General features: G+C 70.6%; 49 protein-coding genes and 1 pseudogene (2 of these 50 only partly in view). 25 read left to right on the plus strand and 25 right to left on the minus strand.

The window, feature by feature from the left end; translation table 11 throughout:
• Positions 1 to 661, plus strand: partial view of a hypothetical protein gene (locus AW274_RS02885; RefSeq protein ID WP_062429043.1) — the final stretch only. Its footprint begins 1019 nt before the window's first position; only the last 661 of its 1680 coding nucleotides appear in the window; its start codon lies off the left edge, out of view; it ends in the stop codon at positions 659 to 661.
• Here the strand turns inward: AW274_RS02885 and AW274_RS02890 are convergent, their stop codons facing one another.
• Complete coding sequence (locus tag AW274_RS02890) at positions 662 to 1027, minus strand: hypothetical protein (protein ID WP_062429053.1); 366 nt, start codon at positions 1025 to 1027, stop codon at positions 662 to 664.
• A 190-nt stretch (positions 1028 to 1217) separates the two neighbouring features.
• Between AW274_RS02890 and AW274_RS02895 the strand changes: the two genes are divergently transcribed.
• The 5 genes from AW274_RS02895 (at position 1218) to AW274_RS02915 (ending at position 8662) form a co-directional block, all read left to right on the plus strand.
• Entirely contained in the window at positions 1218 to 3992 is a 2775-nt protein-coding gene (locus AW274_RS02895; RefSeq protein ID WP_083973792.1) for a glycoside hydrolase family 48 protein, read from the plus strand.
• A gap of 111 nt (positions 3993 to 4103) precedes the next feature.
• A complete protein-coding gene (locus AW274_RS02900) occupies positions 4104 to 4595 on the plus strand; it encodes a DUF3995 domain-containing protein (RefSeq protein ID WP_232319951.1) in 492 nt (163 codons plus the stop codon).
• Between the two features lie 229 nt (positions 4596 to 4824).
• On the plus strand, positions 4825 to 7185 hold the full coding sequence (locus AW274_RS02905; RefSeq protein ID WP_062429059.1) for a glycoside hydrolase family 9 protein: 2361 nt from the start codon (positions 4825 to 4827) through the stop codon (positions 7183 to 7185).
• Between the two features lie 126 nt (positions 7186 to 7311).
• Complete coding sequence (locus AW274_RS02910) at positions 7312 to 7914, plus strand: hypothetical protein (protein WP_157519736.1); 603 nt, start codon at positions 7312 to 7314, stop codon at positions 7912 to 7914.
• Positions 7915 to 8008: 94 nt separating this feature from the next.
• Positions 8009 to 8662, plus strand: coding sequence for a hypothetical protein (locus AW274_RS02915; protein WP_062429063.1), 654 nt, complete (start codon positions 8009 to 8011; stop codon positions 8660 to 8662).
• A 155-nt stretch (positions 8663 to 8817) separates the two neighbouring features.
• On the opposite strand, the gene AW274_RS02920 is transcribed toward AW274_RS02915, so the two are convergent.
• Together AW274_RS02920 and AW274_RS02925 are read right to left on the minus strand one after the other, a co-directional pair.
• Complete coding sequence (locus AW274_RS02920) at positions 8818 to 10821, minus strand: DUF4132 domain-containing protein (RefSeq protein WP_157519737.1); 2004 nt, start codon at positions 10819 to 10821, stop codon at positions 8818 to 8820.
• Positions 10822 to 10852: 31 nt separating this feature from the next.
• Positions 10853 to 11245, minus strand: a complete 393-nt coding sequence (locus tag AW274_RS02925; protein WP_062429067.1) for a hypothetical protein — start codon at positions 11243 to 11245, stop codon at positions 10853 to 10855.
• A gap of 87 nt (positions 11246 to 11332) precedes the next feature.
• Here AW274_RS02925 and AW274_RS02930 point away from each other — a divergent pair, with 87 nt between their 5' ends.
• Positions 11333 to 14152: a DEAD/DEAH box helicase gene (locus tag AW274_RS02930; RefSeq protein WP_062429069.1), complete on the plus strand. Its 2820-nt coding sequence runs from the start codon at positions 11333 to 11335 to the stop codon at positions 14150 to 14152.
• A complete protein-coding gene (locus AW274_RS02935) occupies positions 14149 to 14955 on the plus strand; it encodes an SWIM zinc finger family protein (protein WP_062429071.1) in 807 nt (268 codons plus the stop codon). Before AW274_RS02930 ends, AW274_RS02935 begins: the two co-directional genes overlap by 4 nt.
• On the opposite strand, the gene AW274_RS02940 is transcribed toward AW274_RS02935, so the two are convergent.
• Positions 14924 to 15862, minus strand: coding sequence for a diacylglycerol/lipid kinase family protein (locus tag AW274_RS02940; protein WP_062429073.1), 939 nt, complete (start codon positions 15860 to 15862; stop codon positions 14924 to 14926). The two genes, AW274_RS02935 and AW274_RS02940, sit on opposite strands and share 32 nt — an antisense overlap.
• A 56-nt stretch (positions 15863 to 15918) precedes the next feature.
• Positions 15919 to 18678 carry an immune inhibitor A domain-containing protein gene (locus AW274_RS02945; protein ID WP_232319952.1) on the minus strand — a complete coding sequence of 920 codons (2760 nt, stop codon included), beginning with the start codon at positions 18676 to 18678 and terminating at the stop codon, positions 15919 to 15921.
• A 255-nt stretch (positions 18679 to 18933) separates the two neighbouring features.
• On the opposite strand from AW274_RS02945, the gene AW274_RS02950 reads away from it, so the two are divergent.
• Positions 18934 to 20286 carry an FAD-binding oxidoreductase gene (locus tag AW274_RS02950; RefSeq protein ID WP_062429076.1) on the plus strand — a complete coding sequence of 451 codons (1353 nt, stop codon included), beginning with the start codon at positions 18934 to 18936 and terminating at the stop codon, positions 20284 to 20286.
• Between the two features lie 21 nt (positions 20287 to 20307).
• Positions 20308 to 21798 (plus strand): serine/threonine-protein kinase, encoded by a 1491-nt coding sequence (locus tag AW274_RS41020; RefSeq protein WP_062429078.1) that lies wholly within the window; start codon positions 20308 to 20310, stop codon positions 21796 to 21798.
• Here the strand turns inward: AW274_RS41020 and AW274_RS02960 are convergent.
• Complete coding sequence (locus tag AW274_RS02960; RefSeq protein WP_062429080.1) at positions 21795 to 22205, minus strand: hypothetical protein; 411 nt, start codon at positions 22203 to 22205, stop codon at positions 21795 to 21797. The two genes, AW274_RS41020 and AW274_RS02960, sit on opposite strands and share 4 nt — an antisense overlap.
• Before the next feature lie 239 nt (positions 22206 to 22444).
• Here AW274_RS02960 and AW274_RS02965 point away from each other — a divergent pair, with 239 nt between their 5' ends.
• The 8 genes and pseudogenes from AW274_RS02965 to AW274_RS02995 all read left to right on the plus strand — a co-directional run bounded on the left by AW274_RS02965 (position 22445) and on the right by AW274_RS02995 (position 29885).
• The gene (locus AW274_RS02965; RefSeq protein WP_232320005.1) at positions 22445 to 23977 is read left to right on the plus strand and encodes an acyl-CoA carboxylase subunit beta; all 1533 of its coding nucleotides are present in this window, start codon (positions 22445 to 22447) and stop codon (positions 23975 to 23977) included.
• Between the two features lie 5 nt (positions 23978 to 23982).
• Entirely contained in the window at positions 23983 to 25902 is a 1920-nt protein-coding gene (locus AW274_RS02970) for an ATP-binding protein (protein ID WP_062429084.1), read from the plus strand.
• On the plus strand, positions 25899 to 26660 hold the full coding sequence (locus tag AW274_RS02975; RefSeq protein WP_062429086.1) for an enoyl-CoA hydratase family protein: 762 nt from the start codon (positions 25899 to 25901) through the stop codon (positions 26658 to 26660). The genes AW274_RS02970 and AW274_RS02975 overlap by 4 nt, the downstream gene beginning before the upstream one ends.
• Positions 26660 to 27824, plus strand: a pseudogene (locus tag AW274_RS43110) (acyclic terpene utilization AtuA family protein); the annotation flags it as partial. The gene AW274_RS02975 and the pseudogene AW274_RS43110, both read left to right, overlap by 1 nt.
• Positions 27825 to 27998: 174 nt before the next feature.
• Entirely contained in the window at positions 27999 to 28340 is a 342-nt protein-coding gene (locus AW274_RS43115) for an AtuA-related protein (protein ID WP_439648748.1), read from the plus strand.
• A gap of 79 nt (positions 28341 to 28419) precedes the next feature.
• Positions 28420 to 28626, plus strand: a complete 207-nt coding sequence (locus AW274_RS02985; RefSeq protein ID WP_030454164.1) for a hypothetical protein — start codon at positions 28420 to 28422, stop codon at positions 28624 to 28626.
• A 78-nt stretch (positions 28627 to 28704) separates the two neighbouring features.
• Positions 28705 to 29559, plus strand: coding sequence for a helix-turn-helix domain-containing protein (locus AW274_RS02990; protein WP_062429087.1), 855 nt, complete (start codon positions 28705 to 28707; stop codon positions 29557 to 29559).
• A 68-nt stretch (positions 29560 to 29627) separates the two neighbouring features.
• On the plus strand, positions 29628 to 29885 hold the full coding sequence (locus AW274_RS02995) for a hypothetical protein (protein WP_062429089.1): 258 nt from the start codon (positions 29628 to 29630) through the stop codon (positions 29883 to 29885).
• Here AW274_RS02995 and AW274_RS03000 read toward each other — a convergent pair.
• From AW274_RS03000 to AW274_RS03010, 4 genes are all read right to left on the minus strand, one after another.
• Positions 29858 to 31144, minus strand: a complete 1287-nt coding sequence (locus tag AW274_RS03000) for an aspartate aminotransferase family protein (RefSeq protein WP_439648749.1) — start codon at positions 31142 to 31144, stop codon at positions 29858 to 29860. The genes AW274_RS02995 and AW274_RS03000 overlap by 28 nt on opposite strands.
• 101 nt (positions 31145 to 31245) lie before the next feature.
• On the minus strand, positions 31246 to 32382 hold the full coding sequence (locus AW274_RS03005; protein WP_063813057.1) for an aromatic ring-hydroxylating oxygenase subunit alpha: 1137 nt from the start codon (positions 32380 to 32382) through the stop codon (positions 31246 to 31248).
• Positions 32367 to 32519 carry a hypothetical protein gene (locus tag AW274_RS40000; RefSeq protein ID WP_157519738.1) on the minus strand — a complete coding sequence of 51 codons (153 nt, stop codon included), beginning with the start codon at positions 32517 to 32519 and terminating at the stop codon, positions 32367 to 32369. Before AW274_RS40000 ends, AW274_RS03005 begins: the two co-directional genes overlap by 16 nt.
• Positions 32520 to 32781: 262 nt before the next feature.
• Positions 32782 to 34380 carry a phytoene desaturase family protein gene (locus AW274_RS03010; RefSeq protein ID WP_062429095.1) on the minus strand — a complete coding sequence of 533 codons (1599 nt, stop codon included), beginning with the start codon at positions 34378 to 34380 and terminating at the stop codon, positions 32782 to 32784.
• A gap of 329 nt (positions 34381 to 34709) precedes the next feature.
• Between AW274_RS03010 and AW274_RS03015 the strand changes: the two genes are divergently transcribed.
• Both AW274_RS03015 and AW274_RS41025 read left to right on the plus strand, forming a co-directional pair.
• Positions 34710 to 35705 (plus strand): polyamine ABC transporter substrate-binding protein, encoded by a 996-nt coding sequence (locus AW274_RS03015; protein ID WP_198168992.1) that lies wholly within the window; start codon positions 34710 to 34712, stop codon positions 35703 to 35705.
• Between the two features lie 746 nt (positions 35706 to 36451).
• Complete coding sequence (locus AW274_RS41025) at positions 36452 to 37267, plus strand: ABC transporter permease (protein WP_062429100.1); 816 nt, start codon at positions 36452 to 36454, stop codon at positions 37265 to 37267.
• On the opposite strand, the gene AW274_RS03025 is transcribed toward AW274_RS41025, so the two are convergent.
• The gene (locus AW274_RS03025) at positions 37262 to 37729 is read right to left on the minus strand and encodes a hypothetical protein (protein WP_062429102.1); all 468 of its coding nucleotides are present in this window, start codon (positions 37727 to 37729) and stop codon (positions 37262 to 37264) included. The genes AW274_RS41025 and AW274_RS03025 overlap by 6 nt on opposite strands.
• Before the next feature lie 116 nt (positions 37730 to 37845).
• Here AW274_RS03025 and AW274_RS03030 point away from each other — a divergent pair, with 116 nt between their 5' ends.
• Positions 37846 to 38676: an ABC transporter permease gene (locus AW274_RS03030; protein ID WP_062429104.1), complete on the plus strand. Its 831-nt coding sequence runs from the start codon at positions 37846 to 37848 to the stop codon at positions 38674 to 38676.
• Here AW274_RS03030 and AW274_RS03035 read toward each other — a convergent pair.
• From AW274_RS03035 to AW274_RS03050, 4 genes are all read right to left on the minus strand, one after another.
• Complete coding sequence (locus tag AW274_RS03035; protein ID WP_157519741.1) at positions 38590 to 39354, minus strand: tetratricopeptide repeat protein; 765 nt, start codon at positions 39352 to 39354, stop codon at positions 38590 to 38592. The genes AW274_RS03030 and AW274_RS03035 overlap by 87 nt on opposite strands.
• Positions 39338 to 40198 (minus strand): NAD(P)-dependent oxidoreductase, encoded by an 861-nt coding sequence (locus tag AW274_RS03040; protein ID WP_062429107.1) that lies wholly within the window; start codon positions 40196 to 40198, stop codon positions 39338 to 39340. The genes AW274_RS03035 and AW274_RS03040 overlap by 17 nt, the downstream gene beginning before the upstream one ends.
• A gap of 700 nt (positions 40199 to 40898) precedes the next feature.
• Complete coding sequence (locus tag AW274_RS03045; RefSeq protein ID WP_062429109.1) at positions 40899 to 42062, minus strand: acyl-CoA dehydrogenase family protein; 1164 nt, start codon at positions 42060 to 42062, stop codon at positions 40899 to 40901.
• A 59-nt stretch (positions 42063 to 42121) separates the two neighbouring features.
• Entirely contained in the window at positions 42122 to 42757 is a 636-nt protein-coding gene (locus AW274_RS03050; RefSeq protein ID WP_062429112.1) for a TetR/AcrR family transcriptional regulator, read from the minus strand.
• A gap of 80 nt (positions 42758 to 42837) precedes the next feature.
• On the opposite strand from AW274_RS03050, the gene AW274_RS03055 reads away from it, so the two are divergent.
• Positions 42838 to 44844, plus strand: a complete 2007-nt coding sequence (locus tag AW274_RS03055) for an acetate--CoA ligase family protein (protein ID WP_062429114.1) — start codon at positions 42838 to 42840, stop codon at positions 44842 to 44844.
• Here the strand turns inward: AW274_RS03055 and AW274_RS03060 are convergent.
• From AW274_RS03060 to AW274_RS03080, 5 genes are read right to left on the minus strand one after another with little or no spacing between them, the layout of a single operon-like run.
• On the minus strand, positions 44813 to 45229 hold the full coding sequence (locus AW274_RS03060) for a ferritin-like domain-containing protein (protein WP_062333619.1): 417 nt from the start codon (positions 45227 to 45229) through the stop codon (positions 44813 to 44815). The genes AW274_RS03055 and AW274_RS03060 overlap by 32 nt on opposite strands.
• Positions 45199 to 45930 (minus strand): dolichyl-phosphate beta-glucosyltransferase, encoded by a 732-nt coding sequence (locus tag AW274_RS03065; protein WP_062429116.1) that lies wholly within the window; start codon positions 45928 to 45930, stop codon positions 45199 to 45201. The genes AW274_RS03060 and AW274_RS03065 overlap by 31 nt, the downstream gene beginning before the upstream one ends.
• Positions 45927 to 47273 carry a sensor histidine kinase gene (locus tag AW274_RS03070; protein ID WP_062429118.1) on the minus strand — a complete coding sequence of 449 codons (1347 nt, stop codon included), beginning with the start codon at positions 47271 to 47273 and terminating at the stop codon, positions 45927 to 45929. Before AW274_RS03070 ends, AW274_RS03065 begins: the two co-directional genes overlap by 4 nt.
• Entirely contained in the window at positions 47270 to 47965 is a 696-nt protein-coding gene (locus AW274_RS03075) for a response regulator transcription factor (protein ID WP_198168993.1), read from the minus strand. The genes AW274_RS03070 and AW274_RS03075 overlap by 4 nt, the downstream gene beginning before the upstream one ends.
• Before the next feature lie 34 nt (positions 47966 to 47999).
• On the minus strand, positions 48000 to 49487 hold the full coding sequence (locus AW274_RS03080) for a phytoene desaturase family protein (RefSeq protein WP_062429122.1): 1488 nt from the start codon (positions 49485 to 49487) through the stop codon (positions 48000 to 48002).
• Between the two features lie 147 nt (positions 49488 to 49634).
• Between AW274_RS03080 and AW274_RS03085 the strand changes: the two genes are divergently transcribed.
• From AW274_RS03085 to AW274_RS03095, 3 genes are all read left to right on the plus strand, one after another.
• Complete coding sequence (locus tag AW274_RS03085) at positions 49635 to 50543, plus strand: pseudouridine-5'-phosphate glycosidase (protein ID WP_157519742.1); 909 nt, start codon at positions 49635 to 49637, stop codon at positions 50541 to 50543.
• A gap of 5 nt (positions 50544 to 50548) precedes the next feature.
• Positions 50549 to 51484, plus strand: coding sequence for a carbohydrate kinase family protein (locus AW274_RS03090; protein ID WP_062429126.1), 936 nt, complete (start codon positions 50549 to 50551; stop codon positions 51482 to 51484).
• Positions 51485 to 51549: 65 nt separating this feature from the next.
• On the plus strand, positions 51550 to 53289 hold the full coding sequence (locus AW274_RS03095) for a hypothetical protein (RefSeq protein ID WP_157519743.1): 1740 nt from the start codon (positions 51550 to 51552) through the stop codon (positions 53287 to 53289).
• Positions 53290 to 53300: 11 nt separating this feature from the next.
• Here AW274_RS03095 and AW274_RS03100 read toward each other — a convergent pair whose 3' ends face one another.
• From AW274_RS03100 to AW274_RS03120, 5 genes are all read right to left on the minus strand, one after another.
• Positions 53301 to 53747 carry a GNAT family N-acetyltransferase gene (locus AW274_RS03100; protein ID WP_062333678.1) on the minus strand — a complete coding sequence of 149 codons (447 nt, stop codon included), beginning with the start codon at positions 53745 to 53747 and terminating at the stop codon, positions 53301 to 53303.
• Between the two features lie 163 nt (positions 53748 to 53910).
• Positions 53911 to 54369, minus strand: a complete 459-nt coding sequence (locus AW274_RS03105; RefSeq protein WP_062429131.1) for a Rieske (2Fe-2S) protein — start codon at positions 54367 to 54369, stop codon at positions 53911 to 53913.
• Positions 54370 to 54462: 93 nt separating this feature from the next.
• Complete coding sequence (locus AW274_RS03110) at positions 54463 to 55614, minus strand: acyl-CoA dehydrogenase family protein (protein ID WP_062429133.1); 1152 nt, start codon at positions 55612 to 55614, stop codon at positions 54463 to 54465.
• A gap of 2 nt (positions 55615 to 55616) precedes the next feature.
• Complete coding sequence (locus tag AW274_RS03115) at positions 55617 to 56522, minus strand: hydroxymethylglutaryl-CoA lyase (RefSeq protein ID WP_062429135.1); 906 nt, start codon at positions 56520 to 56522, stop codon at positions 55617 to 55619.
• Positions 56519 to 57671: the 3' portion of an acetyl/propionyl/methylcrotonyl-CoA carboxylase subunit alpha gene (locus AW274_RS03120; protein ID WP_062429137.1), read on the minus strand. Its footprint extends 650 nt past the window's final position; 1153 of the gene's 1803 nt are visible here — the last part of the coding sequence; its start codon lies beyond the right edge, outside the window; its stop codon occupies positions 56519 to 56521. The genes AW274_RS03115 and AW274_RS03120 overlap by 4 nt, the downstream gene beginning before the upstream one ends.

A 57671-nucleotide genomic window follows, 5' to 3' on the forward strand; every position in this document is an offset into this window, starting at 1 on the left:
CGTCGGCGAGTTCCTGCTCACCCCCGCGTCGATCGAGGGCGGGGTCGACCTGGGTTACACCCGCGTCGGGTTGCTCGCCGACCGCCCGGAGAGCTATCCGGGCCTGGTCAGGCTCAACGGGCTCGTGTACGAATCCCTGCGCAGCCCCGCGACGCTGCGCGACCGCCTGTCGTGGCTGACCAGGCACCCCGACGGCTACCGCCCGCAGCCCTACGAGCAGCTGGCCGCCTACTACCGCCGGATCGGGCACGAACACGACTCACGGCGGGTCCTGCTGGCCAAACAGCGGGCGCGCCGGCGCACGCTGACCCCGGCCGGACGGGCCTGGGGCGTGCTGCTCGACGCGGTCGTCGGCTACGGCTTCCGCCCCTGGCTGGCCGGGGCGTGGTTGTCGGCCCTGCTCACGGCGGGGACGGTCGTGTTCTCCCTGGTCCCCCCGGTCCAGATCGGACTGGACGAACGTCCCCGCCACTTCAACCCCTTCGTCTACACCCTCGACCATCTGGTGCCGGTCAGCCTGTTCGAGCAGCGGGCCGCCTGGGAGCCCTCCGGCTGGACGATCTGGGTGGCCAACGCGCTCATCGCAGCGGGCTGGATCCTGGCCACCGCGCTCATCGCGGGCGGCACGCGGGTGCTGCGCCCGGCGAACACGGGACCCTGATCAGCGCTTGCGGCGCAGGAGGCGGCGGAACACCAGCAGCGCGGCGACCCCGGCCGCGACGGCCATCATGGGGCGCTTCTTCGCCTCGGCGGTCAGCCGGTCGGTGGCGTCCCTGACCTGGACCGGCGTCACCTCGGCCGCCTTGGCCGACACGGTCCCGGTGGCGTCGCGGACCTTGTCCTTCACGGTGTCGGGGATGCGCCCCTCGACACTGGCCACCGCTTTCTGGGCGGCGTCGCGGACCTCGGGCATCTTCTCCTCCACGGTCGCGGCGACCTTGGCGGCGGTCTCGTGGAACGCCCCCTCGATCTTGGCGGCGGCCGTCTTCGCGGCGTCGGTCATCTCGTTCACTCTGTCGTTGGCCATGCGCGCGCGACTACCCGCAGGTGACGGCCTCACACGTGGCGGCGGAAGAGGTGAAAGTTTCACCTGCGGGCAGGCCAAAGGGCGGCGAATCCGGACGTCGATTGACAGGGATTCGGGCGATCCGGGCATGCTCCCGGTGGGAGCGCTCCCATCCCCCCTGTGTCCCTGAGAGCTTGGAGACCCCCCGACAATGGCGATACGTGCTTATCGCAAACGCGCGCTGTGGGCGGCCATGCTGGCCGTCTGCACGGCCGCTGTGACCTTGGTCGCGCAACCCGCGTCCGCCGCCGTGACCTGCGACGTGACGTACACGACCAACGACTGGACGACCAGTCCCGGCACCGGCGGCTTCACCGCGAACATCACGGTGCGGAACACCGGCGACGCCCTGAGCAGCTGGAACTTCGGTTTCACCTTCCCCAACTCCGGCCAGCGCGTCTCGCAGGGCTGGTCGGCGAACTGGACCCAGTCGGGCGCCAACGTCACCGCCACCAACATGCCGTGGAACGGCTCGCTGCCGAGCGGCCAGAGCCTCTCGCTGGGCTTCAACGGGACCTGGAGTGGAAGCAACCCCAAGCCGACGAGCTTCCGGGTGAACAACGTGGTCTGCGGCGGCACCGTCTCGCCGTCGCCGTCGCCCTCGCCCTCTCCGTCGCCCTCCCCCTCGCCCAGCCCCTCGCCCTCTCCCTCCCCCAGCCCCTCGCCGTCGCCTTCCCCGTCGCCGAGCCCGCAGCCTGACGGCTACATCGCCGTCTCGCCGACGTCGGTGCTGGTCTCCGAGGGCGGCACGGCCACGTCCGGCATCTCGTTGTCGTACCGGCCGAACTCGAACGTGACGGTCACCGTGTCGAAGGCGACCGGCGGTGACGCCGACCTGACCGCGGCGCCCACGTCGCTCACCTTCACGCCGAGCAACTGGAACGTCCCGCAGACCGTCACGGTCAGCGCGGCGCAGGACTCGGACTCGACCGGCGGCACCGCCCGGTTCAACTTCTCGGCGAACGGGGGCGGGATCTTCTACTTCTCCTCGATCCTGGACGCCACCGAGGCCGACGACGACGGCACCACGCCGGGCAACGAGTACATCCAGCGCTTCACCACGCTGTACAACAAGATCCACGACCCGGCGAACGGCTACTTCTCGCCCGAGGGAGTGCCCTACCACTCGGTCGAGACCTTCCTCGTCGAGGCGCCCGACCACGGTCACGAGACCACGTCGGAGGCCTACAGCTACTACCTGTGGCTGGAAGCGGTCTACGGCCAGGTCACCGGCGACTGGAGCAAGTTCAACACCGCGTGGGCCTCGATGGAGAGGTACATCATCCCCTCCTCGCAGGACCAGCCGACGAACTCGTTCTACAACGCCAGCTCCCCGGCCACCTACGCCGGTGAGTTCGACGACATCAGCTCCTACCCGTCGCAGATCAACAGCGGCGTCTCGGTCGGCGTCGACCCGATCGCGGCCGAACTGCGCAGCGCGTACGGCACCAGCGACATCTACGGCATGCACTGGCTGCTGGACGTCGACAACACCTACGGCTTCGGCCGCTGCGGCGACGGCACGACCAAGCCGGCGTACATCAACACCTACCAGCGCGGCCCCGAGGAGTCGGTCTTCGAGACCATCCCGCAGCCGTCGTGCGACACCTTCGCGCACGGTGGCCGCAACGGCTTCCTCGACCTGTTCATCAAGGACAGCAACTACGCCCGCCAGTGGAAGTACACCAACGCCCCCGACGCCGACGCGCGCGCCGTGCAGGTGGCCTACTACGCCAACGAGTGGGCCAAGGCCCAGGGCAAGCAGTCGCAGATCGCCTCGACCGTGGCCAAGGCCGCGAAGATGGGCGACTACCTGCGCTACGGCATGTACGACAAGTACTTCAAGCAGCCCGGCTGCACCAGCACCTCGTGCCCGGCCGGCACCGGCAAGAACTCCTCGAACTACCTGCTGAGCTGGTACTACGCGTGGGGCGGCGCGACCGACTCGTCGGCCGGCTGGGCCTGGCGCATCGGCTCGTCCCACAACCACGGCGGCTACCAGAACCCGCTCGCGGCCTGGGCCCTGTCGACCCAGTCGGACCTGCGTCCGCGCAGCTCCACCGGCGCCTCCGACTGGGCGACCTCGCTCACCCGCCAGCTCCAGTTCTACAAGTGGCTGCAGTCGGACGAGGGCGCCATCGCCGGCGGCGCGACCAACTCGTGGCAGGGCCACTACGCCACCCCGCCGTCGAACCTGCCCAAGTTCCACGGCATGACCTACGACTGGCAGCCGGTCTACCACGACCCGCCGTCGAACCAGTGGTTCGGCTTCCAGGCCTGGTCGATGGAGCGCGTCGCCTCGCTCTACTACGCGAGCGGCAACTCCGACGCCAAGACGATCCTCGACAAGTGGGTCACCTGGGCGATGGCGAACACCACCATCAACGCCAACGGGACCTACCAGATCCCGTCGACGCTGCGCTGGTCGGGCGCCCCGGCCGGGAACTGGAGCTCGACCACCGGCATGCCCCCGGCCAACCCGGGCCTGCACGTGACCGTGGCCGACCACACCACCGACGTCGGCGTCGCCGGCTCGTACGCGAAGGTCCTCATGTACTACGCCGCCCGCGCGAACCACACGGGCGCGAAGAACATGGCCAAGGCGCTGCTGGACGGCGTCTGGCTCAACCAGGACAGCAAGGGCGTGTCGGTGCCGGAGACCAAGGCCGACTACAACCGTCTCGACGACGCGGTCTACGTGCCGTCGGGCTGGACCGGCACCATGCCGAACGGCGACCCGATCAACTCCAGCTCGACCTTCCTGTCGATCCGCTCGTTCTACAAGAACGACCCTGACTACCCCGAGGTCAAGGCCTACCTGGACGGGACCGGCCCGGCCCCGACCTTCAACTACCACCGTTTCTGGGCCCAGGTCGACGTCGCCGTCGCACTGGGTGAATACGGCCGTCTCTTCCCGAACGGCTGATCCCTGAACGGGGGCGTGGCGGTGCCGGACCCGCCGTCACGCCCCTATTGAACGACCATGAGGAGCCCTCTTCGGGGGGCTCCTTTCCCGTCTCCGGCCCGTTGATCCTTCGTGACTTCGAATCGTGCGGCGTACGCCGCGGCTCTGTGCACTGCGGCGTACGGGCTGATGAAGCTCGCGCAGGCGCTGGGGGCCAACGCGCTGGCCGACAAGGATCCGCTCCCGCCCGACCTGCGGGAACGGCTGCTGGCGCGCGATCCGCTGTTCGTGGCGAGTCACTGGGTGCTGTTCGCCGTCGCCGTCGGCGGGGTCGTCGTCGCGCTCGCGACCGTGCGGCCGTGGGGGCGGCGCCTTCCCCGGCGGGCGCTGCTCGTCGCCGCGTGGACGGCGGGCGTCCTGATGATCGTGCGGGCGTTCGGGCCGGTGGGCTACGGGTTCGTCGGCGACACGCTGGTGCTCACCGGCGTGTCGGCGCCGCCTCCCGGGCATGCCGAGGTGGCACGTGAGCTGGCCCGATGGGACCTCCTGCTCTGGTCGCCGTTCTTCCTGCTGTGGGGTCTGTCGTGGACGGCCGCGGCCCGGCGCTTCGGCCGTCGTACCTGAAAGTTTCAGCACGCAAAGACGCTGGTCACACATGGTGACCGGCAAAAGTGCAGCCCGGAGCGCAGACGGCGGCCGAAGGGCCGCCGAACCGTCCGGCGTTTGATTGACATCGCCTTCCCCGTCCGGGAAATTCACCTTGGGAGCGCTCCCACGCCCCAGATGGCGAGGGGCGCGACAGCGCCTGACCCGTTGCCGCGCCCCCGACACCCCCCTTCGTAAGGACGCTCCTATGCGCCGTACGCTCCGCATCGCGGCCGTGGCACTGGTCGCCGCCGTCACCCTGCAACCGCAGCAGGCCTCCGCAGCCGTGTTCAACTACGGCGAGGCGCTGCAGAAGTCGATCCTGTTCTACGAGGCCCAGCAGGCGGGCCCGCTGCCCTCCTGGAACCGGGTCTCGTGGCGTGGCCCGTCAGGGCTGACCGACGGCGCCGACGTCGGGCTCGACCTGACCGGCGGCTGGTACGACGCCGGCGACCACGTCAAGTTCGGCCTGCCGATGGCGGCGGCCACCACGATGCTGGCCTGGGGGGCGGTCGAGTACCGGTCGTCGTACGGCAGCCAGCTCACGCACCTGATGAACAACCTGCGGTTCGTCAACGACTACTTCATCAAGGCCCACCCGTCGGCCAACACCCTCTACGGGCAGGTCGGCAACGGCGGGCTCGACCACGCGTGGTGGGGGCCGGCCGAGGCGATGCAGATGAACCGGCCGTCGTACAAGATCGACGCGAGCTGCGGCGGCGCCGACCTGGCCGGTGAGACGGCGGCGGCGATGGCGGCCTCCTCGATCGTGTTCCGGCCGACCGACGCGACGTACGCCAACACCCTGGTGACCCACGCGCGGCAGCTCTACTCCTTCGCCGAGAACGTGCGCCGCGCCTACAGCGACTGCATCACCGACGCGGCGGGCTACTACCGCTCGTGGAGCGGCTTCAACGACGAGCTCGTGTGGGGCGCCATCTGGCTGCACCGGGCCACCGGGGAGTCGTCCTACCTGGCGAAGGCCGAGGCCGCGTACGCGAACCTGGGCACCGAGCCGCAGTCGACGACCAAGTCCTACAAGTGGACGATCGCCTGGGACGACAAGTCCTACGGCGCCTACGTGCTGCTGGCGAAGCTGACCGGCAAGCAGCAGTACCTCGACGACGCCAACCGGTGGCTCGACTACTGGACCGTCGGGGTCAACGGGCAGCGGGTGGCCTACTCGCCGGGAGGCCAGGCCGTCCTCGATCGCTGGGGTTCTCTCCGGTACGCCGCCAACACCTCCTTCGCGGCGCTCGTGCACAGCGACTCGATCACCGACACGACGCGCAAGGCGCGCTACCACGACTTCGCGAAGCGCCAGATCGACTACGCGCTCGGCGACAACCCGCGCAACTCCTCGTACATGATCGGTTTCGGCGCGAACCCCCCGAAGAATCCGCACCACCGCACGGCGCACGGCTCGTGGACCGACCAGATGACCAACCCGACCGAGACCCGCCACGTCCTGTACGGCGCCCTGGTCGGCGGCCCGCCCGACCCTAACGACGCCTACACCGACAAGCGCGACGACTACGTGATGAACGAGGTCGCGACCGACTACAACGCCGGCTTCACCAGCGCCCTGGCCCGCCTCTACGGCGAGTACGGCGGCACCCCGCTCTCCAACTTCCCGCAGCCGGAGACGGCCCCCGAGCCGGAGATCTTCACCGAGGCGTCGGTGAACGCGACCGGGTCGAACTTCACCGAGGTCAAGGTCATGGTCCGCAACCAGTCGGGCTGGCCGGCCAGGAACCTGACCAACGGCGCGTTCCGCTACTACTTCACCCTCGACGGCGACACCACCCCGGCCGACATCACCATCACGGCCAACTACAACCAGTGCAGCGCGCCGACCGGCCCCACCCAGCACTCCGGGTCGACCTACTACGTGACGATCAACTGCAGCGGCCAGAACATCGCCCCGGCGGGACAGTCGCAGCACCGCCGCGAGGTCCAGTTCCGGGTGGCCAGCTCGAAGCAGTGGAGCGCGGCCAACGACTGGTCCTACGTGGGCGTCTCGACGACGCCGGGCTCGACGCCGGTGCGGGTCACCAACATCCCGCTGTACGCGGGGACGACCAAGATCTGGGGCAACACCCCCGGCAACGACCCGTCGCCCTCCCCCAGCCCGTCACCGTCCCCGTCCCCGTCGCCTTCGCCCTCCCCCAGCCCTTCCCCGTCGCCCAGCCCGTCACCTTCCCCCTCGCCTTCACCGAGCCCCAGCCCCAGTCCGTCTCCCTCGCCTTCGCCTTCCCCGACCGGTAAGGCCTGTGCGGCGACGTACAAGATCTCCAGCCAGTGGGGCGACGCGTTCGGCGGCGAGGTGTCGGTGCGCAACTCCGGGAGCGTCGGCATCACCGGGTGGACCGTGAACTGGACCTGGCCCAACGGGCAGAGCATCCAGCAGCTCTGGAACGGCCAGCACACCCAGTCGGGCTCGGCCGTGACGGTCCGGAACATGAACTACAACGGCAACCTGTCCCCCAACGCCTCGACCGGCTTCGGCTTCAACGCCAGCTGGAGCGGCACCAACGGAGTGCCGACGCTGACCTGCACCCCGGCCTGACCCCAAGCTGCCCGCCTTCCCCAGACGGACCCCTCTGGGGGAGGCGGGCCCCCAAACGGCCCCGCCCCTCATTCCGCAGGGGGGCGGGGCTTTCCAATGTCCTTTTCGGTGCGTCATTCTGCTCGCGTGACCGATCTGGACGACCAAACGATTCCGGCCGCGAAATGGCGAACGGGTGAGCCGCCCGGGAAGATGTTTCTTTTCAGCACGATCCTGGTGACGCTGATGGCCTTCTATCTGAGCTCCGTTCCCGACCCCTATACGGAGGCGGGGATCTTCGGCTTTCTGGCCTGGTGCGTGATTCTGCCGACGTTCGTCGTCAAGCTCGTGCTGGCCAAGCCGGGTGGCGGATCCTCGGCGGTCCCGTCGCTGCTGGTGCTGGTGGTCTTCGCGGTCTGCCTGCTGGGAATGGCGTCCGACCTTCCCTACAAGGCGCGTTTCGCGTTGTCGGAGAGCAGCCTGGAGGCGTATGCGCGCGACATCGCCGCCAACGGCGCGAAACACGACTGCGAAATGGTCGGCCTCTATTACGTCTGCGGCATTCACGTCGGCGGCTCGGAGCCGATCACCGGCGGCGCCCAGATCATTGTCACCGATCCGCCGATCCAGCAGTCGAGGGGTTTTCTGTGGCTTCCGGGCGGAGCGCGACCTCCCGACGACAGCGGGTGCGAGACGTTCCGGCATCTGTCCGGTCCGTGGTGGTCGTGCAAGGCCTGGGACGGCTGGTGACACGCATGGCGCGATGAGGACATCCGCGCCGGAGAGAACGCGGTAGAACCGAAGAGTGGAATCCCGTCGGGTACTGCACTGGTTCCATTTCGCGGTGCGCATCGTGCTGCTGCTCGTTCTCCTGGCCGGGGCCGTGCTCGTGAGCGCCACCTTCCGGCCGTCGGCCCGCACGCTCGACCAGTTCCGGTTCGCCCTTTCGTCCGGTGAGGTCGACCGGGTGACCTGGCGCGGCGACGGAAAGTCGATGTGGCTGCTGACGTGGTCGGAGTCGCCGCTGGTCTGGCACGAGGTGCAGAGCCACGGGCTGCGGGACGCCAAGGGGCCGTACACGATCAAGCGGCTCAACGCCGACGCCGCGCGCAACCTGGTCGTGCCCTCGATCGTGCAGCTCGACGACCGCAGGGGCGGCAGCCCGTTCGCGCCCGATTGGGTGTTCCGGTTCCCCGGCGGCACGAACCTGTGGTGGCTGGCGACCGCCTGGATCGCCGCGTTCCTGCTGATGGTGTATTCGCGGCCGAGGCTGGGCAACCGGTGGGCGTGGTTCTGGTTGTTCACCGTCGGGGAGATCGGCGCGTTGGTGTACCTCGTGCTGGAGCCGAGGGTCCTGTGGCAGGGGCCCGGTGAGGGGCCCGCCCACGCCAGGCGGATGAGCGGCGGCACCGGCTGCCTGGTCTCGATCCTGCTGGCCATCGTCTCCGTGGGGGCCGCCCTGGGGATCGGCGAGCTCGTGCGGATGCTGCTGGACTGATCACGACGGCCGGGCGTGGCGTGATTTGATTTACCGCGCCCCGCCCCCGAGCATGGCCGGGTGAAACCCTGGGTGAAAGTCGTCTGTCTCGTGCTCGTCGTGAGCCTCGCCGGCGCGGCGTTGTTGTCGGCCGTGAACCTGGTCGTGTCGTTCCTCTAGGGCGTCGTGATCTGGCGCGTGATCGTCGGGTCGGTGATGGCGGCGTCGTCGGCCAGCAGGAAGGCCTTGCTGAGGATCAGCGACAGGCGGCCGTCCTCCTCGAACGGGAGGAACAGGCCGGGCGCGGCGGCCTTGGCGACGATGCACAGGTAGGCGTCGTTGGGTTCCATCAGGATGTTCGCCGAGCCCAGGTGGATCTTGTAGGTGCGCAGGTCGCCCCGGACCACCAGGAAACGGCCCGCCAGGGTGCAGCGGTCGGCGACGGCGAGCCGGGGCAGCAGCCGGGCCAGGGCGTCGCGGCGGACCTCGGCCGACGACGACAGTTCGGCGAAGGAGCGCTCGGCCCAGTGGTCGCGCAGCGCGCCCGGCCCCCATTCGGCCCCGTGGGGGTCGGACATGATCGAGGTGACCCCGATGAACAGGTCGGCGTCGCGCATGGCCTCGCTGAAGACCAGCGGCGGCACCTCCGCGAGCGGCGCCTGCCGCCAGGAGGCGCCGGCCTGGCGCTCGAAGTACATGACCGAGGTCTGGGCGAAGCCCTCCTCGTAGAGGTGGTGGCTCAGAGTTACCCGCCACTCCCCGCCGGCCAGCACCCGCCGGGCCGCGCCGTCGTCGTGGCCGCCGTCCCAGAAACCCAGGTAGTTCGAGGCCCAGCCGCGGTCTTTGAACAGCGCGCGCAGCCGCGAGTAGTGCACGATGTGACCCTCGAACCGGCTGGAGTGCGCGCCGGCCGCCTCCTCGGCGGGGGTCAGCAGGTAGACCTCGCGGAACGCCTGCTTGAACGGCTGCCGGATCTCCTTCTCCTGGACGACCTCGCGCCACGCCCGCACCTCGTCGACCGTGGCCCGCGCCGGATGCCACAACCGGACCGGCACGCCGGGCGCCGTCAGCCCGAGCCGGGCCTCCCACACGCCAGGGGCGACCTCGAACTCCCAGATCAGCCGGTCGGCGACCGGGTTGCCCTCAAGCTGGCGGTAGGGCGGCGGCGTCGGGCTCGTGTAGCCGGCCTCCAGCGCCCTGGCCAGCGTGGCCTGCCGCTGGGCGGCCTGCTTCGCCAGGTCTTTGAGGCGTTTCACGGCGTCGGGGTGGTCGCGCCGGACCGCCGCCGGGACCGACTTCAGCTTCCGGTCGCCGTGCCACCACGACAACTCGACGTCGCCGTCGACGGAGATCACGGCGGTGTGCTCGCCGACGGTCTCGCGGTGCCGCCCGTCGGGCATGCGGAACGCGACGTCGAGCCGGTCGGCCAGCGCGGGCTCGATGCGCTTGAACTTCTTCGCCAGCTCCTTGGGCACCCCGGCGTGGCGGGTGATGCGGGCGGCGGTGCGCAGCGCGGAGACCACCTCGGGGGTCGGGTGGTCTTCGGCCGATCGGGCGATCTCGTACAGCAGCGCCTGCGAGGGCAGCGTCTTGGCCGAGGTGGGGGCGACCGCGATGCCGCGGACGACGCGGTCGAGCAGGTCGGGCAGCCAGGTCTCGTCGCGGCGCAGCGCCAGCCGCGCCGCCCGGCCGAGGGCGGCGACCTCGGCGTCGTCGAAGAGCCGGGTCGTGTACGCGATCTCGCCCGCCTGCAGCATCCCGACCCGGGCGTCGGCCGACTCCAGTGCGGTGCGCGCGAAACCGAGGTAACCGGGCTGTTCGGCCAGCCAGTCGAGCAGCTCGCCCGGCACCGGTTCGCGGGGCACCGAGGGCAGGTCGCGCAGCGCCTCGCTGAACCGCGCCCGCTGGGCGACCTCCCAGCCGAAGATCACCGTGTTCTCGGCGACCGCGATGGGGCCCTGCTGCCCGGCGAGATGGGCGGCCAGTTCGGCGTCCATGCCCGCGATGCCCGCCGCGACCGTGGTCTGCATCGTCCACAGGCGCGGATGGCGGTCGTGCAGCGTGTTCTCGACCAGCTCCCGGGCCGCGCCCGCCATCACCCGCAGGTCGGGGATGTTGGCCCCGGCCAGGGTGGCGGTGTCGCGGGCGGTGCCGCCGAGGATGGCATGGAGCCGCGTCACCAGGGCCGAATGGTTGCGGTGGTCGTGCATCTCAGCCCCCGACCAGCGGCACGAGCTTGACGAACGAGACGACCGGGTCGGCCGTCAGGTCGATCTCGACGTCGAGGTCGAGGATCTGGCGGTCGCCGATCAGCAGCAGGAAGCCGTTGCGGAGGAACGCCGCCTCGGCCGCGTCGGCCTGCCGCTCCCAGTCGAGCCGGCGGGCGGTGCGCATGCGGTAGCCGTTGAGGTCGGCCTCGGCGTCGGTCGGCCGCACCAGGCCCCGGTAGTGGTGGGAGGGTGCGGCGTTGTGGCGGGCCACCTCCTCCCGCACCCGCAGCCGGACCAGTTCCCGCGCCGAGATGCGTTCGGGCAGGTCGGGCAGGGAGAACTCGGCCAGCGCGCGGCCGGTCGCGGTCTCGTCGCGGAAGGTCACCAAGGCCATGGGGGGCACCCGTCGTCGTGGGGAAGATCATGTCTGGCCCCCATTCATAGCAACGGCGCCCGACAAAAACGGGGGTAGCTTGTCGGGATGCCAGTGCACGCGGTCTGGGCCGGGGGGCGGGCCGGATTCTGGGCGGAAGGTTCGCCGTGCCCCGCGACGTCGGAACACCATCCCTTCGCCGGGGCGCCCGAGGAGCTCGGCGGCCGGCCCGAGGAGGTCGTGCTGCGGCTGCCGTCCGACGCCGACGGGCCGGTGCACTCGTCGTTCACCACGGCGACCCGGCTGCGCGAGTGGTCGGTGCCCGCGGTCTTCCCGGCCGACCTGCCCGAGCTCGAAGAACCTTCCGGTTCGGTACGTTTCCTCGCGGCCCTCGACGAGTTCGCGCGCGACCTGGTGAGACGAGGCCGGGTGCTGCCCGGCCTGGTGGAGCGCGAGGCCCGCTGGCGGCCGGTGCTGACCGGCCCCGACGCGGGCCGGGCGGCCGAACTGGCCGCCGCGATGCCGCCGGTGTTCCGGTCGGCCGACCCCCGGCCCGCCCGCGAGGTGCTGCACGACGCGCTGACCCGGCTGGCCGACCGGGCCGTGCGCGCCGCCCTCCCCGACCGCATCCTCATGGGCCACCGCCCGGGGAGGCGCAGCCCCGTCGCCGACCAGTGGGCGGTGCGGCTGATCGGCGACGACGTCCACCTCGACGGCGACCTCGGCGAGCTGCGCGCCGAGCTCGACCGCTGGCACGACGCCGCGCACGCCTTCGACGGCCCGGTCCGGGTGTCCTTCCGGCTGGCCGAGACCGGCGACGACGACTGGGAGGTCGGCTTCTCGCTGCAGTCGGCCGACGACCCCAGCCTCGACCTGCCGGCCGCCGAGGTGTGGCGCGGCGCGCGGCTCCCCGGCGTGGTCGCCGAACACGAGCTGCTCGCGGGGCTGGGCCGGGCGGTCCGGCTCTACCCGGAGCTCGACCGGGCGCTGCGCGACCCCCGTCCCGAGGGGCTGCCGCTCGACACCCGGGGCGCGTTCGGCTTCCTCAAGAACGCCGCGCCGCTCCTGAGCGCGGCCGGTTTCGGGGTGCGCCTGCCCGCGTGGGCGGGGAAGACCAAGCTGGGCCTCAAGCTCACCACCCGCACCCGGCAGGGGCCGAAGGCGGTCGGCGGCCAGGGGTTCGGGCTCGACCAGATCGTCGACTTCCGCGTCGACCTGGCCGTCGGCGACCAGGTCGTCTCCGAGGAGGAACTGGCCGAGCTGGCCCGGCTGAAGGTGCCGCTGGTCCGCGTACGCGGCCAGTGGGTCGAGCTCGACGACCGGCAGCTGAAGGCCGCGCTGAAGATCCTGGAGCAGCGCAGAGACGGCTCGCGCACCGCCCGCGAGGTCATCAACGAGGTCGTGCTCGGCGGCGACGACGACCTGCCGATCACCGCCGTCGACGCCGACGGCCTGCTCGGCGACCTGCTGTCGGGCGAGGCCGACCGGCGCCTGGAGCCGGTCCCGGCCCCCAGAGAGCTGACCGCGACGTTGCGGCCCTACCAGGAGCGCGGCCTGGCCTGGCTGAGCTTCCTGTCGGGCCTGGGGCTGGGCGGGGTGCTCGCCGACGACATGGGCCTCGGCAAGACGATCACGACGCTGTCGTTGCTGCTGGCCGAACGCGAGCGCGGCACGCCCGCGCCGACGCTGCTGGTCTGCCCGATGTCGCTGCTCGGCAACTGGCAGAAGGAGGCCGCGCGGTTCGCGCCCGGCCTGCGGGTGCACGTCTACCACGGCTCCGGCCGCGAGCTGGCCGACGCCGACCTCGTGCTCACCACCTACGGCACCGCGCTGCGCGACGTCGGCCACCTGGCGGCGTACGAGTGGGAGCGGGTGGTCTGCGACGAGGCGCAGGCGATCAAGAACAGCGCGGCCCGGCAGGCGCAGGCGGTCAGGTCGATCCCGGCCCGCACCCGGCTGGCCCTCACCGGCACCCCGGTCGAGAACCACCTCGCCGAGCTCTGGTCGATCATGGAGTTCTGCAACCCCGGCCTGCTCGGCTCGGCCCGGGTGTTCCGCGACCGGTTCCAGGAGCCGATCGAGGTCCGCCGCGACGAGAACGCCGTCGCCGCGCTGAAACGCGCGACCGGACCGTTCGTGCTGCGGCGGCTCAAGACCGACCGGACGATCATCTCCGACCTGCCCGAGAAGCTGGAGATGAAGGTGTGGTGCACGCTCACCCCCGAGCAGGCCACCCTCTACCGCGCGGTCGTCGACGACATGATGGGCCGCATCGAGGGCAGCGAGGGCATCGAACGGCGCGGCAACGTGCTGGCCGCGATGACCCGCCTCAAGCAGGTCTGCAACCACCCCGCCCACCTGCTGAAAGACGGCTCCCGGCTGCCCGGCCGGTCGGGCAAGCTGGCCCGCCTGGAGGAACTCTGCGAGGAGATCCTGGCCGAGGGCGAGAAGGCGCTGGTCTTCACCCAGTACGCCGAGTTCGGCTCGCTGATCCTCCCCCATCTGGAGTCGCGGCTCGACCGGCCGGTGTTGTGGCTGCACGGCGGGCTGGCCAAGAAACGGCGCGAGGAACTGGTCGAGCGCTTCCAGACCGACGACGAGCCGATGATCTTCCTGCTGTCGCTCAAGGCGGCCGGCACCGGCCTCAACCTGACGGCGGCCAACCACGTCGTCCACGTCGACCGGTGGTGGAACCCCGCGGTCGAGAACCAGGCGACCGACCGGGCCTTCCGCATCGGCCAGACGAAGAACGTGCAGGTCAGGAAGTTCATCTGCACGGGCACCATCGAGGAGCGCGTCGACGAGATGATCGAACGCAAACAGGCCCTGGCCGAGAAGGTGGTCGGCACGGGCGAAGACTGGCTCACGTCGTTGTCGACCGACCAGCTCAGAGACCTGTTCACGCTGGGCCCGGAGGCGGTGGCATGAGTCCGGTCGGAAAAGACGGCTGGTTCGAGGCCGGCACGCCCATCAAGGTCGAGGGCGGCATCCGGGCGCGCGGGCGGCGCGGCACCATCGGTGAGAAGTGGTGGTCGCGGCGGTTCGTCGACATCCTCGAACGGGTCTGCGACTCCGGGCGGCTCGCGCGGGGCCGCGCCTATGCCCGTCAGGGGCAGGTGGTCTCGATGTCGGTGCGGGCCGGGACCGTCGAAGGCGTGGTCCAGGGGTCGCGCCCAGAGCCGTACCGAGTCGAGATCGAGATCGAAGCCTACGGCCAGGAGGAGTGGGCGGAGCTCGAACGGGTCATCGCGGGGCAGGCCGGGCACCGGGCCCGGCTGCTGGCGGGTGAGATGCCGAAGGAGCTCGACGCGCTCTTCTCCGACGCGGGCTATCCGATCTTCCCCGAGCAGGGCGAGCTGGAGATGTCGTGCGGCTGCCCCGACTGGGGCAATCCGTGCAAGCACGTCTCGGCGGTGCTCTACCTGCTGGCCGAGGCGTTCGACGACGACCCGTTCCTGGTGCTGGCCTGGCGCGGCAAACCCCGGGAGCAGCTCTTGGACGACCTCCGCACCCCCGCCGACGAACCGCTGGAAGACCGGCTGGCCGACTTCTACGCCCTGAACGTGTCGGCGGCCCGTCTGAAAGGCCCCCGCACCCCCGACACCCCGCCCGACCTGCTGCTCAGGGCGCTCGAACCGCCGAAGGTGAAGGTCAGGCACATCCCGCTGCTCGACCTGCTGCGCCCGGCCTACCGCAGCTTTACGTATCCACGAACCCCTGAGGAACCATGACGCGCACCCCGTTGGGGACGGTCTTGATCACCAGCGGGGTCATCAGGCGGACCTCGCCGTCGATGTCGGCGGCCATCGGGGGGTCGGTTTCGAGGAGCATCTCCTTGCCGACCACGAACGGGCCGCCCGCGAGGCTGCGCCACTTGCCGGTGGTGGCGCGCAGGAACGTCTCGCCCAGCAGGCGCAGCCGCTTGCCGGAGCCGAGCTGGTAGGCGACCAGGTTGCGGTTGTCGATGGAGATGTCGCTGGCGATCTGCCAGCCGCCGTGGAACCGCCCGTTGGCGATGTTGAGCTGGTGGGTGAGCAGCTCGTGGCGGCGGCCCTCGACGGTGATGAAGGCCCGGAACGGCGTGTGGCCGGGCAGGATCGTCAGCGCGGTGAGGGGGTAGGCGGCCCGGCCGGCCATGCGCTTCAGCCACGGCTTGACGGTGCCGGCCACCTCGACCGACACCCCGAAGCTGGCCAGGTTGGCGAACGGCCGGTCGCCGCACAGGCCGAGGTCGATGTCGGCGACCTTGCCCTCGGTGAAGACGCGCACCGCGCCCTGGCGGGTCAGCGGCAGGCCCAGGCTGCGGGCGAAGTTGTTGGTGGTGCCCAGCGGCAGCACACCGAGCGCGACGTCGCGGTGGGCGATGTGCTTGATCGAGCTCGACAGGGTGCCGTCGCCGCCGCCCACGATGAGCAGGTCGGGACCGAGGCCGAGCGCTTCGTCGAGCCGGTCGCGCAGCCGCCGGGGGTCGTCGACGGGGAACACGCCGAGCGGCGAGAAGCCGGCTTCGCGGATGAGCCGCACGACTTCGGCGAAGTGTTTGCGGCCCCGGCGCGATTTGGTGTTCACGACGACGGCGGCCCGGCGATTCTCCCGGATGGCCGCCGTATGGTCGAGCTTGCTCCGCACCCTGCACATGGTAGTGCCCGGCGGTCTCCCGCCGGGCACCCATCAGCCGAACGTGATCTTAACGACTATTTCTTCGACGGGGTCACCTGGACGATGACGCCGAGGTTGAGCGGCAGCGGGCTGACGAGCTTCAGCTTGACGCCGAGCTGCTTGCCCTCGTCACCGGGGTTGCCGGTGCCGAGCACGAACCCGTTGACGTTCTCGCCGTACAGGTCGGTGGCGGGGCTGCCGTCGGGGTTGACGATCCGGGCGGTGTACGCCTGGTTGTCCTTCGACGGCACGACCGCCGAGGCGTCGCGCAGGCGGAAGTAGAGGCCGTCGGGACGGTTCTCCAGGCCCGGGTACCAGGTCTTGGCGTCGGTGAACTCCTTGACCGGGTTCTGCGCGGGGAAGCTGGTGCAGTACTCGACGAACGGCTCCGCCGCCGGCTCCAGGCACTCCTTGAACGGATACGTCTTGCCGAAGCCGAAGGCGGCGTTGGCGGCCTGCGGACGCATCGGGATGTTCTTCAGTGCGCTGGGGTCCTTCGTCGCGGCGACGCCGGAGCGGCGCAGCGGCTCGAAGTGCGAGTCGACCAGCAGGAGCTGGCCCTTCGACCCGACCGACGGCAGGTTGAACTGGTTGGCCGCCGGGTTGTTCATGCCGTACGAGGCGTCGCGCAGCCACACGAGGAGGCCGGGGGCGTTGTAGGCGACCTTCTCGACCTTCCAGGCGCCGTCGCGCTGCCAGGTGGTGTCGTAGGTGTACTTGAGGCCCTGGTCGAAGCCGTCGTAGTTGCGCCACTCGGCCAGGTAGTACTGCTCGGAGTTGATCGAGCCGCCGTGGATGTTCCAGCCCGCGCCGGTCGTGTCGGTGAACGTGCCGGTGCTGGCGGTCCAGCCGTTGGCGCCGCCCTCGACGTCGTCGCTCCAGACGGTCGCGCCACCGGCGGTGACGGCGAAGTCGTCGGAGAACCAGCCGCGCTCGATGGCGGCCTCGTCGGTGTTGTACGTCAGCCGGATCTGGACGGTGGCGCCCGCGAACGGCGTCAGGTCGACGTAGTCGTGCCGCCAGCCGTGGGTGTCGCCGGTCAGGCCGTACTTCTTGTTGCCGAAGTCGTGCATGCGGCCGTTCGGGTCGGCGTAGCCGTCGTCGGTGGTGACGAGGGTGCCGTCCTCGGAGTAGACCTTCTGCTGCGACCAGGTGGCGCCGCCGTCGGTCGAGACCTCGACGAAGCCGAAGTCCCACTCCTCCTCGATGGTGTAATCGTTCCACATCCAGAAGCGGGGGCTGCCGGCGGCCGGGACCTGGACGGTCCGGGTCAGCTTGCTGTCGGCCCACATCTGGTCGTTGTTCGACCACCACATGTTCGCGCCGGAGTGGGGCGTGGCCATGACGACGTGCTTCGACGGCAGGTTGATGCGCAGGCCGTCCTCGGTCAGCTTGGGCGTGCGCGAGGTCTGGCCGATGGTGACGAGCTTGGCCTTGTCACCGGGGTTGACGACCTTCGGGTTGGCCCAGCCGAGCACCCACTTGTCCCAGAGGCCCATGTGGGTCGGCATCGACTGGAAGATCGGGCCCGAGTGGGAGCCGGTCGACATCAGGTCCCAGAACTCCACCGAGCTGTCGCCGGCGCCGGAGGCGTCGTACAGGTCGGGCAGGCCCAGGTCGTGGCCGTACTCGTGGGCGAAGACGCCGACGCCGGAGTCCTCCGGCTGCACGATGTAGTTGGCGATCTTCTTGTTGGTGCCGGGGACGGTGTAGCCGCCGGGGATGGTCGAGGAGTGCGCCCAGATGGCGTACGTGCCCTCTGCGCCGCCGCCGCCCGACTTGTCCTCACCGGCGTGCACGAGCACGAGGTGGTCGATGACGCCGTCGGGCTCCAGGACGTTGCCGTCGCCGTCGGCGTCGGCGGTGTCCTCGATGTCGTAGTCGGCCCACGGGAAGTTCGGCTGCTGCGCGGCCAGGACGTTCACCGCGTCGATGCCGAGCCGGGCCGGGCCCGCCGGGTTGTCGGGGTGGCCGGCCATCTGCTGCGGGTAGGTGCCGCACTGACCGGCGCCGTACCAGGCCTCGGAGTGGGGGACCTTCAGCCAGCCGATCGCCGCGCCCGAGACGGTGTAGGCGCCCTTCGACATCTCCTCGTACATCTTCTTCATGGTGAAGCCGGAGATGTCGATGCCCTTCTTGCCGTCGCGCGGGTCCTTGAGGTCCTTGCGGACCCGCTCGGTGATCCCGGCGTCGGAGTAGAGCATCTTGTTGAAGTGGTCGGTGCTGAAGTTCGGCACCCAGAAGGAGTTGTTGTCCTTCCCGCCGCCCGCGGCCGTGGCCGGGTCGGGGATGTTGTTGTGCAGCGGGCCGTTCATCTTCGTGCCGGCCGGCTCGGTGACGCACGTGTTGATGTCGGCCGTCGAGGCCGGGCGCACGAATCCGGAGAAGTCGTCGTTGGCGTTCTCGTTGAACTCCACGAGAAGCGTCAGCAGCTTGGCCGTACGCTTCGTGCCCGCCTTCTTGTAGATGAACTCGAAGGGGTTCTTCCCGGTCTTGATGGCGCGGCGCTCGTTGTTGGCGAGCCACCGGGCGGCGACGGGGTTGCCGCCGGCGTACTTGTGGTCGATCTCCTCGGCGATGGCCTGCGTGGCCTGCCGGTTGGCCTTCGCCGCTTCGCTCAGCTTCTCGTCCGAGCGGTCGGAGACGTCCGACTGCGCGCGCGGGGGCGTGTAGTTGATGTAGTGGTCGCTGAGCGACGGGGTCCAGCTGGACACCGTGGTGTCCGCCGAAGCCGGGACCGTGGCCGCGGTGAGCCCCGCGGCCAGCAGCCCGAGCGCGGGCACGATGGCGGCCAACCGCCGTGCCTTGCGAGGGGATGCTGCAAAGGCTGACAAGTGATTCCTCCCTCACCCGGTAGTCAGCCGGGCTTGTCGAGGCGCGCGGGGGTGGTGCGCGCCACCGTGCGGTCGTGGCGAAACCGCCACATCCGCCGCAACGGGACGTTAGATCACTCGGTAAAGGAAAAGTAAAGTGAATGGGGGATGTTGCGAAACCGATATCGACTGATCGCCTTACCACCCAGGTGAGGCCGATTGGTACTGTTTCGGGATGTGGACGACCTCATCTCAGCGCTGCCTCCCGGACGGGTGCTGACCGACCCCGACGTGACCGCCTCCTACGCCCGCGACCGCACGTTCCTGCAGGCCGGAGCGGTACGCGCGGTGGTCCTGGCGGAGTCGCGCGACGACGTCGTGACGACGATGAAGTGGGCGACCGCCAACGGGGTCCCGGTGGTGCCGCGCGGGGCGGGCACCGGGCTGGCCGGAGGGGCGGTCGCGGGCGACGGGTCGATCGTCCTGTCGCTGGCCCGCATGACTCGGATTGTCGAACTCTCCCCCGCCGACGAGGTCGCCGTCGTCCAGCCCGGCGTGATCACCGCCGACCTCGACCGCGCCGCCCGCGCCCACGGGCTGATGTACGCCCCCGACCCGTCCTCCTACGAGATCTCCACGATCGGCGGCAACCTGGCGACCAACGCCGGGGGCCTGCGCTGCGTGAAGTACGGCGTCACCCGCGACTCGGCGCTGGGCCTGGAGGTCGTGCTGGCCGACGGCCAGGTGGTCAACACCGGCCGCCGGACCATGAAGGGCGTCACCGGCTACGACCTGACCGGCCTGTTCGTCGGCTCCGAGGGCACCCTGGGGATCATCACCGAGGCCACCGTCCGGCTGCGCCGGGCCCCGGCGAAGCCGCCGATCACGGTGGCCGCCGAGTTCACCTCGCTGCGCGACGCCGCGGCGGCGGTGGCCGCGATCATCGCGGCGGGCTGCCAGCCCTCGATGCTGGAGCTCATCGACCGCAACACCCTGGTCGCGATCGACGACTGGCGCAACATCGGCCTGGAGCCGACGACGCAGGGCATGCTGCTGGCCCAGTCCGACGCCCCCGACGGCGAGGCGGCGGCCGACCGCATGGCGGCCCTGTGCGAGGAGCACGGCGCGACGTTCGCGGCCCGGTCGACCACCCCGGAGGAGGGCGACGAGCTGATCGCGGTCCGGCGGATGGCCTACCAGGCCAAGGAGCGCCTCGGCGAGTGCCTGACCGAGGACGTCTGCGTGCCCCGCTCGAAGCTGCCCGACATGATCGCCGAGATCGAGGCCGTCGGGCGCCGTCACGACGTGCGGATCTGCACGGTCGCGCACGCCGGAGACGGCAACCTGCACCCGGTGTTCATCTTCGAGCGCGGCCTGCCCGAGCCGCCCCCGCACGTGTGGGCGGCGGCCGACGAGATCTTCCGGGCCGCGCTGGCCCTCGGCGGCACCCTCACCGGGGAGCACGGCGTGGGCCTGCTGAAGAAGAGGTGGCTGGAGCTGGAGAGCGGGCCCGTCGTGGCCTCCCTGCAAACCGGGATAAAGCAGGTCTTCGACCCCCACAACATCCTCAACCCGGGCAAGGCCATCTGACCCACTGGTAGCGTGCTCTCCATGGTGGAAGGCGACCCCTCACGGCTGGGGCCGTTCGAGATCGTCGGCCGGCTGGGCGAGGGTGGCCAGGGCGTCGTCTACAGGGGCGTGACCCCCGACGGCGCGACCGTGGCCGTGAAGCTGCTGCACACCCGGCTCAGCACCGATCCGGCGGCCCGCGCCCGCTTCCTGCGCGAGGTCAGCCTCGCCCAGCGCGTGGCGCGGTTCAGCACGGCTCCGGTCCTGTACGCCGACCTCGCCGGAAACCAGCCCTACATCGTCAGCGAGTACGTCCCGGGCCCGTCGCTGAAGGACCTCGTCGAGCGGGAGGGCCCGCGGCGCGGCGCGGCGCTCGAACGGCTGGGCATCGCCACGGCGACCGCCCTGGCCGCCATCCACCAGGCCGGCATCACCCACCGCGACCTGAAGCCCGCCAACGTGCTGATGGGCCCCGAGGGCCCGGTCGTGATCGACTTCGGCGTCGCCAAAGCCCTCGACGCCCCGCAGGCCACGATGAGCGGCACGACCATGGGCACCCCCGCCTACCTGGCCCCCGAGTTACTGAGCGAGGCGACCGCCAGCCCGGCGTCCGACGTGTTCGCGTGGGGCGTCACGATGGTCTTCGCGGCGACCGGCCGCCCGGCGTTCGGCGCCGACTCGATCCCGGTCGTGCTGAACCGCATCCTGCACTCCGAGCCCGACCTCGGCGAGGTCGAGGAGCCGATGCGCACCCTGGTGGCGCGCTGCCTGGCCAAGGACCCGGCCGACCGGCCCACCCCCGACCAGCTGATCGCCTACCTGCGCGGCGACCACGGCGTCATCAAGGCCGCCCCGGTGAAGCGGGGCCGGATGGTGCTGGCCGGCGCCGCTGCCGTGCTCCTCCTCGGCGGCGCCGCCTACGTCCTGACCCAGCCGGCACCGCGGACCGCCGTCGCCGCGCCGACGGCCGCCCCGGTCATCGCGCAGCTCACCCCGACCAAACGCGCCCCGCGCCCGTCGCTCTCCCCGGTCGCCGCCCAGCCCGAAGCGCCCGAGGCGACGCCGGAGGCCCCGGCCGAGCGTCCCGACGTGGTCGACAAGCCGCGCCCGAGCCTGACCCCGACGCCCTCGCCGTCGCCCAGCCCCTCGCCGTCACCGTCGCCCTCCCCCAGCCCGAGCCCGAGCCCGGCAAAGACCAGGGAGCCCAACCCCAACACGCCCGAGGGCCTGTGCGGGGCCGGGTTCGCGGTCGTGAACCAGCACCGCTGGCAGGGCGGCCGGGCCACCACCTATCTCCTGTACGAAGAGGCGACCGGCCTCAACTGCGTGGTCACCCTGTCGAAGAACGTCATCCCGGGCAGCATCAAAATGGGCGCCCTGCTGCGCGTGCAGAAGGGCGCCCACGGCAACGACTGGGGCCGCTACACCGCCTACGCCGGCCCGATCCGCCTCCTCGCGAAGAAGAAGTGCGTCGTCTGGGGCGGCGGATTCGCCAAGGCCACCTGGCAGAGCGGCTGGACCCACTGCGGCTAGAGCAGCTTCTCGTACCAGTCGTAGTAGAGATAGGTGCTGCCGGGGCCGGTCAGGGTGCCGTAGACCTGCCAGAAGCTGTTCGGCGCGAGCGAGTAGCGGAAGACCTTGTCACCGGGCCGGGCGTCCACGAACGTGCTCCAGCTCCCGTTGTTGTAGATGCGCACCTCGATCGTGAACGTCTCGTTGTCGGGGATGTCGAGACAGATCTCGTAGTTGTACGTCATGTTGGCGCCGATGTTGTAGCTGCGCCCGTCGATGGCCCCCCGCTCCCAGTTCGTGGGGATGTAGCTGTTGTAGACCCGCGTGTACCCGCCCGCGGAGCAGTCGACCGCGGACGCGGACGCGGAAGTGATGCCGGTGAGCATGGCGCCGATGACGCCTATGAGTACGAAGATGGTGCGCTTCATGCCTCTCCTCATCCGTGCAGTTAGTTGAAGACTTAACTGAGTCTGATGAGGTCACCACAACCGGACAAGGTCGGGTCGACGGGGCCGCCGTGAGCTGCGCCGATGATTTCCGTCTCTGAAACTAGCCTGAAAGGTGCATGTCAGGGGGTTCGGGGGTCGTCTCCCCGCGTAGAACATTAAACTCACCGAACGTGATCCAACCTCCCGACTCGGCGGAAACGCAGCAGCGACGCGCGGCGATGCTCGGCAGACTCGCCGACCTGGCGGCGGAGCACGCCAAAGCGGTCGAAGGCGGCGGGCAGAAGTACGTCGACCGCCACCACGCCCGGGGCAAGCTCCTGGCCCGTGAGCGCGTGGAACTGCTGCTCGACCCCGGCGCGCCCTTCCTCGAACTGTCCCCGCTGGCCGCCTGGGGGTCCGACTTCCCCGTCGGCGCCAGCGTGGTCACCGGCATCGGCGTGGTCGAGGGCGTCGAGTGCGTGATCGTCGCCAACGACCCGACCGTCCGGGGCGGCGCGTCCAACCCCTGGACGCTGCGCAAGACCCTCCGGGCCACGCAGATCGCCCTGGAGAACCGGCTGCCGCTGGTCAACCTGGTCGAGTCGGGCGGCGCCGACCTGCCGACGCAGAAGGAGATCTTCATCCCGGGCGGGCGGGTGTTCCGCGACCTGACCCGGTTGTCGGCGGCCGGCGTCCCGACGATCGCCCTGGTCTTCGGCAACTCCACGGCCGGAGGCGCCTACGTGCCGGGCCTGTCCGACCATGTCGTCATGGTCCGGGAACGCGCCAAGGTGTTCCTCGGCGGGCCGCCGCTGGTCAAGGTCGCGACCGGTGAGGACGCCGACGACGAGTCGCTCGGCGGCGCCGAGATGCACGCCCGCGACTCGGGCCTGGCCGACTACCTGGCCGAGTCGGAGCACGACGCCCTGCGCATCGGCCGGGCCATCGTCAAGCGGCTGAACTGGCGCAAGCTGGGCCGCGCGCCCAAGCCCTCCCGCCCGCCGCTGCTCGACGAAGAAGGGCTGCTCGACATCGTCCCCGAAGACCTGCGTGTCCCGTTCGACCCGCGCGAGGTGATCGGGCGCATCGTCGACGCGAGTGAGTTCGACGAGTTCAAGCCGCTCTACGGCCCGAGCCTGGTGACCGGCTGGGCCACCGTCCACGGCTACGACGTCGGCGTCCTGGCCAACGCGCGGGGCGTGCTGTTCGGCCAGGAGGCGCAGAAGGCGGCCCAGTTCATCCAGCTCGCCAACCAGTCGCGCACGCCGCTGCTGTTCCTGCAGAACACCACCGGCTACATGGTCGGCAAGGACTATGAGCGGTCGGGCATCATCAAGCACGGCTCGATGATGATCAACGCGGTCGCCAACTCCACCGTCCCCCATCTGACGGTCGTCATGGGGGCCAGCTACGGCGCGGGCAACTACGGCATGTGCGGTCGGGCGTACGATCCCCGGTTCCTGTTCAGCTGGCCGAGCGCGAAGTCGGCGGTGATGGGCCCGGCGCAGCTGGCCGGGGTGCTCTCGATCGTCGGCCGGGCCGCCGCCGAGGCGCGCGGGCAGGCGTTCGACGAGGAGGGCGACGCCGCCATGCGCGCGATGGTCGAGGCGCAGGTCGAGGCCGAGTCACTGCCGTTCTTCCTGTCCGGCCGCCTCTACGACGACGGCGTGATCGACCCGCGCGACACCCGGACCGTCCTTGGATTGTGCCTGTCCGCCATCGGCTCGGCCCCCGAGTCGCCCGCCGCCGGTTTCGGCGTCTTCCGGATGTGAGTCAGATGATCAGTCGGGTTCTGGTGGCCAACCGGGGCGAGATCGCCCGCCGGGTGATCCGCGCGTGCGACGCGCTGGGGATCGAGACGGTCGCGGTGTTCAGCCACGCCGACGCGGGCGCGCGGCACGTCGCCGAGGCCGGGTCGGCGGTCGGGCTGGGGGACGTGAAGGCGTACACCGACGCCGGGAAGCTGGTCGCGGCGGCCAGGGCCGCCGGGGCCGACGCCGTCCACCCGGGCTACGGGTTCCTCTCGGAGGACGCCGCGTTCGCGCGGGCGGTGGCCGAGGCGGGGCTGACCTGGATCGGGCCGACGCCCGAGGCCATCGCGGCGATGGGCGACAAGATCGAGGCCAAGGCGCTGATGGCGGAGGCCGGGGTGCCGCTGCTGCCGACCATCACGCTCTCCGGCGCGGTGGAGGAGCCGCCCGCCGACCTCACCTATCCGCTGCTGCTCAAGGCGTCGGCCGGGGGCGGCGGGCGCGGGATGCGGGTCGTCCGGTCGGCCGAGGAGCTGCCCGAGGCGCTGGAGTCGGCGGGGCGCGAGGCCGCGGCGGCGTTCGGCGACGGGACCGTGTTCGCCGAGCCGCTGCTGGAGCGGGCCCGCCACGTCGAGGTGCAGATCCTCGCCGACACCCACGGCACCGTCTGGGCGCTGGGCGAGCGCGAGTGCTCGATCCAGCGCCGCCATCAGAAGGTGCTCGAAGAGGCGCCCTCCCCCGCCGTCACGCCGGAGCTGCGCCGGTCGCTGGCCGAGGCGGCGGTGAACGCGGCCCGCGCCATCGGCTACGTCGGCGCCGGGACCGTCGAGTTCCTGCTCGCCGACGACCGCTTCCACTTCCTGGAGATGAACACCCGCCTCCAGGTCGAACATCCGGTCACCGAGGCCGTCTACGGCGTCGACCTGGTCCGCCTCCAGATCGAGATCGCCGAGGGCGCCGCCCTGCCCGGCCTGCCGCCGAGCCCCGTGGGCCACGCCATCGAGGTCCGCCTGTACGCCGAGGACCCCGCCGACGGCTGGACCCCGCAGACCGGCCGGATGCACCGCTTCGAGGTGCCCGGCGTGGAGGCCGAGTTCGCCCAGGGCGGCCTGCGGCTCGACGCGGGCGTGGTGTCCGGCGACGAGATCGGCACGTTCTACGACCCGATGCTGGCCAAGGTCGTCGCCTACGCCCCCACCCGCGAGGCGGCGGCCCGGCGGCTGGCCACGGCGCTGGCCGGGGCGAAGCTGCACGGCCCGGCGACCAACCGCGACCTGCTGGTCCGGGTCCTGCGCCACCCCGAGTTCCTCCGGGGCGAGACCGACACCGGCTTCCTGACCCGCCACGACCTGGCCCCCCTGGCGGGCCCGGAGGAGGTGCGGTTCTCCGCGCTGGCGGCCGCCCTCGCCCGATCGGCCCGGCCGAGGGCGACCCTCGGCGACCTGCCGCCGGGCTGGCGCAACGTGGTCTCGCAACCGCAGCGCACCGCCTTCGCCGAGGCCGGCGAGGTCACCCACCTCCTCACCCGCGACGGCCTGCGGTCGTCGCCCGAGGCGATCCTCGTCTCGGCCGCGCCGGAGGAGGTGATCCTGGAGATCGCCGGCGTGCGCCGCGTCTTCGCGGTCGCCTCCTACGACGACGCCGTGTACGTCGACTCCTCGCTCGGCCCCGTCAGGCTGACCCCGCTCCCGAGGTTGCCGGAACCCGTGGTGCAGACTCCTCCCGGGTCGTTGCCCGCCCCGATGCCCGGCACCGTGCTGCGGGTCGAGGTCGGCGTGGGTGACGCGGTGAAACCTGGGCAGACGGTCGTGGTGCTGGAGGCCATGAAGATGGAGCATCGCATCACGGCCCCCGCCGAGGGGGTGGTGGCCGAACTGACCGCCGTCGCCGGGCGGCAGGTCGACGCCGGCACGCCACTGGCCGTGATCAAGGAAGTGACACAGTGACCGAGGTCGTACACCTGACGGTCGAGCGCGGGGTGGCCACGGTCACCCTCGACTCGCCGCGCAACCGCAACGCCCTGTCGCGGCAGCTCGTCGAGGAGCTGTCGGCCCACCTGGAGGCGGCCGGGTCCGACGACGACGTCCGGGCGGTGCTGCTCACCCACACCGGGCCGGTGTTCTGCGCCGGGGCCGACCTGTCGGAGGCGGCGGCCGAGGGCATGGAGGCCGGCACCCGCCGCATGATCGACCTGTTCACGCTGGTGGTCGAGCTGCCCAAGCCGGTGGTCTGCCGGGTCGCGGGCAAGGCGCGGGCGGGCGGGCTCGGCCTGCTCGGCGCGTGCGACGTCGTGGTGGCCGACGACGGCGGCGACTACGCCTTCACCGAGGCCCGGCTGGGGCTCGCGCCCGCGATGATCTCGCTGACCCTGCTGCCGCGCCTCGACGGCCGGGCCGCCGGGCGCTACTTCATCACCGGCGAGACGTTCGGCGCGATGGAGGCCGAGCGCATCGGCCTGCTGACGCGGGCGGTCCCGCTGCCGCAGCTCGACGACGCGGTCGAGGCCGTGCTCGACGGCCTGCGGGCGGCCTCGCCGCAGGGTCTGGCCGAATCCAAGCGCCTGGTCACCGAGCCGGTCAGGCGGCTGCTGGCCGAACGCGGCGACGAGATGGCGACCCTGTCGGCCAAGTTGTTCTCCTCGCCCGAGGCGCGCGAGGGCATGAGCGCGTTCCTGCAGAAGCGCCCGCCCGCCTGGACCGTCTGATGTTGCGCATCGCCAACTGCTCGGGCTTCTACGGCGACCGCCTGTCGGCCGCGCGGGAGCAGGTCGACGGCGGCCCGATCGACGTGCTCACCGGCGACTGGCTGGCCGAGCTGACCATGCTGATCCTGGCCGGGAACCGGGCGAAGGGCCGCCCCCGGCTACGCGACGACGTTCGTGAAGCAGCTCTCCGACGTCCTGGCGACCTGCCTCGACCGCGGCATCAAGATCGTGTCGAACGCGGGCGGGCTCGACCCCGAGGCGTGCGCGCAGGCGATCAGGGACCTCGGCCTGCCGGCCAAGGTCGCGACCGTCACCGGCGACGACCTCATGCCGCGCCTGGCCGAGCTCGGCCCGCTGGTCAACCTCGACACCGGCGAGACCCTCACGGCCGCGCCGATCACCGCCAACGCCTACCTGGGCGGCTTCCCCATCGCCGCCGCGCTCTCGGCCGGCGCCGACGTCGTGGTGACCGGCCGCGTCACCGACGCGGCCCTGGTCACCGGCCCCGGCATCTGGCGGTACGGCTGGGGCCCCGCCGACCTCGACGCGCTCGCCGGTTCGGTCGTCGCCGGGCACGTCATCGAGTGCGGCTGCCAGGCCACCGGCGGCAACTACGCCTTCTTCGGCGAGATCCCCGACCTGGCCCACTGCGGCTTCCCCATCGCCGAACTCCACGACGACGGCTCCTGCGTCATCACCAAACACCCCGGCACCGGCGGCGCGGTCACCGTGGGCACCGTCACCGCCCAGCTCCTGTACGAGATCGCCGGCCCCCGCTATAAGGGCCCCGACGTGACGGCCCGGTTCGACAGCATCCGGCTCATGCAGGAGGGCCCCGACCGGGTGTCGGTGAGCGGCGTGCGCGGCGAGGCGCCCCCGCCGACGCTGAAGGCCGCGGTGAACGTGCTCGGCGGCTACCGCAACACGATGACCCTGGTGCTGACCGGCCTCGACGCCGACCGCAAGGCCGAGGTCGCGGAAGCGGCCGTCTGGGCGCGGGTACCGAGGGAGACCTTCGAGCACACGTACACGGAACGGGTCGGCGACCTGCTCCGGATCACGGTCATGGACCCCGACCAGCGCAAGGCCGGGCGGTTGTTCTCCTCGGCCGTGGTCGAGACGGGCTTGGCGAGTTATCCCGGCTTCTACGGCCTGACCCCGCCCGGCGACGCGTCGCCCTACGGGATCTACTGGCCGGTGGCGGTGCCCCGGATCACCGCCACGGTCGCCGTCGACGGCGCGGAGGTGCCGTTCGAGGACGCCGTGCCGCAGGCGCCCGAGGCGGCCCCGGCCGGCCGCGAGGAGCCGGGGGCGGCCGGGCCGTGGTTCGCCCCGCCGATGCCGATCCCGCTGACCGTCGAAGAAGAGCTCCGACCTTTGGGCCTCATCGCGGGCGCCCGCTCGGGCGACAAGGGCGGCAACGCCAACCTCGGCGTGTGGGTGCGCACCGCCGACCACTACGCGTGGCTGGAGAGTTACCTGACGACCGACCGGCTGGCCGAGTTGCTGCCCGAAGTGACCGGATTGCGCGTCGACCGCCATCTGTTCCCGAACCTGCTCGCGGTCAACTTCGTGGTCCACGGCCTGCTCGGCCGGGGGGTGGCCGCCAGCCCTCTCATGGACGCGCAGGCCAAGGCCCTCGGTGAACGCCTGCGGGCGGTTCCGGTGCCGCTGCCCTGAGTCCATACCGACATCGCGGCGAAACGTGAGTCCTCCTACAATTGCTCGCAATTGCGACTGTACGGAAGGACACCCCCTCATGCGCCTCCGCTTCCTCGGCACCACCTCCGAGGCCACGTCGTGCCCCGCCCTGTACGAGACCGACCGCGGCACCATCGTCGTGCAGGGCACGGAGGTGGTGGATCCGGAGGCCAGAGCCGATCTCCGGCACCTCGCCGACTACGAGACCGCCGTCGAGGTCCCGCGCGAACTCCTGGTCGAGATCGCACGCAAGGTCTTGACCTGATCACGATTAGGGAGCTCCCTATGGCCTGTGCGGCGAACTGAGGTCTACCTTGGTCCGCACCATGGCGGGAGGGATCGAGTGAGCGGTTTCCAGCAGGCGCGAATCGACCTGGGCATCCAGCTCAGGCAGCTCCGGGAGGTCGCTCACCTGTCCGGCAAGGACCTCGCCGAGCGCCTCCACTGGCAACCGTCGAAGGTCTCGCGGATCGAGAACGCCCGCCAGACGCCGACCGAGGACGACGTGGTCGTCTGGGCCCAGGCCGTCGCCGCCGAACCCGGCATGGTCGACAACCTGATCCAGCAGGCGGTCGGCCTGAGCGAGCGCCACGACTCGTGGAAGGCCCGGCACAAGGGCGGGCTGGCGGCGCTCCAGGAGGACGTGCGCGACCTGGAGGCGCGCATCCGCACGCTGCGGATCTTCGAGGCCGGGCTGGTGCCGGGCCTGCTGCAGACCGCGGAGTACTCCCGGCACATCTTCCAGAAGGTGCGCCGGGTCTACGAGGCGGTCGACGACGTCGACGCGGCGATCCGGGTGCGCATGCAGCGGCAGGAGATCCTCTACGACCCCCAGCGCAGGTTCACGTTCGTGGTGCCCGAGGCGGTGCTGCACGTGCGGCTCGCGCCGGTCGACGTGATGCGCGGCCAGATGGACCGGCTGCTGGCCATCACGACGCTGCCCAACGTCGAGTTCGGGGTGATCCCGTTCGAGTCGATGCTGCCGGCCACGCCGCTGCACAGCTTCGCCATCTACAACGAGGCGCTCGTCGGCGTGGCCACGTTCACCAAGGACCTGCTGCTCAGAGACCCCGACGACATCGCCTTCTACGGGCGCGCTCACGACGACTTCGCGGCCGCCGCCGTCTATCGCGAGGACGCCCGCGCGGTGATCGTCCGGGTCATCGACGAATTGGGGAAACAATCCGCTGATTCGTAAGAGCAATTGCTTGCCTCATGTGACGGGAGCGTGCAATCCTTTCCTCTCAGCCGGGAGGTGATTGTGCGATGCTTGACACTTTGTGGTCTCTTGAGCGATTCGCCGATGCGACGCGGGAACACATCGACCTTTCGGTGCGCCTGCTCAGCGCCAATCCGCCGGCGGTGCACGTACGGAACCGTTTCTCCGACACCCTCGCCGAGACGGTGACCTGCACCGACTGCGGCGCCTTCGTGACCTCGTGGGGCTACCGCCTCGGCACGGTCGAGTCGGTCGAAGACGCCGCCGCCCGCCTCGCCTACCTGATGGCGGCGCTTCCGGCGTAGTCACGCCCCATGGTGTCGAGGTTGGTCAGGAATCGCCGCACGTCGTCGTCGCCGTGCTGGACCGACAACGTCCACTGCTCGGTCTTGCCCCACGGCGGCAGGAAGACCCCGCCGTTGTGCTGGTAGAGCCAGTGCGCATGTCCCCATTCGCCGGGATAGTCGAGAAAATCGCGGTAGTCGCGGAGTTTCTCATGAAATATTACTGACCCCTTCGCGCCATATGACTGGATATATCCGGGCATGCCCCATCTGCGGAGAATGGCGGTGGCCTCTTCTGTCATCACCAAGCGCAACCGATCAAAGTGACGATAAGCGTCCGAATTAAGCACGTCCCGGAGCACGACCGCCGCGACCGCCATGGTGAGCGGATTGCCGTTGAACGTGCCCACCTGCTCGTACACGCCCTCGGAGATCAGCCGCATCAGGTCGGGGGTGCCGCCGATCGCCCCGCACGGCAGGCCGCCGCCGAGCGCCTTGGCCAGGCAGATGAGGTCGGGCGTCACGCCGAGTAGTTCGGACGCGCCGCCGGGCGCCACCGACAACCCGGTCTTGACCTCGTCGAAGGCGAGGTAGGCGCCGTGGCGGTGCAGCAGGTCCTTCAGCTGCCCGAGGTAGCCGTCGGGCGGCGGGATGAGCCCGATGTTCATCATGACCGGTTCGAGGATCATCCCGGCGATCTCGCCGGAGTTCTCGATCAGCGCCCGCTCGACGGCCTCCAGGTCGCCGAACGGCACCACGACGGTCAGCCGGGCCAGGTCCGGCGGCACCGAGACGCTGTAGCGCACCGAGCGGGGCCGCAGCGGCGGCCCGGCCTCCTCGATGGACGGATAGACGCTGACCTGCACGGAGTCGTGGTGGCCGTGGTAACTGCCCTCGACCTTGATGATCTTCATGCGGCCGGTGGCGGCCCGCATCAGATGGACGGCGTCCATCGTGGCCTCGGTGCCGGAGTTGCCGAACCGCCACATCGGCAGCCCGAACCGCTCGGCCAGCAGCCGGGCCACGACGACGGCGTCGCGGGTCGGCTGGGCGAAATGGGTGCCCTTCCTGACCCGTTCGTCGATGGTCTCGACGACGGCCGGGTGGGCGTGCCCGACGAGGTTGACCCCGAATCCGCCGTGCAGGTCGACGTACGAGGTGCCGTCGAGGTCGACGACCCGGGACCCCTGGCCGTGCGAGATCCACACGGCGCCGGGAGGGGCGTCCTGCCAGTTGGAGGCCACTCCCCCAGGCAAGACATCGGAGCATTCGGTGCGCACTCGCCGCGATTCGACGGTCCGGGCGAGGAACGCGCCTTCTTGAAGGGCGATCAGGTCGTCCAGTACGCGAGCCGGTGTCCGCTCGCTGACGACGGTCATCGTTAGATCCTTTCGGGCAGGGCCGGCGCGCGGCCCGTGAGATAAGCGGTCGCCACGGTGGCGATCCACTGGAAGGTGACGTCCTCGTCGGCGGAGAACGGGCCCGGCCGGTACCCGCGTGAACTCACGCCCCGCTGCACCCCTTCGCAGGCCTGCCAGTCCTGGCGGTTGGTCAGATCCCAGAAGTCGACGGCGTAGCCGACGTCGGTGGTCCCCTTGGGGAACAGCCACTGGCAGGTGACCTTGGTCCGGGTGGCGGTGAGCGGTTCGAGGACGTGCGTCATCACATAGTCGGGATGGAGACTGAGCAGCAGGTTCGGGAACAGGTGCAGGTACTCGACGATCCGCAGCCGCTCGCCCGTGATGCCGGGAAGGGGCCCGGTCGCCGAGTTGCCGTCCATCGACATGGTCTCGGCGCCGTCGACCAGGTCCATGCGCCCGCCCGCCCACAGCCCCGTCGGGACATAGTTGTCCCCGCTGTCGGGCGGGCTCACGGCGCACAGCTCGGGGTGGATCGCCGGGCAGTGGTAACACTCGTGGTAGTTCTCGACGGCGAGCTTCCAGTTGGCGTCGAGCTCATATTCGTGCGACGCGGCGACGTCGAGCTCACCCATCGTGTACGGGCTGACGATCTCCGCCAGCCCGTCGAGGTAGTCGTGGATGGGCGGCGCCTGCCCGTCGGCGTTGACGAACACGAACCCGTGCCACTCGGTGACCGGAACCTCGACGAGACCCAGCTTGGGCGCCGGCTCGCCGGGGATGCGGTGCAGGTCGCCCCGGAGGTTGTAGACCCAGTTGTGGTACGGACAGGCGATGAACCGTCCGGTCGCACTCGAACCGCACGGGAGCAGTTCGTGGGCGCGGTGACGGCAGACGTTGTAGAACCCGCGCAGCACGGCGTCGTCGTCACGCACCAGCAACACGGAGTCGTCGCCGACGGCGACGGCCTTCCGACCCCGGTTCGGGATGTCCGACGAACGCCCCGCGCAGACCCAGCCACCGGCGAAGACGACCGCCCGCTCCCAGGCGAGCACGTCGTCGGCGGTGTAGGCGGCCTGCGGCAGCATCTGACCCGGGGCCTTGAGACAGGCCCGGACTTCGTCGAGGTCGAGCGGAGCGGAGTTCATCGCTTGCACCATTCGCTCTGGTCCTGGCCGGAACCACACCAGGTCGTCGGCCGGGCGGCCCCGGCCTGGCTGGGCGGCCAGACCACACCGGCTTTCCCGTCGGGCCGGGCCAGGACACTCGACAACACGTCACGGAGAACCCGAATCATCACTTCCACCACCTCGTGTTCAATACGGCCTTCACGTCCTCGATCGCCTTCAGCGGAGCAACACCGTCCGGCACGCGGGTATCGGTGATTCCGTGGCGCGCCCGCGCGCGAACGCAGGTTCGGCGAACACTCTCAGGGATCGGCGACGCACCGTTCGCCGCGCGAGTGCGGACCGATCGCACGCAGGCGTGGGTCGGGTCCGCGCCTCCATGGCATGGCGAAGCACCGTTCAGCGCGCGAGTCCGGCGGACGCTTGGGGTGATCATTTTCTGCCGCCCCTCTTGCGGTCCTTGAGGATGCGGCGGGTGGCCAGGTAGCCGGCGATGCCCGTCACGCCGCCGCCGCCGTGGGTTGCCGAGCTGCACTGGTAGAGGCCCTTCACCGGGGTGGTGAAGTCGGCGTAGCCGGGGGCGGGGCGCAGGTGGAAGAGCTGGTCGGGGGAGAGTTCTCCGTGGAAGATGTTGCCGCCGAGCAGGCCGTATTCGTGTTCCATCTCGTGGGGGCCGATGACCTGGCGGTGGAGGACCGACGCCTTGAAGCCGGGGGCCAGCTGGTCGTAGCCGTCGATGACCCGGTCGGCGTAGGCGTCGAGTTCCTCGGTGTGCGGTTCCTCGTTCCAGGTGTGAGGGACCCACTGGGTGAACATCGACATGATGTGGGTGCCCTCGGGGCAGAGCGTGCGGTCGACCGTCGAGGGGATGACCGAGTCGGAGAACGGCAGGCGCGCGGCGACGCCTGACCTGGCGTCCTGGAACGCCTGCTCGACGTACTCGATGGAGTGGCAGAGCTCGACCGAGCCGGTCAGGTCGGCTTCGGGGTTGGACGGGAAGGTCGGCAGCTCCGAGAGGGCCACGTTGATCTTCACGACGCCCGAGCGGGAGCGCCAGCGTTCGATGTCGCGCACGAAGTCGTCGGGCAGGTGGTCGCGGCCCACGTGCGTCAGGAAGGTGGTCTTGGGGTGGGTGGCGGCGACGACGGTGGAGGCGGTGAACTCGCGGCCGTCTTCGAGGGCGACTCCTACGACCTTGCCCCCCTTTATAAGGATTTTTCGGACCGGGGCTTCGGTCAGGACCGTCGCGCCGAACGCCTCGGCCGAGCTCCGGATCGCCTGGCTGACCGCGCCCATGCCGCCGATCGGGTACCCCCACGACCCCATGCGCCCGTCACCGACGTCGCCGATCGTGTGGTGCATCATCACGTAGGCGGTGCCCGGCTCGGCCGGCCCGGCCCACGTGCCGATGACGCCGTTGATCGACATCACGCCCTTGACCTGGGGCGATTCGAACCACTCGTTCAGCAGGTCCTCGACCGACATGGTGAACAGGCGGACCGCGTCGGCAGTGCCCCGCGTCCGCAGGCCGCGCAGCCCCCAGGCCAGTCTCAACTGGTCGATCAGGTCCTTAGGCCGCATCGAGCCGACGTTGGGCGGGGTGCGCATCAGCAACGGGGACAGGACGTCGCCGATGCCCTGGAGCCAGGCTTCGTAGCGGGGCATCGCGTCGGCGTCCTTCGCGGAGAACGCGGCGATCTGGGCGTGGTCGCGGGCCGGATCGCCCGTCTCGGTCTGCAGGGAACGGCCGTCGGGGAACGGCACGAAACTGGGCCCCATGGGGATCACGTCGTAGCCGTGTTCCTTGAGCCGCAGGTCACGCAGGATCGTGGGGGGCATCAGGCTCATGACGTACGAGAGAGCAGTGACTTTGAAGTCGGGGCCCCAGGGGGTTTCCGTGGTGGCCGCGCCCCCGGTGACCGGACGGGCTTCGGCGACGAGTGTGGAGAGTCCGGCACGGGCGAGATAGGCCGCGGCGACGAGCCCGTTGTGCCCGCCCCCGATGATGATCGCGTCGTATGCGTGTTTCACCGGCTGTACCCCTTCTGCATGGCGTTACGACCCGGAAAACTTATGCCCGCACGCCTTGCGGCCCATGGGGGCCACACCGTCAGACTAACTGGGCAACCAGTCAGTCTGGCAAGAGGAGATTCGGTACCAGAAAAGGGAACAGCATGGATCGACGCAGGTTTCTGCTGGTCAGCGCCTTAGCTGCGACGGCGGCATGTGGAGGCGAGCGGCCCGGCCGCTCGACGGGGTCCTCCGCAGTGCCGCTCACTCGAACGGATTCACCCGGCGCCCTGCCGCTGCACGACGACATCCCTCCGATCGCGGACGGGCTCTCCCCGGAGTCCGGCGGGGTGTTGAAGATCTTGAACTATCCCGAGTACGTGTCGCCTGACGTGTTGAAGGCGTTCGGGAAGACCCACGGGGTCGAGATCGAGCTGACGACCTTCAACACGATGGAAGACGCGATCTCCAAACTCCGCACACCCGGCGCGTCGTTCGACGTGTGGTTCCCGACGCCCGACGTGATCGGGAAGGCCGCGGTCGGAAAGCTGCTACTGCCGCTGAACAAGACCTACCTGGGGAATCTGGCCAACGCGTGGCCTCAGCTCCAGTCGCCCTTCTACGACGACGGTTCACGGTATTCGGTGCCCTATTGCGCCTACACGTCCGGGGTCGGGTACCGGGCCGACGAGGTTTCGGCCGGGTTCGGGTATGGGCTGCTCTGGGATCCGGCGTACAAGGGCAAGGCTTATCTGATCGACGACCACCGCGAGGGCCTGGCCCTGGCGATGCTGAAGAACGGGTCGCGGGAGATCAACACCGAGGATCCCGTGAAGATCAAGCAGGCCGGGACGTGGCTGTCGGAGCTCGTACCGCTGATGAACATCAAGACCGGGATCGCGGCCTATCAGCTGGTGGCCGAGGGCCAGGCGACGGTGCACCACTGCTGGTCCGGGGACATGATCAACGCGCAGTCGTACCTGCCGAAGGGCGTGGACGCGGACGTGCTCGGCTACTGGTACCCGTCCGACGACCTCGGCGTGGTCGGGACCGACTCCATGGCCGTGCCCGCATCCGCTTCGAAGCCGGTGCTCGCGCACATGCTGCTCGACCATCTGCTGGATCCTGCGGTGGCGCAGGAGAACTTCTCCTTCACGGGCTATCAGCCGGCGCTGTCGGCGATCACCCCCGAGAAGATGGTCACCGACGAGTTCGTGACCGAGGGCCTGAAGTCGGCGATCGTGACGCCGGACGTGTACGCCCGCAGCCAGCAGATCTTCCAGATCTCCCCCGCCGCCGAGGCGGTCTGGCTGGACACGTGGTCGCAATTCAAGGCAGGCCAGTGAACGGGGACGGCGGAGGTTCCGCGGAACCTCCGGGAGAACCCCCGTCCAGAGTGGACGATCACCCGAACGGACCGGCTGAGAGCGGACCCAGTTCAAGCACACCAGCTACGAGTGGACGGGCTGAAAGCAGACCCGGCACGAGCGAGCCGACTGCGGGCAGACCAACCGCAAGCGGAACCGGGGCAAGCAGACCGGCTGAAAGCAGACCTGACACAAGCGAGCCAACTACGAGCAGGTCAACCGCGAGCGGAGCCGGCGCGAGCAGACCGGCTGCGGGCGGACCGACTGAGAGCAGACCCGGCGCAAGCGGGCGAAACGCAAGTGAATGCGGGGCGAGCGGACCGGCTGCAAGCGGGACGGCGAAGAGCAGATCAACCGCGAGTAGACCCGGCGCGAGCGAGCCAACTGCAAGCAGACCGGCCGAGGGCGGAACCGGCGCCAGCGAGCCAACGGCAAGTGGACCGGCTGAGGTTAGCCCTGGTGTGAGCAGACCGGGCGACCTGCCCACGCCGACTACCGATCACACAGCTGGCCAAGGTGGAGCAGCGGATCGTCCAGGCTCCCCTGGCGAAACGACACCACGGGCGGCCGGATCCGCAGCCCCGCCCGTCTCCGCACAGCCCATCGGCTCGGTATTGCGGCGAAATGTCGGGGCTCCTACTCGTCGGGCTCGTCGCGATCGGAGTGGCGGTCTGTGGGGTCTGCTCGCCGCGCCCGGCACGCTCTGGTTAGTCCTGCTGTTCGCGGTGCCCTTCTACGCCATCGCCGCCGTGGCCTTCGGTTACACCGACCCGGTCTTCAACGCGCCGGTGCCGGAATGGGACCCCCGTTACTGGGACTTCACCGCGTTCACCGAGATCCTCACCCGGTCGGTCACCGGAGACCTGCGGCCCGTCTTCCTCCGCACGCTGCTCTACGTCGCCCTCGCCCTGGGGTTGTGCGTGGCCATCGGCTACCCGGTGGCCTACTACGTCGCCCGGCACGCCGGACGGCACCGGGCCCTGCTGCTCGGCCTGATCCTCGCGCCGTGGTGGGTGAACTACCTGACGCGCATGCTGGCCTGGCTGAACCTGCTCCAGGACGACGGCTACGTCAACGACCTGCTGCTGTTCACCCGGATCGTGGACGAACCCGTGCGCTGGTTGTCGGGCAACCCGGTGACGGTCGTGCTGGCGCTGGTCTACGGGTACATCCCGTTCTTCATCGTGCCGCTGTTCTCCACCCTCGACCGCATCGACCCCCTGTTACTGGAGGCGGCGCGCGACCTCGGCTGTTCGGGCCGGGGCGCGTTCTGGCACGTGACGCTTCCGCTGTCGCGGCCCGGGTTGCTGACCGCGTCGGCCATCACGGCGCTGCCGATGTTCGGCGACTACTACACGAACACCCTCGTATCGGGCTCGCCGACCACCACGATGATCGCCAACCAGATCGAGTTCTACCTGCTCGGCGGGACCCGGAAGGAACTCGGGGCGTCACTCGTGCTGCTGCTGTCGGCGCTGCTCATGGTGGTGATGGTGTACTACCTGATCTCCAGCCGCCGGGCCGAGGAGGAGGTGTCATGACGCGACGTCCTCAAGCCACCTGGCGGACAGATCAGCGGCGACGACATTCACCGAGCCTCCCGTGAAAACAAGCTCATGACCGCAACCCAATGGGTGCGGGAGAATCTCGTCGAGCATCAGGCTTCCGAGAACCGATTCCTCCGGGCCTTTCTTCCGAAGCCTGATGTCGAATGCCCTGACATCGGTGTAACTCACTTCCAGCCCGCTGTCGTGCTTCCACTCATTGGGGCCGAAGATGATGCGCAGATGAAGTCGGCCGTCGTCCCAGAGATGCGTGTCGACCAGGGTCAGGTCCTTGACGCAACGCACATTGTAGAAGTCGTAGTGGGCGGGATCCGAGGCGAACTCCCGGGCACCAGGAGGAAGATCCGCTTCGAGCCGGGGAAGTGCCTGAAGGTAGTCGACGGCACTCACCAGGAATCCATAGGGATCCGCCTGCCGCTCGACCTTGATGAATTTCACTGTTCGACACATCCCGTCTACCACTTGGCATCCGGCCGACCAGTCTTCCGCATGAATTCGATCGCCTTGTTCATGTCCTGCGCTCGAAACCCCGGCCCAGCCGGAGAGGAGATCTCATGAGACGGCGCCCGTGGGTGCTCGCGTCGGTGACGTGGGCGTATGTCGTGTGGTCGCTGGTGCCGATCCTGGTGGCGATCCAGTTCTCGTTCAACGACGGCCGCTCGCGCAGCACCTGGCAGGGCTTCTCCCTGCAGTGGTACTTCGGCTCGTCCGGTTCGGTGGCCGAAGACCCGTCGCTACGGCTGGCCCTGATCAACAGCCTGACGGTCGCCGGCCTCACGACGTTGATCGCCACCCCGCTCGGGGTCGCCACGGCCCTCGGCCTGGCCCGCTGGCGAGGCCGCACGGGCCGCGTCGTCGGCGGACTGACCCTGCTGCCGCTGGCCACCCCCGAGATCGTGATGGGCTCGGCCCTCTACCTGGTCTTCACCAACCTCTACCTGTTCGTGCCACTGGGCCAGCCGGCTCAGATCATCGGTCACGTGACGTTCTCCGTCTCGTACGTGGTCGTGATCGTCCGCTCCCGGCTGGCGTCGATCGGCACCGACTACGAGGAGGCAGCCCGCGACCTGGGCTGCGGTCGCCTGTCCGCCGTCCGGCTGATCCTGCTCCCCCTGCTGACCCCCGCGGTGTTCGCCGGCGCGATGATCGTCTTCGCATCGTCCATGGACGACTTCGTCATCTCGGCGTTCCTGTCCCCCGACGCGTCGTCGGTGACCGTCCCCATCAAGCTCTACAGCGCGGTACGAAACGCGCCGACCCCCGCACTGAACGCACTCGCGACGCTGCTGGTATTCGCTTCACTGGTGGCGTTGCTGCTGGGCTGGCTGGTGCAACGTCGAATGCCCCGGCAGGACGGCATCCCCGCTCACCTGCGCGGCCGGTAGGAAAGCGTGCGAGAGACCGGTTCTGTCCGGGACGACGATGAGGTCGTCGGGTTTCAGCCAGCCACCCGGCACGAATCGACGAAGCTGACCCGCCAGATATTCGCCGAATTCATGGTCGGGCGGCAGTCGGCGCCACTGAGCGAGAAGGCGGGCAGGAGCTTCGAGGATGTCGTCGCTGTCCTCCAGCTCGACGTAACGGTCGACGAGACGGGGCAGTTCGTCCCAGACTTCGTCGAACCGCCTCAGCGCGATCTTCGCGGCGACCGCATACTCCCAGGCCAGCAGGTAGCGCCACACCAGATCACGTTCAGCGAACCACGATTCGCTCATGCCGCCGAAATGGCCGATGGCCTCTTCGTGCATGCCGGCCGAATAGCAGAGCTCGATCACATGGAAACGCGCCCAGGGGTGACCCGGATCCCGGTCGAGGGTGTGCCGGAACTCCGCCATCGCCTCGCGACGGAGCGCGAAGCCGGTCGTCCACGACAGATAGAGGGCGAAACCACGAAGGTAGTGAGCCTCGGCATCATCCGAGCTGGATTCGAGCAGTTCTTCGGTCAGTTCCAGGGCGGCGCGCAACGTCGACGGCGAGCGGTCGTTCTCGGCCTCGCCGAGCGCGGCCAGCGCATGGTCGTGCAGCGACGCGAGGTCGGTTCCGTGCTCACGAAGCGGATCCATTCCCGTCTCCCCGTGCCGCCACATATTTGGTGAGGAGCGAGAAGCCTTCGTCCCCCCGCCCATCGGCCACCGCACGATCAGCGTAGCCGCGCGCCGCCCGCAACGCCCCCGTCTCCAGCCCCGCCGTCTCCGACGCCGCGATCACATGCGAAATCGCCGCCCGCGCCGACCGAATCGACGACGCCGTCCCCGGGTGCTCCCCCGACTCCAGGTTCGCGCCGCACTCGTCGATGAGCGACGGCAGGATCTCCCCGAGCCCCCGCAACATCGGAGTCAGCTCAGCAGCCGAGATCCCCTCGGAAGCGCCGAGCGCATAAGCGTGGACGACACCGGCGAGGGCGTTCCAGAACGCATCGAGCACCGCCACGTCGAAGGCCGCCGCGCGGCCGGGGTCGTCACCCAGATACATCGGCGTGGCAAGCACCGACAGCTCCGCCTCCCAGCGGGAGAAGAGCTCCCGAGGCCCGCTGTAGAAGATGAGACCCTGAGGCGTTCCGATGCCCGTGGTCGGGCAGGCCACGGCCCCTTCGAGGTAGGCGATGCCCTGATCGGCGGCCCAGGCGGCCATCTCCCTGGCCCGCCGGGGAGTGTCGGCCGTGAGGTTGACGAGAGTGCGCCCCTTCAGCGCCTCGGCGTCGAGGATCGCGGACACCGCGTCATAGTCGATCACCGACACGATGGTGAGCTCCCCAGCCGCCTCGGCCACCGTGACAGCCTCGACCGCGCCTTCGGGCGCCTTGCCCGCGGTGCGGTTCCACACCGTCGTGCGGTGACCCGCGGCGACATAAGCGCCAGCGAGCGCCCGCCCCATCGGACCCAGTCCGAGAATCGTGACAGGAGTCATGCCACGACCTTACAAACCGCCACCGACACTCCCAGCCGCAGTAACCCGCCCGGCGCACCCCCAGCTGAGCCGAACGAGACCGACAGCGCCAAAAGAAGGGAGCCCACTCCAGCTCAGGCCCGGTCATCCGGACCCGCCGCGCCGCTCCACCGACCGCGCGATGACCAGCCACGGGATCTCGCTCGCACCCTCCCGAATGCGGTCCACGCGTAACTACCGCTCCATCACGCTCAGGCGATCACGTGCCTGAACCCCACTGCTGAACACCTCGCTGGTGCTGTCTCCGATGCGGTCCCCCGTGTAACTCCCGCAGATACCGTTGGCCCCTCGCCACTCCATCGACCGCGCGATAAGCAGCCGCTGAATCTCACGCGTGCCCTGGCAGGTACCGTTCCGCAACGCTCAGGCATCACCTGCCTGACCCCCGCCACTCCATCGACCGCGCGATAAGCAGCCGCTGAATCTCACGCGTGCCTTGGCAGGTACCGCTCCGCAACGCTCAGGCATCACCTGCCTGACCCCCGCCGCTACAACAACCGCGCGACAAGGAGCCGCTGGATCCCGCTCGCGCCCTTCCGCAGATACCGATCCGCTACGGTCGGCCGACCACTTGTCTGCCGCCGCGCTGCTCCATCGACCGCGCGATATTCGGCCGTTGGATCCCGCTCGCGTCCTCCCGGCACAAACCGCTCCGCCGCGCTCAGGCGATCACCTGTCTGACCCCCCGCCGCTCCATCGACCGCGCGATGATCAATCGCTGGATCTCGCTCGTCCCCTCCCAGATACGATCCACCCGCAGCTCACGCAGATACCGTTCCGCCACGTTGGTCCGCATGTACCCCCTCCCCCCGAACGTCTGCACCGCCCGGTCGGCGCACCGCCACGCCGCCTCCGACGCGAACAGTTTCGCCAGCGACGCCTTCGCGTGCACGACCTTCCGGTCCACCCCCGCATCGGCCAGCGCCGCCACTTCGTACACCATCAACCGCGCCGCCGCCGCGTCAGCAGCCGAGTCGGCCAGCGGAAAGGCCACACCTTGGTGGTCGAGAAGCCGCGCCCCGCCTTGTTCGCGTTCGAGGGCCCAGCCCACGGCCTCCTCCAGCAGCCGCCCCATCGCCCCCACGCAGTGGGCCGCTATGCCCAGCCGTTCCTCGACGAACCAGTTCTGCTGCAACGCGTCGGCCCGCCCGAGCCCGCCGAGCACCGCCTCATCGCCGACCAGCACCCCGTTCAGGTGCAGGGTCGGATGCCCGTGCGGGAACGAGTGGGTGAACGGCGGATCGTCCAGGTATTCGACCCCGTCGGCCTCCGCGTCGACGAGGAACAACGTCGGCCCGTGTCCCTCGACCAGGGCCACCACGATGTGCACAGCCGCCACGTCACCGCTGGTCACGAACCATTTCTCGCCGTCGAGCCGCCACCGGCCGCCCACCCGCTCAGCCACGGTCGAGATGCCCGACGGATCGGAGCCTGCGTATTCTTCGGTCACCGCGTAGGAGACCCACCCCTCGCCGAGCAGGGCGGGCCGCAGGTAGCGGGCGATCTGGTCAGGCGTACCGGCGGACAGGACGTTGTAGGCGTCGGGGACCCACCACCACAAACCGTTCGTGTTGCGCCCGAACTGCTCGTGCACCACGACGTAGTCGGTCGCCGACCAGCCCTGGCCGCCGTGCTCCACGGAGTGCCGGCCGCCGTTGAGCCGGGCGGCCAAGGCCGCTTTCATGATTTCGCCCACGTCAGAGGAGGGCAGGCGCCCGCCGGCCCGTTCGGCCGACTCCTCCCGTGGAATCAGCACCTCGTCGACGAAGGCTTTCGCGCGGGCGCGCAACTCGATCTGTTCGTCCGACAGCCGTATCAGCGACATGTCGCTCTCCCCACGATCCCTGACTGGCGACCCAGTCAAATCGGGGAGCGATCACCCTGTCAAGCGGGGAACGACGACCGGTCGACGCCCACCTCGCGGGCCGCCGCGATCCGGGCGTGCTCCAGCAGGCGTTTGCGCGACATCGCGCCCGAATGGAGCGTGTAGCGCACCACGAGCCCGTCGAGCATGCCGTCGAGCCGCTCGGCGGCGCCCTGGGGGTCGTCGCAGGTGAACTCGCCGGCTTCCATGCCCTGGGAGATCACCTCGGAGAGGATCTCGATCCAGCCGCCTTCGAGTTCGAGCAGGATGTCGCGGACGTGGGGCTCGCGCACGCCCAGCGCCCACGCGTCGAGCCACAGGATCCAGCTCTGGTCGGACCGCGACGACGGGATGTAGAAGCGCAGCACGCGGTCGAGCCGCTGGATGGCGGTGCCGGGGCCGGCGATGATCTCCCGCAGCCGCCGGACCTCGCTCTCGGAGGTGGCCCGCAACATGGCGGTGATCAGGTCGTCTTTGGTGGCGAAGTGGTAGTGGATCAACCCGCCACTGACGTTGGTCGCTTTCGCGATGTCGGAGACCCGGGTGCTGGCGAGACCCCGTTCCAGCACCACACGCCGGGCGGCGTCCAGCAGTTCGGCCCGGCGCTGATCTGCCTGATCGGCCCGGCTGCTCCGGGCGCCCTCCGCGCTGCGCACCCGGCAACTCTACCCCAGCACCGCCTCGCGTTGACGACCCTCCTTGACTGCTGACTGGTTGACCAACCAGTGTTGGGAGGGTGAGACCCGCGCGCCTGCTCGCTCCCCGTTCGGTCGCCGTCGTCGGCGCTTCGACCCGCCCCGGCTCCTATGGGAACCAGGCGGTCGCCAACCTGGTCACCGCCGGTTTCCCGGGGGCCGTGTACGGGGTGCACCCCACCGCCCGAGAGGTGCACGGCGTGTCGTGCGTGCCCACGATCGGCGACCTGCCGATCGCCCCCGACGCGCTCGTGATCGCCACCCCTGCGGCCACCGTGCCGGGTCTTCTCCGGGAGGCGGGGGAACGAGGATGTGGCGGTGCGGTCGTACTCGCGGCCGGTTTCGCCGAGGTTCCCGGGGGCCGCCCCCTCCAGGACGACCTCCGCCGGATCGCCCTCGATCACGACCTGCCCGTCTGCGGCCCGAACGGGAACGGGATCGTCTCCGTGGTCGGCCGGGCCCCCATGTGGGGCGACGCCTACCTGCCCCGACGCCCCGGCCCGGTGGCGCTCGTCTCGCAGAGCGGCAACGTGGCGGTGAACGCGCTGCTCAGCAGGCGGGCGCTGCGCCTGCACACCGTGGTCTCCTGCGGCAACCAGGCGGTTCTCAACGCCTCCGACTACCTCGCCGCACTGGCCGAACTCGACGGGGTGCGCTCGGTCGCGCTCTACCTGGAGACCGAGGACCCCGGCCTGCCGAACGCCCTCGCCCTCGCCGCCGAACAGGGCATCCGGGTGGCCGTCCTGAAGGCGGGCGCCAGCGAGCGGGGCGCCGCCGCCACGTCCGCCCACACCGGCGCGGTCGCGGGCGACCACCGCGTCCTGAAGGCGCTGGTCGAAGAGGCGGGCGGCGCCTGGGCCCGCAACCCGCACGAGCTCCTGGAGCTGGCGAAGACCCTGAGCCATCGATCGGCACCCGGCGTGCGGGGAAGCGGGGTGCTGGTGGTGACGTGTTCGGGCGGGGACGCGGCCGTCGCCGCCGACGAGGCCGCCCGGCTCGGGATCCCGCTTCCGGCCCTCAACGCCGGCACGGTGGACAAGCTCAAGAGCCTGCTTCCCGGTACGGCCACCGCCGCCAACCCCCTCGACTACACCGCCGTCATCTTCGGCGAGACACGGAGGACGGCCGGCATCATCACCGCGGCGGGCGGCGACCCGGCGATCGGGGCCGTGCTCGCCTACTACGACCGTCCAGAAGAGATGGACGCCGAGCAGACCCACGCCTGGGACGCCGCCCTCGAAGGGATCACGGCCGCGGAGCTGGACGTCCCGCTCGTCGTCGCCGCCACGCTGCCCGAGCTGATGCCGGAGGCCACCGCCGAACACCTCACCGACCTGGGCGTGATCCCGGTCGCGGGCCTGACCGAGGGCCTGCTCTGCGCGAACGCCGTCACGGCCCGCCCCGATCCGGGCCGCCTGCGCAAGATCTCCGAGCAGGTTTCCCGCAGCCCCGGCCGCTGGCTCAGGGAGGTCGAGGGCAAGGCCCTGCTGAAGGCGCACGGCGTCGCCGTCCCGAAGGGCGCGGTGGCGGAGAACGCGGAGGACGCCGAGGCGCTCCGGAAGGAGCTGGGCACGGTGGTGGTCAAGGTGGACTCCCCCGACGTCCGCCACAAGGCCGCCGAGGGCGGCGTCATCCTCGGCGTCTCCACGCAGAAGGACCTCGAACGGGCGCTGCGGCAGATCCCCCCGCCCGTCCTGGTGGAGGAGATGGTGCCCCAGGGCGTGGAGATCATGATCTCCGTCAGGTACGACGCCGTCACGCCGGTCGTCGTCATCGCTCTTGGCGGGGCCTGTGTGGAGGTCTTCGACGACGCCGCCGTCATCCCGCTTCCCGTCACGGCCGAGCGGGTGGCGGGAGCCGTACAGAAACTGAGAGCCGCGAGGCTCATCCCGGACCTCAAGGCACTCGCCCGGACCGCCGTCGCGATCGCCGACATGACCCGTCGGGAAGGCTTCGCGCTGGTCGAGGTCAACCCCGTCATCCTGCGGGGCCGGACCGCGACGGCGGTCGACGCCGTCATCTGCCGAGGGCGCCCTGCAGGTCCATGACGTGGTCCTGCGTCTGCTGGAGCAGCGGGCGCAGCGCCTCGGCCACGTCGGGGAGGCCGAGGGCGATGGCCTGCTCGACCCGTTCGCGGTAGCGGACCAGCTGGGTCTCCTCCAGTTCCAGGTCCAGCCGGAGGGCGGCGGCGCCGTCGGGGGTGTCGGGGATGTGCGGGACCTTCACCGAGGGGACGCCGCCGAGGAAGTCGATCTGCTCCGCCAGCGCGCTGGCGTGTTCGAGTTCCTGCGACAGGTGGGCGCGCATCTCTTCGACGATGGGCTGGTATTCGGCGCCCTTGATGGTCGCCGCGTGCTGGGTGTACTGGACGATCGAGCGGTATTCGCTCTCGAGGTCCTCGTTCAGGAGCGCGATGAATGCCTGTTTGTCCATGCGGCTGCGGCTACCCCGCGTTCGCGTTCCGACACCACCCGGGCCAGGCCGCGCAGCTGGGCGATCGAGGTGCGCACGACGTCCACGCTGCTGTCGGGGTCGTCGACCCACCGCACCGGCACCTCGTGGACGCGCAGGCCGCGCCACTGGGCCTTGAGCAGCAGTTCGGTGTCGAAGAACCAGGCGTCGTCGGCCACGTGCGGGAGTAACTCGCGGGCGACCGGGGTGCGCAGCGCCTTGAAGCCGCACTGGGCGTCGGTGAAGCGCGCGCCGAGCGAGCGCAGCAGCCGGTTGTAGGTGCGGGAGATGAGCTCGCGGCGGGGGCCGCGGATCACCGAGGCGCCGGGGGCCAGGCGGCTGCCGACCGCGACGTCGCACTCGCCGGCCAGCAGCGGGGTGACGAGCGGCACGAAGGCGGCCAGATCGGTCGACAGGTCGACGTCCATGTACGCCACCACGTCGGCCTCGCTCCACGACCAGGCCTCCCGGAGGGCCAGGCCCCGGCCCTTGGACTCCAGGCGGATCGTCCGGACGTCGTCGAGGGAGCGGGCGATCGACCAGGTCGCGTCGGTGGAGCCGTTGTCGGCCACGGTCACCTGGGCCGGGAAGGGGCACTCCCGTTTGAGGAAGTCGAGCAGCGTGGACACGCTGGAGGCGAGCACCCGTTCCTCGTTGTAGACGGGCAGGACGATCTCGATCACGCGGCGGACCCGGGGAGCCGCACGGTCACGGTCGTGCCGCCCGACGGCCCGCTCACCAGGCTCACCTCGCCGTCGGCCGCCTTCACCGCCTGGGCGACGATGGCCAGGCCCAGGCCGGAGCCCGGCAGGCTGCGGGCGGCGGGCGAGCGCCAGAAGCGTTCGAAGACGTGCGGGAGCTCCTCGTCGGCGATGCCCGGCCCCTCGTCGCGGACGGTCAGTTCGCCGTCCCGCAAGCGGACGCTCACGGTGCCCCCCTCTGGGCTGAACTTGACCGCATTGTCCAGAATGTTAACGGCCGCGCGCTGCAACCCGCGCACGTCCCCGCTCACCCGCCACGGGGACAACTCCACGTCGAAGACCAGCCCCGGGCCGCGCCGCCGGGCCCGGTCGACGGCGGCGGCGACCACGTCCTGGAACTCCACGTCGCCGCGGGTGGAGGCGGTCTCCGCGTTCCGCGACAGTTCCAGCAGGTCGGCGATGAGGGAGGACATCTCCTCGAACTGCTCCTTGACGCTGACCAGCAGCAGGCGCTTGCTCTCGGCCTCCAGCGGCCGGCCGGTGTTCTCGCTGCGCAGCAGCAGGTCGATGTTGGTGCGCAGCGACGTCAGCGGGGTGCGCAGCTCGTGGCCGGCGTCGGAGACGAGCTGCCGCTGCCGGTCGCGCGAGGCGGCCAGCGCGGCGGTCATCGTGTTGAACGCGGCCCCCAGGCGGGCGATCTCGTCCTTGCCGTCGACCGGGATGCGCACCTCCAGGTCCTCGGTCCTGGCCACGTGCTCGACCGCGCCCGTCAGCGAGGCGACGGGACGCAGAGCGGTGCGGGCCAGGTAGAGGCCGGTGACGCAGGCGCCGAGCACCCCGACGGCGCAGACCCCCGCGAGCACCAGGCCGAGCACCCGCAACGAGGTGTCCATCTCGCGCGTCGACCGGAACACGGTCAGCGCGGTGCCGGGCTTGAACCACTCGGTGTAGGCGATGACGGGCGTGCGGTACTTGCCGCGCAGCACGCCGTCGCGCACCACCGGCCGCCCCTCGGCGGCGGTGAGCGCGAGTTCGGCGGGCAGCGGGTCGAGCGCCGAGGAGCCCTCCTGGCAGATCGACCCGTCTGACCTGACGAGCTGCCAGCCGCGCCCCGACGGGTCCCACGGCTGGTCGCGGTGGTCCTGCCCGCAGCGCGCCAGCGCCTGCGCGACCTGCACGTCGAGCACGGGGAACTGCTCCAGCGACTCCACCAGCTGGTCGCGCATCTGGTCGCGGACGATCAGCCAGCTCGCCCCGGCGCAGACCGCGATGGCCACCGCCACCGCCACCGCGATGACGAACGTGACGCGCCGCCGCAGGCTCACGACGCGGCCTTCAGCACGTAGCCGACCCCGCGCACGGTGTGGATCAGCCGGGGTTCCCCGTCGGCCTCGGTCTTGCGGCGCAGGTACATGACGTAGACGTCCAGGGAGTTGGACGACGGCTCGAAGTCGAAGCCCCACACCGCGCTGAGGATCTGCTCGCGGCTGAGCACCTGGCGGGGATGGGCCAGGAACAGCTCCAGCAGCAGGAACTCGGTCCGGGTCAGGTCGAGCTCGCGCCGCCCGCGCCGCACCTCCCGGGTGCCGGGGTTCATCCGCAGCCCCTCGAACGCCAGCTCGTCGCCGCCGGCGGAGGCCAGCGCGCTGCGCCGCAGCAGCGCCCTGACCCGGGCCAGCAGCTCGTCGAGCTCGAACGGCTTGACCAGGTAGTCGTCGGCCCCGGCGTCCAGGCCCGAGACGCGGTCGCCGACGGCGTCGCGGGCGGTCAGCATCAGGATCGGCACGTGGTCGCCGACCGCGCGCAGGCGGCGGCAGGTGGTGAGCCCGTCGAGGCGCGGCATCATGACGTCGAGCAGGACGGCGTCGTAGGGCTCGCGCTGGAGTTCGGCCAGCGCGGCCAGCCCGTCGGAAGCCACCCCGACCCGGTATCCCTCGAACTCCAGGCTGCGCCGCAGCGCCTCGCGCAGGGCGGGTTCGTCGTCGACGACCAGGAGCCGGGGTGTCTCGTCCGTCACGTTCACACGGTAACGACCACCTCTGAGAGGACCCTTAACGTCCCAGAACGGCCATCGCCGCGTTGTGGCCGGGGATGCCGCTCACCCCGCCGCCGCGCCGCGCGCCCGCGCCGCACAGCAGCAGCCGTTCGTGGACGGTCTCCACGCCCCAGCGGCCCTCTCCCTCGGCGTAGGGCCAGGACAGGTCCTGGTGGAAGATGTGGCCTCCGGGGAGGGCCGCGTCCTTCTCCAGGTCGAGGGGGGTCTTGGCCTCCAGGCAGCCGGGCAGCAGCACGTCCTCGATCGGCTCGGCCAGCACGGAGTCGATCGAGGCGAGGGTGCGGCGGACCGCCTCGTCCTTGGCCTCCGGGCGGCCGAACAGCCGGGCGGGCATGTGCAGGCCGAACAGCGTCATCGTCTGGGCGCCCGACCTGCGCAGGTCGGCGCCGAGGATCGACGGGTCGGTCAGCGAGTGGCAGTAGACCTCGGCGGGCGGCAGCGCGGGGATCTCCCCCGCCGACGCCTGCCGGAAGGCGGCGGCGAGCTGGTCGCGGCTCTCGTTGATGTGGAAGGTGCCGCTGAACGCCTCGCGCGGGTCGACCGAGCGGTCCTTCAGCCGGGGCAGCCGCTTCAGCACCATGTTGATCTTGAGCTGGGCGCCTTCGGGCCGCTCAGGGCTCTCCTCGCCGAGCAGCCGCGCGAGCGTGAAGGGCGGCAGGTTCGCGAGCACCTTCCCGCCGGTCACGGTGTGCTCGCCCTTCTCATCCCGGTACGTCACCTCGCCGGTCGCCGGGTCGATCGCGACCACCTCGGCGTCGAGCCGGATCTGCGCGCCCGCCTTGACGGCGATGTCGGCGAGCCCGCCCGTGACGGCGCCCATGCCGCCCACCGGGACGTTCCAGTCGCCCGTGCCGTCGCCGACGACGTGGTAGAGGAAACACCGGTTCGCCAGCAGGTCGGCGTCGGGGTCGGCGAACGTGCCGATCAGGGCGTCGGTCAGCACCACCCCGCGCACCACGTCGTCGGCGAACCGCTCGTTCACCACCTGGCCGATGGGCCGTTCGAACAGGTCGGTCCACGGCTCGCCCACGACCTCGCGCAGCCGCTCGCGCGGCATCAGCGGCTCGATCAGGGTGGGCGCGATCGCCGTCGCGGCGGCGGCCGTCATGGCGTAGAAGCGCCGCCAGGCGACGATCTCGTGGCCGCTGCCGGTGATGTTCGCGAACGAGGCGGCGGTGCGGTCGGCGTCGCCGCCGTCGACCAGCAGCCCGGCGTCGCCCACCGGCGTGTACGACGAGAAGCGCCGCCGCCGCAGGTCGAGCGGCAGCCCCAGGTCGGTCACGACCTTGGAGGGCAGCAGGCTGACGAGGTAGGAGTAGCGCGAGACCCGGGCCTCGACGCCCGGGAACGCCTGGGCCGAGACGGCCAGGCCGCCCACGTGGCCGAACTTCTCCAGCAGGAGCACGCTCCTGCCCGCGCGGGCGAGATAGGCGGCGGCGACCAGGCCGTTGTGGCCGGCCCCGCAGATGACGACGTCGAACATGGTGGGTTCCCCTCGATTCGCGGCCGGTGCGGAGACGCGAAGAGGGCTAGAGACCGGTCTGCCAATGGGGCTGCGGCGGGGACACCATGCCCGCACCCTACATTTATGAGTGCTCTGGGACCACCTGCGACGTATGGGGATATTTCAATGATCAAGCGTTCCGAGGAAGTGGCGACCGCGCTCGCGGAGGGCCGCCCGGTGGTGGCACTGGAGTCGACCATCATCTCCCACGGCCTGCCGCAGCCCAGGAACCTCGAAGTGGCCCGTGAGCTCGAAGGACTCGTCAGGGCGGGCGGCGCGGTCCCGGCCACGATCGCGGTGCTCGACGGCGTGCCGCGCGCCGGGCTGACCGACGAGGAGCTGGTGCGGGTCGCGACCGAGCCGGGGCTGCGCAAGCTCGGCTTCCGCGACCTGGCGCCGTGCGCGACGCTCAAGCTGAGCGGCGCGACGACGGTGTCGGCGACCTCGTTCCTGGCCGCGCGGGCGGGCCTGCGGGTGTTCGCCACCGGCGGCCTCGGCGGCGTGCACCGCGGCTACACCTCGGTGCAGGACGAATCGGCCGACATCGACACGCTCAGCCGCACCCGCATCACCGTCGTCTGCGCCGGCGTGAAGTCGATCCTCGACGTGCCCGCCACCCTGCAGCGCCTGGAGACCCGCCAGGTCACCGTGGTCGGCTACCGAACCGACGCCTTCCCCGGCTTCTACCTGCACACCTCCGGCGAGCCGGTCGACTGGCGCATCGAGTCGCCGCAGGAGGCGGCCGGCATCATGCGCGCCCAGGACGCCCTCGGCGGCCCCGAGACCGCCCTGATCGTCGCCAACCCCGTCCCCGAGGACGAGCAGCTCGACCCGGCGCTGCACGACCGCGTCCTGGCCGAGGCCCTCGCGGCCGCCGAGACCAGCGGAGTGACAGGTCAGGCCATCACCCCCTACTTGCTGGAATACCTGGTCGAGGCCACCCAAGGCGCCTCACTTGCGGCCAACCTCGCGGCAGTACGCGGAAACACCCGCCTCGCGGCGGAAATCGCGTCATCCTGGACGCCGGAGAATTGAGGGACATGAGGGGGCTCTTGGTGATCGGCGATGTCGTGACCGACGTCGTCGCGCTCCGTGCGGAGCCGGTGGCCACGGGCACCGACACCGAGGCCGACATCACGCTGCGGCCGGGCGGCTCGGGCGCCAACACCGCCGCGTGGGCCGCCCACCTGGGCGGCGACGCCCGGTTGCTGGCCCGCGTCGGCGCCGACACGGCCGCGTGGCACCTGAACGCGCTGGGCGGCGTCAAAACGCATGTGACCGTCGACCCCGCCCGCCCGACCGCCGTCGTCATCGCCATGGTCGACGACGCGGGCGAGCGGTCGTTCCTCACCAACCGGGGCGCGGCGCGGCACCTGGGCCCCGGCGACTGGACCGGCGCGCTGCTCGACGGCGTCGGCTGCCTCCACCTGTCCGGCTACCTCATGTGGACGCCCGAGGGACTGGAACTGGCCCGCATCGCCATGCGGGCCGCGAAGGACCTCCCCTGGGACGTCACCGTCAGCGTCGACCCCGCCTCGACCCGGTTCCTGCACGAGTTCGGGACCGAACGTTTCGTGGAGGAGACGCGGGCGGCCGACGTGATCATCCCCAACCGCGACGAGGCGCTCGCCCTGACGGGAGCCGCGGAGCCGGAGCGGGCGGCCGAACTCCTCGGCGACATCTACGGAACCGCCGTCGTGAAGCTCGGCCCGGCGGGCGCGCTTCTCGCCCAAGACGGGCGTATCGTTGCTCGGGCCGGTGCCGTCACGGCGGGGCCGGCCGACCGCGTCGTCGACTCCACGGGCGCGGGAGACGCGTTCGCGGCCGGGTTCCTCACGGCACGACTCGCGGGTTCCACCCGTTCCGAATGTCTCGAAGCGGGCTGCCGCGCAGGCCGGCGGGCCGTTGGGCTTGTCGGCGGCCGTCCTCCGGCCGTCAAGAACGCAACAGAGCTTTACCCTATTGACACCAATTGATAGCTTGCGGCGTAAGCTGCACCATTAGCAACAAGCGTCACTCTCGGGAGGGTGCGGTCAAACCGATGGACGCCGAGTCAACGATCTGCCTGAGCGATCTGGTTCCCGCTCTTCGCTGGAGCCGCCCCCAGCAGGTGGCCGAGGTGCTGGGAGATCCACGCCTCCCCGGCGGCTGGTGGGGCTCCGTCGCACTGGGCCGTGCCCTCGGCACGACCGGAGTTGACTGGGTCTGCGAGCGGCTCGCCCGGCTCGCCGTGACCCATCTCGACCATCTGCCGCTGACCGACTTCATGCCGGCCGTGCAGGTGCACACGGTCGACCGTCAGCTGCCCGGCTGGCCCGACCCCGTCCGCTCGGTGATCATCGGGCTCGGGGGCTGGCAGCGCCTGCGCCGCCTCACCGCGGGCGACCTCGACACCCCGGCCGCGGCGGCGACGCCCGAAGTGGTGCTGACGGCGGTGTTCAAGGAGATCTTCGCGCACATCCGCATCGAGATCACGGCCGAGACCGCCGCCCCGGCGGCCGCCGCGCAGGCGCCGGCCCCGGTGCAGCAGCCGGTCCAGCAGCCCGTGCAGCCGGCCAAGTCGGTCCCGCTGTCGGCCCCGGTGCCGGCGGTCGAGGAGACCGGCATGATGGCCGCGATCCCGGCCATCGCCGCGCGCGGGCAGGTCAACGGCGCGAAACCGGCCGTCAACGGCGCCCCCGTGGCCCCGGCCGCGGCCAAGGAGCCCGACAAGCCCGCCCCGCTCAACACGGCCGAGCACCCGATGGTCGGCCTGGTCGAGCACCTGTTCCGCGAGTGGAACCAGCTGGAGCGCGCGGTCGCCGCGCAGCGCCTGTTCGCCGCCGAGCCGATCAGCCTCCGCACCCTCGCCCACGAGCTCAACGTCGACCGCGAGCTGCTGTCGCAGGCCCAGCGCACCGCCGAGGAGCGGGTGCTGATGTGGCTGCGCTCGCCCGACTCCGCCGCCCTGACGGGTCACCTGTTCGGCCTCACCGAGTGGCTCGGCACCGCCGCCACCCAGGAGCAGCTGATCGGCGCCGACCCGTCCCACCCGATCGAGGTCCCGGCGCTGCGCACGCCCCTGTGGCGTGTCCTGGTGACGCTCATGCCCGACCGCCGGCTGCAGGACGGCTGGCTCGTCGTGGGCGACCTGGGCGGCCTGCGCGACCGCACCCGCCAGCTGCTGTCGGCCCACCCGGCCGACGCCGACGTGATCGAACTGCTCGGCCAGCTCGGCATCCGTTCCCACTCCGCCAAGGCCTGGATGGAAGCCCTGCCGAAAACTCCCGCGAACGCGACGTCCCCCCTCAACGGCGGCGCCCCGGTGGGCGACGCCCCGCTGCCGCGCCGCACCCCCGGCGCCAACGGCCACCCGGCCCGCCCGGCGGGCGTGCCGATACCGAAGATGGCCCACAGCGGCCCCGACCCGGCGACCGCGCTGGCCGCGCTCAACGCCCTCACGGGCGGCGCGCCGCGCCCGCACCTGGTGCCCAGCCCCCGCAGCACGCCGAGCCCGGCGTCCGACCCGCGCCGCTGGCAGCGCATCGACGTCACCAGCGGGCACCTGCGCGGCGAGCCGGTGGCGGTGCCCGAGAACTACGCGGCCCAGCTCGGCATGCGTCCCGGCACCCTGTTGTCGGTGACCGGCCCCGGCGACAACGCCGTGGTGCTGGTGTGGCGCGACCGGCAGCCGGTCTTCGACTCGCTGCAGCCGGTGCTGATGCGGTTGAACGCGCGACCGGGCGACTCGGTCTACGTGACCGTCGACGGATATCGGCTCGACGCCCAGCTGACGTCGTGAGCGCCTCCGCCCTAAGGATTCTTGGGGCGGAGCAGCTTGCGGTAGTAGGTGGCCGACACCTCGTAGCCGGTCGCCTTGTAGAACTCGGCCGCGCGGCGCGTGGCCAGCGCGACGTAGCCCGCGTCGCGGCTGCGCGCCCAGAGCTCGAACTCGGCGAGCAGGTGGCGGCCGAGGCCGTGGCGGCGGAAGCCGCTCTCGATGATCGCCTCCTCCACCCAGGCGACCCGGCCGTTGGCGAACAGGGTCAGGTGGGTGAAGCCCAGCAGGTAGCCCCGGACCACGCCGTCGACGGTGGCCACGAGGAGGAGCGCCTCCTCGTTCTCGAGCAGCTCGGGGAAGGCGGCGTCGAAGGCGGCCCGTTCTGGTCGGAACGACACGGCGAATTCGCGAGCCAACGCGAAGATCTGCTCCGCGTCGGTCTTCTCTGCTCTGCGAAGCTGGAGATCACCGGACGTCATGAGGCGACTCTAGGATCCGTCCGACCTGCGCGTCCATCACCGGGATGCGGTCGGACGGCTACGGAGTCCGTCCGAAACGCCCGGCTTAAAGGAAGTTTAAGCAGGTGGGAAGTGGTACGTCCGGCCACGTACCACTGGTGGTAATGGTGCCAAACTTTCGGACTTATCCGAGGAGGATCTGGTCGCCCTCGACCTTGATCGGGACCTCGGGGAGCGGCGACTTGGCGGGGCCGCCCTGGACCGATCCGTCGGCGATCGAGAACTGCGAGTTGTGGCACGGGCACACGATCTTGCCCGCGTCGACGCTCTTGACCTTGCAGCCCTGGTGGGTGCAGACCGGGCTGAAGGCCTTGTACGTGCCGGCCTCCGGCTGCGTCACCACGGCCTGCTCGGTGATCACGCCGCCGCCGACCGGCACGTCGGCCGTCGCGGCGAGCGCGGCGCCGCCGGCCGCGGGGGCGTCGGTCGCGGCCGGGGGCGCGCTGTCGGCGGGAGCCGGTTCGGCGCTGGTGGGGGCCTGCTCTCCCGAACACGCCGCGACCGCGACGCCGACCCCGGCCAGGGTGGCCGTGCCGATGGCGCGACGACGAGTGACGTTCAGGTCCACTGTGATGCCCTTCATCTCGGTTACGGGGGTTGTCTCGTACACAGACAACCAGCAGCCGGGAGCGGACCCGCACGCTTGATCGGGTTTCTAAGGATTAATTAATCGTGGTCAGAGCCCTCCGAGGCCCAGTTCACGGGCGATGAGGAGCCGCTGGATCTCGCTCGTGCCCTCACCGATCTCCAGAATCTTGGCGTCGCGGTAGAAGCGGCCGACGGGGTATTCGTTCATGAAGCCGTAGCCGCCGAAGATCTGGGTGGCGTCGCGGGAGTTGTCCATCGCGGCGTTCGAGGCGACCAGCTTGGCGATGGCGGCCTCCTTCTTGAACGGCAGGCCGCGCAGCATCCGGTCGGCCGCGTGGTAGTAGGCCAGGCGGGCGGTGTGGGCGCGGACCTCCATGTCGGCGACCTTGAACTGCATCGCCTGGTAGTGGCCGATGGGGTGGCCGAAGGCGTGCCGCTCGGCGACGTACCGGACCGACTCGTCGACGCAGCCCTGGGCCAGGCCGACCGACAGGGCCGCGATGGCGATGCGGCCCTCGTCCAAGGTCTGGAGGAACTGGGCGTAGCCCCGGCCGCGCTGCCCCAGGAGGTTGGCCGCCGGGACCCGGCAGTCGGTGAACGACAACTCCCGGGTGTCGCTGGAGGACCAGCCGACCTTCGAGTACTTCTCCGACACCCGCAGGCCCGGGGTGCCCGCCGGGACGATGATCGTGGAGATCTCGGGCTTGCCGCCCTCACGCCGCCCGGTGATGGCGGCGACCCCGATGAAGCCGGTGATGGAGGTGCCGGAGTTGGTGATGAACGCCTTCGACCCGTTGATCACCCACTCGCCGCCGTCGAGGACGGCGGTGGTCCGCATGCCGCCGGGGACGTCGGAGCCGCCGCCGGGCTCGGTCAGCCCGAACGCGCCCAGCAGCTCGCCGGCCGCCAGCTTCGGCAGCCATTCGTCCTTCTGCTCGGGGGTGCCGAAGCGGTGCAGCGGCATCGCGCCCAGCGAGACCGCCGCCTCCAGGGTGATCGCGACGCTGGAGTCGACCCGCGCGAGCTCCTCCAGCGCCAGGCACAGGGCGAAGTAGTCGCCGCCCATGCCGCCGTGCTCCTCGGGGATGGGCAGGCCGAACAGGCCCATCGCGCCCATCTTGCGGACGATGTCGTAGGGGAACTCGCCCTTCTCGTAGAGGTCGCCGATGACCGGGGCGACCTCGTCGCGGGCGAACGCCTCGACGGTCTTGCGCAGGTCTTCGTGGTCTTCGGAGAGCATGCTCACTCCTTCGTGAGGGCGCGGACCACCGCGCTGGGGCTGGGGCGGCCGAGCTTCCCGGCGAGCCAGTGGCTGGTGGCGGCCAGCTGGTGGAGGTCGACGCCGTGACGCACGCCGAGGCCGTCGAGGAGCCAGATCAGGTCTTCGGTGGCGAGGTTGCCGGTGGCCGACTTGGCGTAGGGGCAGCCGCCGATGCCGCCGGCGCTGGCGTCGATCACGGTGATGCCGTGGCGCAGCGCCTCGACGACGTTGGCCAGGGCCTGGCCGTAGGTGTCGTGGAAGTGGACCGCGAGCGGCCGCTCCCGGGGGAAGGCGTCGAGCAGCGCGCCGACGTGCCCGGCGGTGGCGACGCCGATCGTGTCGCCGAGGGACAACTCGGCGCAGCCGAGGTCGAGCAGCCGGCTGCCGACGTCGACGACCTGGCCGATCGGCACCGGCCCCTCCCACGGGTCGCCGAAGCACATCGACACGTAGGCGCGGACCGTGAGCCCGTTCTCGCGCGCCCGCCGCACCACCGGGGCGAACATGTCGAACTGGGTCTTCAGCGACCGGTTGAGGTTGCGCTGCGCGAAGGTCTCGGTCGCGCTGCCGAAGATCGCGATCTCGGTGCAGCCCAGTTCGAGCGCGCGGTCGAGCCCGCGCTCGTTCGGCACCAGCACCGGGTAACGCACCTGGTCTCTCCGGTGGACGGCCTTCAGCAGTTCCTCGGCGTCGGCGAGCTGCGGCACCCATTTGGGGTGGACGAAGCTGGTCGCCTCGATGACCTTCAGGCCCGCCGCGCCGAGCCGGGTGACGAACTCGGCCTTGACCTCGACCGGCACGATCGCCTGCTCGTTCTGCAGCCCGTCGCGCGGCCCGACCTCGTAGATCGTGACCTCGTCGGGCAGATTCTCGATCTTGTACGTCATCGCGGCGCCTCCACGATCGCGAGCATCTCGTCGAGGGACACCTGCTGCCCGGCCCGCACCTGGAGGCTGACGGTCCCGCCGATGGGCGCGGTGACGGTGTGCTCCATCTTCATGGCCTCCACGATCAGCAGCGGCTGCCCTACGCTCACCTGCTCCCCCTGCCCCGCCTTCACGACCAGAACGGTGCCCGGCATGGGGCTGCGCACCGCGCCGTCACCCGCCTGCGCGGCGGCCGACCGCTCCTCGATGGGCTCGTGCTTCGTGATCCGGTACGTCCGCCCGTCGGCGTGCAGCCACAGGACGTCGCCGTCGCGGGCGGTGGTGAACCGCCGGGTCACCCCGTCGTCTTCGGGCGCTTCGACGATCTCCCCGCCGACCTCCAGCAGCGCGACCGCCGGCCGGTGCCGGCCCAGCCGCCAGCCGTCGGGGATGTCCCACGGGTCGTCGGAGGCCGGCTGCGGCGCGAAGACGCGGGCGGCCTCCGCCAGGACGTATCCGGGTGTGGGCGGTTCGGCGGGGTCGAGTTCGCGTTCGACGAGCCCGGTGTCGAGGTGGCCCCGCCTGACCCGGTCGTTGCGCAGGAGCGTCTGGAGGAAGCCCAGGTTGGTGGTCACGCCGAGGACGACCGTGCCTCTCAGCGCGGTCTCCAGCCGGGTCAGCGCCTCGGCACGGGTGGGGGCCCAGGCGACGGCCTTGGCGAGCATCGGGTCGTAGCCGGTGCCGACCACCACGCCCTCGGCGACGCCCGAGTCGAACCGGATGCCAGGCGGTTCGTAGCGGAGGATCCGGCCCGTGCTCGGGAGGAAACCCCGGGCCGGGTCTTCGGCGTAGACGCGGGCCTCGACGGCGTGCCCGTCGAGGCGCACGTCGTCCTGGGTCAGCGGCAGGGGCTCCCCCGCCGCGACCCGGAGCTGGAGTTCGACCAGATCGAGGCCGGTGACGAGTTCGGTCACCGGGTGTTCGACCTGGAGGCGGGTGTTCATCTCCATGAAGAAGAACTCGCCGGTCGTGCCGTGGACGATGAACTCGATGGTGCCCGCGTTGACGTAGCCGACACTGCGCGCCGCCTCGACGGCCGCCGCGCCCATCTTGGCGCGGGTGGCCTCGTCGAGCAGCGGCGAGGGTGCCTCCTCGACGATCTTCTGGTGC

The organism is Herbidospora daliensis (assembly GCF_001570585.1).
Classification (GTDB): domain Bacteria; phylum Actinomycetota; class Actinomycetes; order Streptosporangiales; family Streptosporangiaceae; genus Herbidospora; species Herbidospora daliensis.

Bases quoted from the DNA above. Each gene is read 5' to 3' on its own strand.
- AW274_RS03100 (WP_062333678.1), bottom strand. From the start codon at position 53,747: ATGACGTCCGGTGATCTCCAGCTTCGCAGAGCAGAGAAGACCGACGCG.
- AW274_RS02895 (WP_083973792.1), top strand. From the start codon at position 1,218: ATGGCGATACGTGCTTATCGCAAACGCGCGCTGTGGGCGGCCATGCTG.
- AW274_RS43115 (WP_439648748.1), top strand. From the start codon at position 27,999: ATGCCGATCCCGCTGACCGTCGAAGAAGAGCTCCGACCTTTGGGCCTC.
- AW274_RS40000 (WP_157519738.1), bottom strand. From the start codon at position 32,519: ATGATTCGGGTTCTCCGTGACGTGTTGTCGAGTGTCCTGGCCCGGCCC.
- AW274_RS02970 (WP_062429084.1), top strand. From the start codon at position 23,983: ATGATCAGTCGGGTTCTGGTGGCCAACCGGGGCGAGATCGCCCGCCGG.
- AW274_RS02995 (WP_062429089.1), top strand. From the start codon at position 29,628: ATGCTTGACACTTTGTGGTCTCTTGAGCGATTCGCCGATGCGACGCGG.
- AW274_RS02940 (WP_062429073.1), bottom strand. From the start codon at position 15,862: ATGTGCAGGGTGCGGAGCAAGCTCGACCATACGGCGGCCATCCGGGAG.
- AW274_RS02905 (WP_062429059.1), top strand. From the start codon at position 4,825: ATGCGCCGTACGCTCCGCATCGCGGCCGTGGCACTGGTCGCCGCCGTC.
- AW274_RS02930 (WP_062429069.1), top strand. From the start codon at position 11,333: ATGCCAGTGCACGCGGTCTGGGCCGGGGGGCGGGCCGGATTCTGGGCG.
- AW274_RS03080 (WP_062429122.1), bottom strand. From the start codon at position 49,487: ATGTTCGACGTCGTCATCTGCGGGGCCGGCCACAACGGCCTGGTCGCC.
- AW274_RS03030 (WP_062429104.1), top strand. From the start codon at position 37,846: ATGAGACGGCGCCCGTGGGTGCTCGCGTCGGTGACGTGGGCGTATGTC.
- AW274_RS02935 (WP_062429071.1), top strand. From the start codon at position 14,149: ATGAGTCCGGTCGGAAAAGACGGCTGGTTCGAGGCCGGCACGCCCATC.
- AW274_RS02960 (WP_062429080.1), bottom strand. From the start codon at position 22,205: ATGAAGCGCACCATCTTCGTACTCATAGGCGTCATCGGCGCCATGCTC.
- AW274_RS41020 (WP_062429078.1), top strand. From the start codon at position 20,308: ATGGTGGAAGGCGACCCCTCACGGCTGGGGCCGTTCGAGATCGTCGGC.
- AW274_RS02890 (WP_062429053.1), bottom strand. From the start codon at position 1,027: ATGGCCAACGACAGAGTGAACGAGATGACCGACGCCGCGAAGACGGCC.
- AW274_RS03045 (WP_062429109.1), bottom strand. From the start codon at position 42,062: ATGTCGCTGATACGGCTGTCGGACGAACAGATCGAGTTGCGCGCCCGC.
- AW274_RS03060 (WP_062333619.1), bottom strand. From the start codon at position 45,229: ATGGACAAACAGGCATTCATCGCGCTCCTGAACGAGGACCTCGAGAGC.
- AW274_RS02925 (WP_062429067.1), bottom strand. From the start codon at position 11,245: ATGGCCTTGGTGACCTTCCGCGACGAGACCGCGACCGGCCGCGCGCTG.
- AW274_RS03005 (WP_063813057.1), bottom strand. From the start codon at position 32,382: ATGGTGCAAGCGATGAACTCCGCTCCGCTCGACCTCGACGAAGTCCGG.
- AW274_RS03115 (WP_062429135.1), bottom strand. From the start codon at position 56,522: ATGACGTACAAGATCGAGAATCTGCCCGACGAGGTCACGATCTACGAG.
- AW274_RS03110 (WP_062429133.1), bottom strand. From the start codon at position 55,614: ATGCTCTCCGAAGACCACGAAGACCTGCGCAAGACCGTCGAGGCGTTC.
- AW274_RS03095 (WP_157519743.1), top strand. From the start codon at position 51,550: ATGGACGCCGAGTCAACGATCTGCCTGAGCGATCTGGTTCCCGCTCTT.
- AW274_RS03105 (WP_062429131.1), bottom strand. From the start codon at position 54,369: ATGAAGGGCATCACAGTGGACCTGAACGTCACTCGTCGTCGCGCCATC.
- AW274_RS03085 (WP_157519742.1), top strand. From the start codon at position 49,635: ATGATCAAGCGTTCCGAGGAAGTGGCGACCGCGCTCGCGGAGGGCCGC.
- AW274_RS03035 (WP_157519741.1), bottom strand. From the start codon at position 39,354: ATGGATCCGCTTCGTGAGCACGGAACCGACCTCGCGTCGCTGCACGAC.
- AW274_RS02985 (WP_030454164.1), top strand. From the start codon at position 28,420: ATGCGCCTCCGCTTCCTCGGCACCACCTCCGAGGCCACGTCGTGCCCC.
- AW274_RS02965 (WP_232320005.1), top strand. From the start codon at position 22,445: ATGCTCGGCAGACTCGCCGACCTGGCGGCGGAGCACGCCAAAGCGGTC.
- AW274_RS03090 (WP_062429126.1), top strand. From the start codon at position 50,549: ATGAGGGGGCTCTTGGTGATCGGCGATGTCGTGACCGACGTCGTCGCG.
- AW274_RS03040 (WP_062429107.1), bottom strand. From the start codon at position 40,198: ATGACTCCTGTCACGATTCTCGGACTGGGTCCGATGGGGCGGGCGCTC.